This is a genomic window from Streptomyces sp. NPDC048523 (assembly GCF_043199815.1).
GTDB lineage: Bacteria > Actinomycetota > Actinomycetes > Streptomycetales > Streptomycetaceae > Streptomyces.
Map to the genome: position 1 here is coordinate 1 of NZ_JBICWQ010000014.1, position 56,290 is coordinate 56,290.

Sequence of the window (56,290 nt, forward strand, 5' to 3'; positions counted from 1 at the left end):
CCGCTTCGCTCTGCCTCCGGCAGCCGAATACTCGCGGAGCTCGTTTCGCGCGTCCCCGCGCGAATTGCCCGCCTCCGGCGGGGAGTTATGGAATTGGCCTCCGGCCATTCCATAACGTACGTTCCTCCGGAACGAAAAGACAGACGGAGAGGCTTTGTGCCTCCGGCACAAATTCGGGTGCTGATTTTGGTTGTATGGGTGGAGAGTTCGGTTTTGAGTTGGGGTAAGAGTTGGGGTTTGGGTTGAGGGCGCGTCATGCGGCTTTTCCTGATCGGGAGTTAGGGGAATCTCCGATTCCCTTAAAACCGAGGATACTTGAATGATATTCCGTGAAGAAAAGTAAATCACGGAATACCAGGAAAGGGCAACAGGGCCCCTCCGGGGCCCGGTTGCCTGTGCGAGGGAGTAAGAGAGCCTGCCTCCGGCAGGACGACCGGCACCACCCCCACCCGCGCGACGGCCCCAGGCCGACGCGCAACGCAGGACAAGCCGCGCCCCGATCCCCGATGCCGCCGCGCCGACCCACGCCCACCCCCCACCCCTTCTCTTCTTGTACTTGGGCAGGGAGCAGCGGCCGCAGAGGGGATGTCAGCAGGCATACCAGGGCTGTTTGTTGGGGTGACCAGCAGTGATGCGGAACCCAGGGGAAGGGGTGCGCAACATCTAGCGCAACCTCTAGCGCAACACCATGGCGCAACATCTAGCGCAACTTGTAGCGCAACAGGGGTTCCATCCGAGCAGTCAAGACACTATTATTTGAAGTCCTGGGGGAGGCGACCCCCGGGAACCGCAAGGGACCAACGAAGGGGAAGAACGTGGAGCTGACCATCACTGACGGGATCGTGCGCGGGGTGCGCGGCGCAGACGCGCCCATGAACGAGCGTGCAGTTCGGGCCCGCACGATCGCGAACTTCCTGCCCCTGCTGTGTGCGCGGGCAGGGGTGAGGATCGTGCACGACACAGACGGGAACTACACCGGTATTCGGTTCGAGACCAAGGCCGCCGGTCCGGTCGTTCTGGAAATGCCGACGGCCGAGGAGCCCTATCGACTGGTTCAGCAGTTTATCGACCCTGACAAGTCAGGCCGCATGGAAGTTGAGTTGCGGCGATTCCCGCAGATTTACAAGCCCCACGGAATCGCACTCATCACGGCCGAATTCCTCCGGTCGAACGGGTTCCTGAGGTAATCAGCACGGGGCGCCCCGAGTGGGGCGCCCCCCCTTCCCCCCGGCATCACCGAAAGGAGAAAGGGCACCATGGAGAACACGCGGATTGCAGGGCAGGCCCAGGAGATCGAGGCGCCGCTTACAGACGCCGAGAGGGAACAGGCCGGATACGCGCTGCGGGAGCTGGCGCGCAGCGAGAGCGACCCGGAAGCGCTGAGGGTGCCTCACGATCAGGTCGAGATGATCCGGCCGTTCTTCGAGCTGGGTTGGGCCATGGGTGTGCGCACCGGTCACACGGGCCCGGCCATGGCAGATGTGCCGGTTGACCGAGCGACGATCGCGCGCGCGTTCGTGCTGCTCATGTCCGAGCGGGTGGCAGATCAGTTGGTGATTGCTGTTGCCCGGAGCCTGGACCCCCAGCACGCCGGACCGGTCCTGTGGCAGAAGGTCAGGTATCACGGCAGTCAGACGCAGCGTCACGGTACCTACTGGGTAGGAGCGATCCACGCGCACGCCGACCCGTTCAGCGCGGCCCCGGAACTGCGCTACGACCTGTGTGAAATGCGCGGGCTCGCCCTGGTCTCAGTGGTCACGAACGTGCGCCGGACGAGTCTCACGCCGTTGAGTGAGCACCGCAGGATGTTCTAAGTGTGCTGGTCAGGGGTGGGTTCACTCACCACTGAAACACACTATTATTGAAGTTGTTCGGGGGTGGTGGCCCCACCCCCGAACCCCGCAGAAGCCAACGCCGAAGGGGAACGACAAGTGGCAGAGCAGGGAGCCCGGCAGATGCTGCCGGAGGTACGGAAGTACGTCGAGAGCCTCGACGCGGCCAGCGCAGCTCGCGACGCGGCCGTGGTGGCGGTAGCGGCGAAGTACCCGAAGCGTTTCGGGTACGGGGAGGACGAGAAGCGCCAGGCCCGCGCTTTCAACGAGGAGGCGGACGCGGCCTACGACGCATGGAACGCCGCCAAGGCGACTGCCTGGGACGCCCTCAAGGCGTCCAGCGATCCGCTGGTGAAGTGGATTGCGGAGAACTGTGGTCAGTACAAGGGAGAGGCTCAGCACGTCCTCACCGCCCTTCCGGCCACGGTCGATGAGCTCGACGAGCTGGCCGACCGACAGGACTGGTGCGGAGTCTGGGGCGCGTTCAGGCAGCAGGCCATCGATGCCGGGCTCATGCCCGGGGTCACCCCTCCGAGCCCGGCCAGGAAGGCCGTGTTCGACCAGATCGACAAAGAGGGTTGCTGCCGCATGGGTGCCTCGGCGAAGGTGCGCATCGGCAAGGCTCTGGACGCCCTGATCTCGGAAGCCTTGGCGACTGCCGCCAGCCCCACGGAGGCGAAGACCGTCGAGGCGACCGCATAGAAGCGGGTCACAGCGTGCCGAACACCGAGTGACGGCACCCGAGCCGCCGCGCCCTGCTTCCCCCCGGCAGGGCGCGGCACCCCGGCCGGGTTTCCCCGGCCGATCTCCTGCCGCCCGGTACCCGTACCCCCCTCGGCGGGTGCCGGGCGGCAGGACGCACGGCAGGCGTCCCTGCTCGGGGCGGCCGCGCGATGGAGCGCCACCGGCCGGGAGCCGCTCAGAGGTAGGCACGAGCGCACGGGTCGACCGGTGCTCACCGCCCCTTTCCACTCGCGCCCTGGGCACCGCGCCGTGGCCGGCCAGCGAGCCCGAACTCCGTAGCGCCTCGGTCTGGACGCCAGTTCAGGGGTGGGTTCACAACCAACCAAGAAACACTATTATTGAAGTTGTTCGGGGGTGGTGGCTCCGCCCCCGGCCCGCAGAGACCAACAAGAAGGGGAACACCGCATGACTCAGCAGTTCGCCGAGCGCGCTACGAACGTAGCCCTCACCGGTGCCCGGAACGCCGACCTGCGCGACCTGATCAGCATCCTGGAGGACGGGCAGCGTCGGAAGCTGGACGTCATCGCTCCCGCGTCCGCGCTGCGGATGCGTGAGGGCAACGTGCACGTCGAAGGCGTGGAGTCCCAGATCACGAACAGCGGTGTGACGGTCGTGGACGGCATCTACCGCCCGACCACCGTTGCCGACGAGGGGATCGCGGACAAGCTCCGTATTCCGCTGGCCTACCTGCGCCGCATGCGCGCGGAAAACGTCCCGCTGCTGGACGAGAACGTCAACGCGTGGATGCAGAAGGAGCCGGGGCGCCGTTTCATGCTCCGCGCTTTCCGGAGCGAGAACGGCCCCGGCATGCCCGGTGAGGGTGTGGCCCGCGCGCTGCTGTCCGACAGCTACAAGCTGATGGACAACCTTGACATGCTGCTGGCCGCCCTGGACGGGGTGGATCAGTCCGGGCACCCCACCCGGATCACGGGGTGCGACCTCACCGACCGGCGTATGTACGTGCGCGTCGAGTCCGAGGCGGTCGCGATCCAGGCCCGCAACCTGCTGCGCGGCTACCGCTCCCCGTTCGACGGGCGCAGCGGTGACGAGCTCCCAATGATCTCGGCCGGGTTCGTGATCTCGAACAGCGAAGTTGGTTCCGGGGCGTTCACCATCACCCCGCGCGCGGTCATTCAGGTCTGCCGCAACGGCCTGACCGAGCCCAAGGACGTTATGCGCGCCGTGCACCTCGGAGGCAAGCAGGACGAGGGCGTTGTGTCCATGTCCCGGCAGACCGAGCGCAAGACGCTGGAGCTGATCACGTCCAGGACCACCGACGCCGTGCGCACGTTCCTGTCACGGGACTACGTCGAGGCCAAGGTGTATGAGATGGAGGCCGCCGCCGGTAAGACGCTGGAGGAGCCGACGAAGACGATCGAGCACGTCACCAAGTCGCTCAGCATCGGCAACGAGACGAAGGACCGCATCCTTTCGCACTTCATCCGGGGCGGTCAGATGACGGCCGGGGGCGTGATGCAGGCGGTCACGTCGACCGCGCAGACCCTCACGGACGCCGACCAGGCCGCCGCGCTGGAGGCGCTCGCGCTGCCCGCTCTCACGGCCGCTGCCGCGCACGGCTGACAGACCCCCGTGCGGGCCGGGAACTCCCCCAGCCCGGCCCGCACGGGCCCGACCGTCCCAGAGCGCGGAGCGCCCCCCCCAGCCCCTCAGGGAGCGCCGAGCGCCCCGCCGGCCCCTGCCGCGTAGTGGCAGCGCCACGCGTCGGCGAAGCCGACCGCGCGCCAACACGACATCTCTGTCCAGGGCGCAGTGCGCGCGCAGCCATTCGGCGCCCACCGCCCTGCCCCGCAAGGAGTCCTCATGCCTGCACGCCCGGAGCTCACCCACCCCGGAGACGACGCCATCGCGGCCGCCATGAGCCGCACCCTGACCGCCCTTTCCGCCGTGATCCAGGCACTCGGAGACGGCGAGCACACGCTGAACCTCGTGGCTCAGCGGACCGACGGCGCGTTCGTCACGGGCCGAACCGATCTCTCCATCGGCATGGAGCCCATCCGCCTGGCCGTCCTGGACGAAGAGGAGTTCTGCGCCTTGCGCATGCTGCTGGTGTTCGCGCTGGAGGGCAGCACCATGCACAGCGCCGTTCTGATCGCCACCACAGCCGCGGAGCCCGACCCCCGCGCGTGCGGCTGGTCCGTGCGTGACGGGTGGCTGCACCCCATGGATACAGACGACCTCCAGGCGGCCGTCATTCCCTGCCCGGACGACTCTGCCCTACAGCGCGAGGTCTACCCCGGCCCCATTCTCCCCCAGCTCCCCGACTCCGAATGGGAGGACCCGCATGCCTGAAATGGAGCTTCCCCGGCCGGACGACGCCGCCACGGCGTCCGCCATGGGCCGCGCCCTGCACGCACTGACCGCGTTGTTCCCGGCCCTCGGAGAAGGGAGCCACGAACTCAGCATCAGCGCCGAGCGTACCGACGGCACGGAGGTGAGCGCCGACCTGTACGTGACCGTCGAGCCGGGTTCGTTGCGCGTGGATCACTCCGCCGAGGAGTACGTGCAGTTCTTCGTGCTGCTGACGTTCGCCCTGGAGGACAGCACCATTCGTGACGCCGTCCTGATCGCCACAACCACCGACGCAGGCATACGCGCATGTGGGTGGGACCTGCGGGCCGGATGGCTCCACCCCATCCATCCGGCCGAACTCCAAACGGCCGCCCCGTCTTTCCCCGCAGACGACGCCACACCGTACGTCGTCTGGCACGCCCCCATGCTGCCCCGCCCCCACGACGCCGCCGAGGAGCGCTCATGAGCGATAAGCCCGCCGTCACGCCGGACGGCTACTGCACCAACACCCAGCCGGTTTCCGGCACGATCGAGCAGGTCAACGGCCATGCTCTCGGCGGGAAGTTCTTCAAGATGCACGGGCGCCGCTACGCGGACTGTCCCTGTGGCCGCCGCCCCAGCCTGACCGACCGGGACAAGCTCCGCCGCCACAAGCCGCCGAAGGAGTAACCCCGCAGACGCCGTCCACGCCTCTCCCCCCGGTACGGGAGGCGTGGACGGCCCTCCCCGGCCAGCGCGCCACTGGCCGACTGCCGCCCCGACGCCCGCACCCTCCCCTTCGGCGAGCGCGGGGCGGCAGGCCCCCAGCACACCCCGTCGAGCCCGGAGGAGTAGCAGCCCATGACCAGCCCGATCCTGACCATCGACACACCCGCCGGCCTCGTGCGCGCCACCGCCGGCCCGCGCGAGACCGACGCCGTCGTGTTCGAGCTGGGCGGGGCGATGCGCGGCAGCGTGCACGTCACCGGCACCACCGACCCCCACCACTGGGACCAGTTCACCGCCGTACGCGCCTGTCTCGGTCCCGTGAACGCCTTCAAGACCACCGCCCCCGACGAGGACCTCCCCCGCCTCGCCAACGGCCGCACCGGCTACCGCGGCAGCCTGATCCTCTACCGCTCCGCCGACCGCCCCGAGGTCTCGGTGAACCCCCTGTCCTCCGCCTCTGATCACGCGCCGTCGGAGAAGACGGCCGCGGTACTCACCGCCGTCCTGCGCGGGTGCGCCGAGCATGTGGAGCAGCGCGCCGATCTGCCCGCGATCCTGGAGGCCTCCCGGCAGCGTGACACCGCCGGCCTGTTGCGCTTTCTCACCTGGTCCGCCGCCTACCACCAGGCCGAAGCCGTCCGCCTGGAGCGCGAAGCCCGGGCCGCCCTCCCAGCGCTGCGAGGCGCCGAGGCCGCATGGCGGACCGCCGCACGGTGGCTTGCCGTCTCCCCGCACCCGGTCCTGCTGTTGATGCTGGCCGACCGCGAAGGCTCACTGACCCGCGAGATCAGGGGGTTGCAGTGGTGGGCCCCCTACTGCGTCGATGCGGCCGCTGAAGAGCGCGAGCGGGCTAGCCGCGCCCAGGCGGAAGCCGACTCTCTGCGTGCCCAGCAGCGCAGGCGCCCCCGCGGCCGCCGCCCGTCCCTGGTCAGCGCCTCCTGACGGCCCGAGGAAGGCGCAGGTCAGGGGGCGGGTTCACTTCCACACTAACGACACTATTATTAGAAGTGTGAGGGGGCGCGTGTACCTGTTCAGCCGAATGCACTCCCTGAACGAGCAGTTGGCGACGTCCCCTCGGCTCTGCCAGCCGGACACGGGACGTCCAGGGCAGAGCCGACGACTTGCCGTGATCCGGACAGCCCCGAACGGATCGAGACCAGGGAACCGAGGAGAACATCGTGCCGACCATGCTCGAACGGCTCGCTACTGGGGAGAAGCACGATCCGACGATTCTCCTGCCGAATGTGTGGTACGACCTGCTGCGTACCGTGGAGACGGTGTGCCCGTGCGGCAATACGACGAGCGTCCGCAACGGCGTCCTGACCACGCATCAGCCGATGTCGACGTGGGACATGAACGGCACGCGGCGTGCGGTGATCCGTGACGCGTACGGCGTCGGGATCACCTGCCGCTACAGCGGACGGACCGTCACCCTGGCCGCCGCCCTGGAGCGCGACAGCGTTCTGACCCCGGCCGAGCGGCACGTCCGTGATGTCACGCAGGGTCGACTGGAGGCAGGCATCACGGTTACCGCTCCCGAGGGCTACGCCCTGCCGAAGCCGGTTGCTGTCCTGTTCGCGCTCGCTGAGGCTCACGGCTGGAAGACACAGCAGGCGTGGGCGCCCCTTGACGGGGGTTTCCTCCTGAACCTCCGTGTAGGTCGACCGGCCGACGGGGGCCGGAAGTGGCAGTACGACCTGCCCTATTTCGTCGCTCCAGGCGTCGCGCGCCGGATCCGGTCCGGGCTGTGCGTCACGCCGGACCGCAGGGGTCAGCACGACACGCCGTCCATCAAAGCCATCACGGCCGTGATCCGGGCCAACCCAGCTCCGACGAAGAGCTGAGGGAGGCGCGACGGGAGGCAACCCCGCAAGACGGCGGCATTCCCGCTTTCGCCAGCCGCGCGCCCGGACGCCCCTGGCACACCGCCCCTCACCTACACGCCCCACCGCCCTACGAGGGAGATGTTCTGATCATGCGTTGGCTGATGACTCTCGGTGAGCGCACCCGCCCCGATGCACCGACCTACGCCGAGGACCCCGCACCCGACCGGGCGCGCGCCCTGGCCCTGGTCGACGACTTCGCGCACCTCTTCACCGTGTTGAAGGAGTGGCGCCAGGAGTACGGCGAGGAGCTGACCGCGTGGGCCGTGCAGGTGGAGGCCGACGACGTCGAGAACCTCCCCGCGGAGCTCATCGAGCAGTGGCAGTGGGACGGCGCCCCGGTCCGCCTCGACATTGACCGGGGCGGCTACGTGAAGGTGTCCGACTACCGCGACGTATCAGTGCGGCCCGGCATCAGCGCCCGCACCACCACCGGCCTCCCGCTGTGGACCACCGCGCCGTGAACCTCCCGGCCCTCAAGCCGCACCACCCAGCACCCCCCGGAAGGAGAAACACCGTGCCTGTCGGCCGCCACTTCGGCCTGGCCATCAGCCGCATGCCCCGCCTGACCTACGCGGCAACCATCGGCGCCTCCGAGGACTGCCGTTTCGTGTGCTCGACCTGTTACGGCGACTGCTGGGGCGTCTACCGGCTCCACGGCGAGACGGCCTGGTTGTGCTCACTGTGCGCCGACATGAAGGACAACGGCATGGTCCCCGGCCCCCGTTCCTTCGACACTCAGCCGCCCCGGCAGCTCAGGGCGGGCGAGCAACTGCGCAGCCCCGAGGGCGTGTGGACCGTGACCGGCTCCAAGCGCGTCCCGACGCGAGAGAACGGCGCACTCCAGCACGCCTGCATGTACGTCCTCACCCACGAAGGTGGTCAGGAGGAGGAGTGGCGAGGCCGCGACATGGCCGACTTCCACCTGATCCCGGCCGCGTTCGAGCACATCACCCGCGCGCGCTGCAACGAACTCGCCGCCGCGCTCACGGCCGCCGGCCTTTCCTGGGAGGGCCACGGACGTCATGACACCCCACGGCGTCTGACATACACCGTCACCGGCCCCAGCGGCCGCCAGTGGTCCATCCGTCCCGTCCCCGGAATCGACTTCGACCGGCAACAGCCGTCGAACCTGTGGCAGGTCGTGTGCACCGCCCCGCGCCACCAGAGCGCCGTCCTGTCCGCCCGGGTCCTGGCCGACCGCATCCGGGAGCTCCCCGAGTGAGCGGCCAGCTTCGGCCATGGCGCCCGGAGGATTTCGACGACCGGTGTGAGACGTGCGGCGCGCCCGCAGGCCAGCTGTGCCGCCCATGGTGCGACACCGGTTACACCGCCAAGGACGCCCGCCGCGACGCCGAGCTCCGCGACCAAGGCGCGACGAACCACCCGCCCAGCACACCCGCCACACCGCCCGAAGGAGTGAACGAGCCACCATGACTCGCGAGTTGATCACACAGGAGCAGTTCGACGCGTTCGCCGACGAAGTGGCGCGCGAGCTGGGTACGCACTGCCGGACGGCCGAACTCACCGACTACGGGCGCGGTTTAGGACGGATCGTCGTCGACGGCGACGGCCGCGCCTTGCGCTTGTACCAGCCCGACGACCGTCGACCCGCGCGCCTGAAGATCTACGCCGCACTACCGGACGAGACCAAGATGATCGCGCCGTCGATCGGGGTCACGGCCCGCAGTGCTCAGCACGTGGCCCGGGAGATCACCCGGCGGCTGTATCCGCTGCACGCCGAGGCCGTGGATCAGGCCGAGAAGATCGCCGCCCGGCAGGAGGCGGAGGAGCGCGCCCGTCACGCCGTCACCGAAGCCGTGGCCGGCGCACTGCCCGGTGCGCGGATCGACGAGCAGTACCGGCGTACTCGGATCATCTGGCAGCACGACAGCAGGCCGCCTGGTGAACACGGCCCCGTCCAGGTCGACAGCGTGACCGTACTCGTCGGCGCCTTCGGGGACGGCATACAGGTCGAGGCGTCCGGCCGCCCTGACACCGTGACCGCCATGTTGGCCGCGTTCGCCCAGTCTGCTCAGAAGTAAGAAGAGCAGGTCAGGGGTGGGTTTCCAACAGCACGAAACACACTATTATTGATGATGTGAGGAGGGAGGGCCCATCAGTCTCACAGAACAGCCCGCCCCCCTCGGCCTCACGGCCCAGCCGACCGGCCCGCTCCTTGCCGTTCGGCCGGGCAGCGGCCGGTCCCTCAACTCCCCCACGAGAAAGGCGCGCACATGCCCCACACACACCCGCCCTCCGAGTGCCGCCAGGACCAGCACCGCGCCGACCGATCGCGCACGGAAGGCGAGGCGGCACCTACCGACCACCACACAATGCGCCGCCTCCTGCGCCGCGAAATCTCCGGCACCATCGGCCTGATCGCCGATGAGCACGACTTCCGCGCCATGCGGCACTACCGCAGCTTCACCTTCGACGACTACGCGGTGTACCTGGCCGGGGTCGAAGACCTTCTCAGGAGCCGCGCCTCTCACGGCCATCACACCGTGCTCGCCCTCTTCGACCCCGAGGAGTACGCCGACTTCTGCGCCGACACCGGCCTCACGCCCGACAGCCCGTCCAGCCGCACCCGCTTCACCGCCGAGATCGCCGCGACGCGTCCGACCATCCCGTACGACGGAAAGCCGCTACCCGAACTCATCCCGGTCCTGATCGACGAAGCCGTCCGCCAGGCCACCTGGGAGTACGCCTCCACCCTCCTGGCCCACCTCGGTACCTGCGCCCTCCACGGAAAGGACATCGGCCAGGAGTCCCTTGCCCGCGCCCGGGACCTCCTGGTCCGCATCCTCGACACGGCCGACCCGGGTCACCAGCACCTGGTGTGCAGCGTCTCGGGGACACAGGAACCGCTGGTGGCGGTCCTGCACGCGGACACGGACGCAAACGGTGCCGCGCAGCTCGACGACGCCGAAGCCCTGGAGTTCACCACGGTCCTCGCCCTGGGGCTCGCGGCCCTGCCCGGCGGACTCGTCATGCGAACCAGCGCCCCGAGCACCACGGACCGCGTCTACGGCTGGCGGCTGCGTGCGGGAGACCCCGTACCCCTCACGGCCGGAGAAGTCTTCGACGCGTACTGCACCGACTTCGATTCCGGCGCCCCGGTCTCCCCGGAATCGAACGTCGACTACTGCGTTCCGCCCGACCTCGGACCGGACGGTTGGAGGTCGGGACCCCACCGCTGAATAGCCCTGGGCCGTCGCCGCTGGCATCCCGCTCGCCAGGGCGGCGCCCCCTCCTTTCTGGTAAGTCTCCGCGTCCACCGCGCTGAAGGCGGTTCGCGAGATCGCCAGACACTGACCCGCCATCGACCGGCCGCCGCACCGGCGGCCCCAAGCCTGCGTAGCTCAGCGGTAGAGCGGCCCCACTTGTGGGTGGTCAGGGGTTCAAATCCCCTCGCAGGCACGCACGAAGCACCCATCTGACTGCCCGCCGAAGCAGACGATGGCTAACACCGCCAGCATCTCGGCCGACGTCGCCCAGGCGTTCGCCGGCACCTGATCCTGCACCGCCCACCGTGTCCTACGTCGCCGCCAACCTCGGGTGTACCGAGGCCGACACGCTCGCCTACCTGCTCCGTGCCACCGGCGCCGAGCAGGCCGCCGACGGGATGCGTTGGAGCCCCGCCCTTGCTGACACCCAGGAGGAACGATGAGCGGACCCGAGCATGCCACCGCCCCCGGTCAGCCAGCGCGGGAGCGCCCGTTTTTCGTCGTCGGGCAGTGGTCCGGGCCCCACGTCCAGGTCTGGGCCGTACTGGAGGCGCCGGACGACGACATTGAACGAGCGGACGCCCTGGACGAGTGCACCCTGGACGTCGATGACGTGTTCGGCAGCGTGGAGGTCGTTTTCGCGTTCAGCGCCGCCGAGGCGGAGGTGATTGCGCGCCGCGAGGCAGTGGAGACCGCCATTTGGGTCGGCCAACGAAGTCGCAGGTCAAGAGTGGGTTCACACCCACATGTAACACACTATTATAGATAGTAAGTCCGGGTCGCCATGCCGCGCCGAGCGACGGCCCACCCTCTCCACCGATCCCCTCAGGAGTTCGCCGTGCAAGGGAACGTGACGCCGGTCATCGACTGGTACAGCAACAAGGCCTACCAGTGCCCGCAGTGCCACCACGACACGGTCGCGGACCCCTCCCGCTGGGAGGTGTACACCTGTTGCAACTGTGCCACGCGTTTCGCCCGCTTCCCCCGCCTGCAGCGCTTCCTGCGCCACGTCGGCGTCACCTGCGAGTTCTGCATGGAGCGCCACCCGGTGACGGTGGACGGCGAGTTCTTCGGTTTCCTGCGCCGTCGCCACAACGGCGTCGGGATGTACGCGGAGCACCAGTTCGAGGCGTGGCTGTACGACCCAGGCAAGGTCACCGCCCACCACGACGGGGCGACCTACCGCAGCACCCGCGCCAGTCGCGCGGAGGCCATGGCCGATCTCGCCCACTGGCGCAGCATGTTCGGCCCCGTCGAGGACGACCTCAGCCCCGTCCTCGCCGTCGTGGTCGACGAGCAGTTCCACAAGTACGGGCCGGACGTGACCGAGGAGCAGCGCGACGGGTTCCTCGACGGCACGCTGGAGGTCTACGGCGTCGGCGTCCTGCGGGCCTACATGGCCCAGCATCGTCGGCGGGGGCAGTTCCATGCCGACACCGCCACCTTCACCTGGGGCCTGATAGCCCCGTCCGGCCTCGAAGGCATCTACACCCGCACGGCGCCGAAGTCCCTGGCCGCGTACGCCCCGCAGCTCTGACCTGCCGCACAGCCCCGGTCCATTTCCCCGTTTACGCAGGTCAGGGGTGGGTTCACACAATCACAGCTAACACTATTATTAGTAGTGAAGCGGGGTCGCCGCCTCCCCCCTGGTGGTGGCCCCGCTCCTCCCGCCCTTCCAGCCTCAGGAGTTGCCATGCTTCGAACGCTGCGCCGCGCCCTGCGACGGGCACGCATCCGTGTTCCCGCCCGCCGGTTCTCCGCCGGGATCGCGGCACTGCCGCCCACCGCGCGCGAAGCGCTCGGCGTCGACGTCACGGCCGGGGAGGCCATCGCCTACAACCGGGTCCGTGTCGCCACCGCGACCGCCGTCGCCCTCTACCGCGACGGACACACGCTGCCGATGTCCGACGACGACCTGGACGACGCCGTGCTCGCCCTGGATTTCCCCTACTCGGTACCGAGCCCGGAGACCCGCGCGTCCATCCGCGCCGCCCTCGCCGTCCTGGAAGCCGACTACACCGTCACCGTCACCCACTGACCACCCGTCCGCCTGGCCGTGGGCCGCCCCTACTCGGGCGGCCCGCACCGAAGGAGGCCCGGTGTTTCTCGTCGTCCCCGACCCCGCACACGGACTCGTCGCCGCTCCGCAGTCCTCCGGCGACCTCACGCCCGAAACCGAACAGTCCCTGTCCGTCCAGGGGTTCGCCTGGAACAGCGAGATCGAGGCGTACACCCGCGAGGCCGACCACGACCCGGCAGCCGTGGACGAGACCGCCGGCATGCTGCGCGAGCTCGGCCACTACGTCTTCTCCGCCTACAGGCCCCTGCCCAGCAGGAGCTGACCGCCGCCCGGCCGGCCCCCGCCGTCACCGCCCGCCCCCATTGCGCAGAGGAGTTCCGCCATGCCCCGACGCCGCACCCAGCCGCAGCGGCCCGCCCGGTACGCCGCCGCCGAGCACGAGGGACGCCACCAGGTCGTGGACCAGCTCCACGGGTACGCGCTGAGCAGCCACCCGACCGCGACGGCCGCCGCGGAGGTGGTAGGCGAGCTGACCGCCAGCCCCACGGCCGCGATCGAGGCCGTCGAGGTGCTCGACGCCGCACAGAGGGGCCCGGCCGTCATCGAGCGCCGGATCCTGCGCCGATACGGGTACTGCTGGAGCCTGCGCCAGGACGAAATGCTCTCCCTGCGCGGGGAATTCAGTCATGACCGGCTGGAGACCCTGGTCTCCGGCGGTCACCTGGCCATGGTGTTCAGCCCGGCCGGTCGGCCGTACTACACCACACCCGAGCGGTACGAGCAGCTGCCGGTCCGCTGGATACGCGACGGCGACGAGTCGTTCCCGGCCGCCGACCCGGCTCACCTCGAACGCCCCCGCCCCGCACTGGAGTTGCTGCCCTCACGCAGGCGCTACGAGCCGTGCGAACTCCACGGGATCACGCTGTGGCGGTGCCTGATCTGCGGGCCGCGCGAGCGCTTCGAGTGCCAGTGGGGCGAGTGCACCGCCAACCGGATCACGGCCTACTGCGAGCGCTGTGTGCGCATGGACCCTGGCCGCACCTTCCCGCTTCCACCGCGCCGAGAACACGACTGGCCGTAAAACAGCAGGTCAGGAGTGGGTTCACTCACCCCTAAAAGACACTAATATTGATGTTGTTGGTTCCTGTGGAACACCCCGTGCGGCGGGGCCGCCTCCCCGCCGCACGGGCCCCTCACCTCAATGCCACGGAAGGACACCGGCGATGACACACGAGGAACTGGCCGCAGTACTGGCCGAGCCGACCGGGCCCCTGATGCGAGCCGCGCTCCGCGGCCTTCCGCCCAAAACCCTGGAGACTCTGGCCAGCGTCGCCGACGAGGCGGCCGAGCAGGGGTGGCGGCAGATCGTCGTCGACCGGGTCATGGCCTTCGTCGACGAGCAGCCGGGAGACGGGCCGCAGGCCGTGACCGTGTACTTCACGACGACGGAGCAGCGCACGGCCAGCGGGATGTCCGTGGACTGGAGCCCCTTCATCGCGGCTCTCGCCCCCAGCGAGGAGATGCCGGACCTCAGGCATACCGAGACCAGGGCGCGCATGGTGCCGGTCGGTGAAGCGGCAAGGGCCGAAGAGGACTTCGCAGACCCGCAGCTGGTCGAGGCACTCCAGCGGCTCGCGACCCTCGACCCGCCCGCGCACGCGGATGTCCTGTGCGTCCATCTGCCGACCTCCTGCGTCACCCGGGTGCAACCCTGACCGCCCACGCCTCGGGGCGCCACCGGCACCGAGGCGCCCCGACTTCCCCGACCCGCCAACTGACACCCGCCCGCATCAGCCGGCCCGCCCCGCTGGCGCCAGCCGCAGGACGAACCGGCCTGCGCGCCAGGAAGGTTGAACCCATGTCCGTCTCTCACGCCGTGTACGCGGTGTACGGCGTCGTCGTCGCCCCGCCCCGGCAGCGGGAAGCGCTGGATCAGTCGCTGGCCGCCCAGGCGCACCGCCCTGCCAGCGGGAGCCGCGTCGACGTACGCGTGCAGTTGTTCACGGTCGGCGACAACGAGCACACCCTTCTGGGGACGGGTTACGCACAGCTCGGGGAGAACACGTACCGGCCAGTACCTTCCCTCCCGGTCAGCACCGAGTGGGACGACGCCCTGCTTGAACAGGTGAGGAACGCGGGGCTCACAGTCCTGTCTGGTCCGTGCTGGCACATCGTGCACGACCTGAGCTGAGGCCGGACCCGTCCGCTGTCCATAGCGCCGCTCGTAGCACCGACCGCCCCGGGGGCGATGTTTTCCCAGCTCACAGGGTATCTAGCCGCCCTACATAAACACACTATTATTGAATATGAGGCGAGGGGGTGACACCCCAACCGCCCCAATTCGCCGCACAGGCAAGGAGAAGGAGAGCCCCATGGCCACCGCCGTCTCGACCCAGCCCACCGAACCCGCCACGCACGAACAGGAGGTCACGCCGGAGATCGTTCTGCTCGACCCGGCGCTCGTGGTGCGTGACGAGTGCAACGCCCGTGAGGAGGACACCGAACCGGACGAGGACCTGATCAACTCCGTCAGGGAGATCGGTGTCGAGGAGACCATCAGTGTCCGGCCCCGTCCCGACGGCACCTACGGCGCGTTCAAGGGCTGGCGGCGCGCACAGGCGCAGCAGGCCGCCAACGCCACCGCCGAGCAGGACGGCCGCCCCGTGCGCAGGATCAAGGCGCACGTGCGAGAAGACCTGGTCGGCCGCGACGGCTGGACCCGGTTCCTGTCCCTGGTGGAGAACAAGCACCGCGAGGGGATGAGCGAGCGCGACATCCTGAAGTCGCAGGAGCTGTCCCTGATCGCCATGAGCGACATCGAACGGCGTCAGGCTACGAAGGCTCTCGGTGTCGGCCGCAACGCCGTCAAGCAGGCCAAGGCGGCGCAGAAGCTCGACGACGCCACCCTTCGCCGGGCAGCGGCCGGAGGGATGGACCTGGAGCAGACCGCCCAGCTCGCCGAGGTCGAGAACGTCCCCGGCGCGGAGCGTCGTCTGCTGCGCGCGCTGGAACGCGACCACGAGGAGGGCAACGGCGGACGCGGCCACTGGGACCAGGAGATGGCGCTGCTCAAGGCCGAGTTGGACGACGCCGCCGTCCGGGCCAAGGCAGAGGAAGACCTCAAGGCGGCGGACATCCCCCTGCTGGAACGCCGGGGGTGGGGGCAGAAGGACCCGTCCAAGGCGCTGTCCGAGCTGACCACTGGGCTGGGCAATCCGCTCACCGAGGACAACCACAAGAACTGCCCCGGCCACAGTGCCCGGCTCGACGACGAGCACCAGCCCGTGTGGCACTGCGCCGACCCGGCTGCGTACGGACACAAGGTCCGCCCGCAGCCGAAGAAGCCCAGGACGCAGGAGGACGAGCACAGGGCCGAGGAGCGACGCAAGGTCATCGCGTGCAACCGGGCCTGGAAGGCCGCCGCCGGTCCCCGCCAGGACTTCGTCGCCCGACTGGTGCGCCAGAAGACGCTGCCGGATGCGGCCCGCGTGTTCGCGCAGGAGATCGTGCTCACCGTCCCGTACTTCTACAGCTCCTGGACCGGCAGGCACGAGACCGAGACGGTCGCCCGCTTCCTGGGCGTCAAGGAGCCCGAGAACGCGGACCTGACCGAGACAGCGGTGCAGCTGCCCAAGGCGCGCGTCGTCAACGCGCTGTTCGCGCACGTTGCCGCTGCCTGCGAGTACGACATCCGTGAGCCCAACACGTGGTCGCACCTCAATGTGCCGCAGGCCCGCTACCTGCTGCTCCTCGAAGAACTCGGTCAGGACGACAACGGCAGCTACCGGCTGTCCGAGGTCGAGGACCAGGCGGTCGCCCGCCACCGGCCCGACACCGCCGCCTGACCCACCCCTCCCGCAGACCCCGGCCGGGCACTGCCGTGCCCGGCCGGTTGCCCACCCCTGTTCAAAGAGAGGCGAAACCAGCATGACCGTCACCATGGACGAGGTCCTCGACTTCATCGGCGAACTGCCGGACGCGATCAAGGTCTCGAAGGTCCAGGAGGCCTGCGCGCATCGGCTGACCGCGATCGACAAGGAGGCGTTCGCGGGAATCGTGGCCGGACGCCGGGCACGCACCAACGACACGTTGCGCCCGGCCCTGCTGCGCGGTCTCACCGGCACCGTGCAGGAACGCAACCGCACCCGTGCGGGCTTCCTGCTGGACGAGGAGTCCACCCGGCGGCTGCGTACCGACCCGCGCAACGGTAAGCCGGGCAGGCCCAAGTACCGCATCCCCGAGGACATGACGCGCTTCCGCATCCCGGGCAGCGGTATCCCCGTCTCCTGCCTGGACGTGATCGACGACGACTGACCGGTCCTGATGGCGCCGCCCCGGCAACGGGGCGGCGCCCGCCCCCGCCGACCAACCGGCCGGGCTCCTCTCCAGTCCGACCCTCACGAAAGGCCGTCATGACCGACCAGCAGCAGGCCCCGTCCCCCGACCCGGACGGCGAAGGCCTCGACCGCCCCCTGACCCTCGCCGTGCTGCGCCGCCTGGTCCGCGCGGACTGGAAAGGCTTGCCCGGAGACACGCTCGTCGTGCTGTCCCGGGACGCTTCGGGCAACTTTTACTCGCCGTTCTCCACCTACAGCATCTCCCGGTACGCGCCGATCCACAGCGACCTCGTCGGCGACGTCTTCCCGCTGCCGGAGGAGCTGAAGAACGACGAGTCCCTGCGCGAGCTGTATGCGGACGGCATCCCCGACACCGCCGTCCCCGCCCTCGTGCTCTACCCGCTCGGCTGAGTAACCACGGGGCGGGGCGCCCCACAGCGGCTGTCCCGCCCCTCCAGCTCCCCTTTCCCGGGGCACCTTCCTGGCCCCGTCCAGACGAAAGCGACGTGTCACCGCCATGTCCGCCCCACCACAAGCCGATCGGGAAGGACCGCAGGCCCCGGTGCTGGTCATCAGCGACAGGACCGGCGACGATCCGGTCGGCCTGCGGACGAGCCCGGTCCCGCTCCTGCACCTGCCCTCACCGTTGTTCAGCCCGCAGGAGTACCAGCGTGCTCCGCTCGTGCTCCTGGACGACAGCAGCTACACCGCCTTCACGCTCCGCCATGTGCCGCGCCGTCAGGGCCTGATCGTCGTCCTGGCTGATCCCGACGACGGCACCATCTACCCCCGGGCCGCCGCCATCGGAGCCGAGGCTGTCATCCGGGCCGGAAAGCCTCAACTGGCTGCACCTGCGCCTGCACGACGCCACCGACTGCCGCTACGCCCGCTGGGAATCGCTCCTGGCCGGCGGCCCCGCCGACCCTCCCCCACCGGCCAGCAGCTGACGCCCTCCCGCAACTCCGCTGCACCCCGCCGCTCGCACTCCCGTGATGTGAAGGAACTGACTCATGCACGCGATACCCGAACGCTGTGCCCGCCGGCCGCTGGCGGGCGGACTGGTGGTGCCGTACGTGACCCTGATCCACGACGGTCACGCGGCCTTCGGTGTCTTGGACGCCGACAAGACCATCAACGCCTTCCGGCGACGCCTGTGCCAGATCTGCGAACAGCCGCTGGACGAACGGTCGTTCCTGCTCGTCCGCCCGGCCGACATGCGTAAGGGCTGTTCACCGGAACCGGCACTGCACCCCGAGTGCCTGCCCTACACCGCCGAGCACTGCCCGATGCTGAACGGCTCCCGCACGCACTACCGGCGCAGCCCCGTTCTGACCAGCCACCCGGCCGGACGGCCCTGCACCGATCCGACCTGCCCCTGCCCGCCGCTGCCCCCGGATGAAGGGCACACCGCCCGCGGCGGCAGCCGCGCCGACCGGTACGAAGCCTGGGTGATCCACACCCGGAACTACCGACTGGTCTTGCCGCCCAACCGGCAAGACATGCCCTCCGGCATCAGCCTCGACGTGCCCGTCCTGCGCAAACGGGTGCTGCGCACCGCGACCCTCAGCCCCGAGGCGCAACACCTGATGGACCTCTGGAACGCCCTGACGAACGGGTCCTGACCTGCCTCGTACCGCACGGAAGGAAACCACCATGCTGATCAAACCGGACCCGGCCACGCCCGAAGGTGAGGCCATCATCGACCTGGCCGCCTTGCTGGACGGCCTCCAGGAGCGCACCGGCGAATGGCCTGGAGCGGACATCGTCGACATCGTCGGACAGTGGCTGGGCCGCTTCACCTTCGCCGTCCCCGCAGGCCTCGCCCCGCTGGCAGTCGGCCGGGCGTGGGTGCTGCGGCAGTGGGATCGGCACGCTGATGACGTGACCCTCTGGTCCGACGAGGCCTCCGCCCTGGCCGCGCTGGCGCAGGATGTGCGCAGTTCCTGGGACAAGGTGGCGGGCACCGACGGCTTCCCGTACCGGCCTCCCTCCGACGACCAGGCGGTCGTGGACCTGTACTACGGCCCGGACAAGACCCGCGGAGACGAGGGCTACACGGTGTATCCGGCCGACATCTCCCGTCACGTGGGCGCCCCGCTCAGCATCAGCCTCTCGGACGCCGAGGCCTGCGCGGTGGTGAACAGCTCGGCGGTCTTCCACCCGCAGGAGCACCCGGACGACGAGGGTCTGCCCTGCATCGAGATCGCGGGTCTGCTCGTGTTCGTCTACCTCGACGCCGACTGCGGAGCCGTACGGGTCTCCGTTCATCTGGACACCGCCGACGAGCAGTTGGTGCGGGCCGACGGCACGGTCCCGATGCAGGTGGAGATCGGGGACGCCACGGTGTTCGACAACGTCACTCAGCAGCCGGCACCGATGGAGCGGACCGGGTGGAAGGCCCTCATCCGGCGACTTACCCGTCCCTCCCCGCCCGCCGGCGGCGGGAAGCCTCGGCAGGGGGGTTGACCCGCCCCTGAAAGACACTATTATTTGCAATAGGAGGTGTTCGCATGGCCCCGTCCGTCACGCACGTGACTGGCACCATCAGCCGTGACGTGGAAGTCCGCTTCACCCAAGACGGCATCGCCGTCTGCCGGTTCCGTCTCACCGAGACCCCCACACACTGGGACACCGCCACGCGGAAGTGGCGCGACGGGGCCCCCATCACCTACATCTGCACCGCCTGGCGAGACCTGGCCAGGAACGCCGCCGAGTCCCTTGTCGACGGAGTCACCGTTCTGGCCAAGGGGCGCATCACCGAGATCAGGGACAACTCCCTCTACCTGAGCGTCGACGACCTCGGCATCAGCCTGCGCAGGCGCATCGCCTACACCGAGACCAGCCTGCCCAGCCCGATCGCCGCCCGCCCCTACACCCCGCCCCCGGCACCTCCGCCGGCCCCCGTACCCCAACCCGCCGCCGGGCAGCCAGGCAGCCCGCCCGCCTGGTGGCAGGAGAAGCGGGCCACCCGCTGGTCCTAGCCCGGCCCCTGAACCGCAGCCGCCGACGGCACCTCCCCCTTCCCCTCGGCCGCTGAATCACCTTCCCCTTCGTTCCCTTCGCCCGCCCTGCGCGGCACCGGCTCGCCTGCCGGTGCCGCGCCCTGCCCGAAAGGCCGGCCACCCGTGCCCGCACACGCCCTGACCGCACGCGCCGCACGCGCCGCACTCTCCGCCCACTTCACCCCCAGCCAACTCGCCGCCGACCTCGCTGAGTACACCCCGGCAGAGGTCTGGGGCCGACGTGTCCGCGCCGACGGCAGCGGGCGCCTGGCCCACTACCGGCCGCAGGCGGAGCTCGCCCAGGCAGAAGGGACCTGCCCGTTCGTCATCCCGTCCGACGAGGAGTGGCCCACCGCCCTCGGCGACCTGGGGCCCGCCTGCCCGCTGGGCCTGTGGGTCCGCGGCCGCGCGCGGCTGCCGCAATTGACCGGCAGTGCCGTCGCCGTGACCGGCAACCGGGTCCCCACCGAGCAGGCCGCAACCCGCGCGCACGCCTTCGCCACCGCGCTCGCCGGGGCCGGTCATACCGTCACCGCGACCCTCGCCTTCGGCGTCGACTCCACCGCCCACCAGGCCGCCGCCGAGACGGGCCGGGCTTCTCTCGCCGTCCTGCCGCGCGGCCTGGACGGTGCCCACCCGCACGCCCACGCCCCCCTGCTGCGCTCCATCCTCGACAGCGGCGGCGCGGCCGTCAGCCTCTACCGGCCAGGCACCGCGGCCAGCGGCGCAACGCTGAAGGCCAGCGCCGCCCTGCTCGCCGCACTGGCCCGGGCCGTGATCCTCGTCGAGGCCCTGGACCACGTCGTGGCCATGCACACGGCCGAGACCGCCATCGACCTCCACCGCCCTCTGCTCGCCGCTCCCGCGACCGGCGACGTCCGCTCGAGCGGCAACGCCCGCCTCATCGACAAGCAGTTCGCCGTGAACAGCCCGGATCCCCGTCTCGGGCTCGCCCTGCCGCACGCGCGCGTGGCCCGGGCCGGCGACGTCGCGGACGGCGACCTGCTCCTGGCCGCGGTCGGGAAGGACGGTGCCGCCGACTACTTCAGGACCCCCTACATCGCCCACCCCGAGCCGTTCGACCCGGCGTGCGGATGCGGCGTGTGCTGCCTGGTCACGGCGCCCGGCGAGGTGGTGGTGCTGTCCCAGGGCGATCCCTGGGAGTCCTGCGATCCGTGGCCCGGCGACGACCTCCTGCTCATCGTCTCCGCACAGCGGCTGACCAACCGGTTCCTCGAGGAGTGAGTGCCGCCATGTCCCCTACGACGTACACGCCGCCGCTGCCCGGCCTCGGTGCCAACGACACCCTGGACACCGTCATCAACTGGGGCGCGGGCGCCGACTCCACGGCCTACCTCACCAAAATGCTCACCGCCCCCGAGGCCCACGGGATCGACCTCGATCGCACCGCCGTCCTCTACATGGCCACCGGCGCCGAGTGGCCCGAGACCCAGCTCCTGGCCGACGAGTTCATCATCCAGCTGCTGCGCGAGAACGGCGTGCGCTTCGTCCAGCTGGCACGCAACGGGCACCTCCAGTCCGACGGGTTCACGATCCTGGACGACTCCTGCCGCCCCGAACGGCTCTTCGCTCGCGGACCGTGGACCCTCTGGGACGACCAGGAGTCCGTCGGCACCGTTCCCCAGGTCGCGGGCACCCGCAAATGCTCGCTGTGGGCGAAGGGCGACGTCGGCGACTGGTGGCTCAAGCAGGTCTTCGGCGGCCGCCCGTTCCGCCAGATCATGGGCTTCAACGCCGACGAGGAAGGCCGCCGCTTCAGCGACCAGATCACCTCGAAGATGCCCGGACGCACCGGCGAGTTCCCGCTCATCGAGTGGGGCTGGCACCGGCAGCAGTGCGAGGAGTACCTCCTGAAGCGGTTCGGCGTGCACTGGCCGAAGTCCTACTGCTGGTTCTGCTGCTTCTCCGCCTCCATGGGCGCGCTGCCCGCCCATATGGAACGCATGCGCCGCCACCCGGACATCGCCGGCAAGGTGTTGCGCCTGGAGTACACGGCCATGAGCCTCAACCCGCACGCGAAGCTGTACGGCCGCAAGAGCCTCCTGGAGCTCTTCGACCCGGCCCAGCCCCGGGACCGGGCGTGCCTGGAGGCGTTCGAGCGCGAGCTTGACATGCCGTGGGCGCTCTACCGCGTGCGCCGCCTGTTCCTGGTGACGGAGGACGGCAGGCGCCGGCCGGTGAAGCGCTCCACCGAGCGTGTCGACATCGGCCGCCCGCACCAGCTCGCCCGGCGGCTGATCTCCGTCTCCGAGCGGCACGGCGTCGACGTCGAGCACGACCCGGTGTACGGGCGTGCCCGGGCCTGGCTCCGCCCGCGCGCACAGGGCTGGCCGATGGCAGAGGAACTCTTCGTCACCGCCCCCGCCCGTGTGATCAACAAGCAGGACCAGAACTTCGAGCAGCCCTGGGATGCCCTCGTCTCGGGCTCCACCACCCAGCTCCCCCTGGCCTGAACCGCCCCTCACTGCCGCTCTCGGAAGGACTTCCCGTGCGCGTATCCATGCTCTCAGCCCCTGATCCTCCCCCTCTCCTGCTTCTCCGCCGTGCGGTACCTGGCCACGCCGTCCGGAGCTGACGTACGGGCCGCCATGCAGGCCGGGCTGTTGGCCTGCATGACGACCCCGGCCCAGGGCAACGTGATCCCGCCCGGCGCCCTGTACGCGTGCGACAACGGCAGGTTCGGCAAGGGCTGGCCCGGCGAGCATGCCTGGTTCACGTGGCTGAAGGCGACCGTCGACCGCTACGGGCCCGAGCTCTGCCTGTGGGCCGTCGCCCCTGATGTCCCGATGGACGCCGCGGCCACCCTGGCCGAGTCGCTGCCCTGGCTGGAGCCCATCCGCGTCCTGGGCATCCCGGTCGCGTTCGCCGCCCAGGACGGCAGCGAGCACGGCCTCATCCCCTGGGACTCGATCGACGTGCTGTTCCTCGCCGGCAGCACCGAGTGGAAGACCTCACCGGCCGCCCACCGCCTGGCACTTGAAGCCCGGGAGCGCGGGCTGGCCGTCCACATGGGCCGCGTCAACTCCCGCCGGCGACTGCGCATCGCGCAGGCCTTCGGCTGCACCAGCTGCGACGGCACCTACCTCGCCTTTGGGCCCGACACCAACCTCCCCCGCCTCTTGGCCTGGATGAACGAACTCCACACCGCCCCCACCTTGTTCGGAGACGAAGCATGACGACCCGCCTGCGCCACATCGGCGCCGCGATCATGGGCATCCTCGACCCCGTTCCCTCCACCGTGCCCTCCCCGATGACCGAGGAGGAAGGCGCCTGGGTCCGCGCACACGCCTGGACCAAGGGACTACGCAAGATCGACGACGCCTACCCCCACGGCTTCCACCGCTGGTGCTCCTGCGAGCGCGGCATCTGCCCCGGCTGTGCCTCCGGGCACCACGACCGGTGCGTCAGCGCCGGCGGCCCCCGCGTCGACGAGCACGCCGACACCATCACCGACGCCCAAGGGTTCGTCGTCGCCGTGATCCGGTACGAACCGGGCCAGCGGCCCTGCCGGTGGCTCTGCCCCTGCTCTCACCCGGCGGCCGTCGAAAAGACCGCCGAGACGGGCAAACCCGAGAAACCCCCTGCCGCCCAGCACGCCGTTCCCGCGCAGCGGCCTGCAGCCGCCCCGGAGGGACAGCTCCCCCTCTTCGCGAGCGGCCTGCAGGAGCACGGGGACGGGGAGGCACCGTGAGGTTCCCGGTCCAGGAGACCCTGCCGTTCGAGGACCTGCCGGAGGTACCGACCGCGTCGCCCTGGTGCCAGCGGTGGCGCGAGGGGAAGCACTCCTGGGCGCATGTCCGGGACGGAGGCTTCGACGCTCGCCGATACACCGTGGACGTCATCCCCGACGCGGAGCCCGCCAAGGGGTTTGTGCTCGCACACCATTACTCCGGCTCGTACCCGGCGGTGACGGTGCAGTTCGGCCTGTACGACGTCGTCGACGGCGAGCGGCGGCTCTGCGGGGTGGCCGTGTTCGGAGTGCCGGTCAGCACCGCCGTCCTCACCAAGCCACTGCCCGAGCTCCGACCGTAGACCGAGTCGTTGGTGTGCTCGCGGTTCGTCCTGCTGGATGAGTGCCCGGCGAATTCGGAGTCGTGGTTTCTCGCGGACTGCCTAAAACGCCTCCTCGCCAGCGGTGTACACGGAGTCGTCTCGTTCGCGGATCCTGTCCCGCGCCGGACCGCTTCGGGAGTTTTGGTCATGCCTGGGCATGTCGGCACGATCTACGCAGCCACGAACGCGGTCTACGCCAGCCGGGCCACCGCCCGGACGGTGAAGCTCCTGCCGGACGGCACCGTCTTCCACGACCGCACGGCGCAGAAGATCCGCCGCCAGGAGCAGGGCCACCAGTACGCCGAAGCGCAGCTCATCGCGCTCGGAGCTCCGGTTCCGCGGGCCGGGTGCAACCCGGCCGTCTGGCTGCGGGAGGCCCTGGTCGCGGTCGGCGCCCGCAACGTACGGCACCGCGGAGCGCACCGCTACGTATGGCGGCTGGGCCGAAGCCGGCGCGAGCGCGAGCAGATCAAGCTCGGCCTCCCCGCCCAACGGCCCTACCCCAAGCAGCCCGACCCCGAACCGATCGCGGTCTGAGGGCTGTTCAGCCGCGCGGTCCGTACCGCCCGCCGCGGTCGCCGCTCTCACCGCCCGTTGCTTCGTGCTCCCTCAGGAGGAGAACCATGCCCGACCTCTGGAGACCGCCGCCGACCCTCTCAGTGCACCAGCTTGAAGGCTTTCCTGTGATCGGCCACGCGCACGGTCCCAAGGACACCGCCCCCTGGTCGACGCGGCCCGGGAACCGAACCCGATACAGCATCCACGCCGTCGACACCGCCCAGAACAAGTTGCTCGTGTCGATCGGCAGCGTCGTCCTCGGGGGCGGCACTGAGTACCCGCACCCCCAACGAGGCGTCACCGGCTGGGCTTCTCTCGCGTGTTTCGACCTCGTCCTTCTCACTCATTTGCGCACCAGCGGCTCGTACGCCGGACACCAGTGCCACCACCACATTCGTGCCTACCCCGAGGCACGGCCCTGCTGGCACTGCAAAGCCCGTCCTCCCGAGGCCCGGTGCGCCCACTTCACCGATTCCCAGCCCTACCAGACGGGCCCCGTCAGGGATGCCCGCTAGCCCGCCCACCAGGAAAGAGGAACCATGTCGCACACCACCCCCCTGTATGGCGACCCGGTTGCGTTCGCCGCGACCCGGCACCGCATCGTCATCAACCTGTCCGGCGGGAAGGACGGCCCGGTGGCCGGCTCGATCGCGATGGACGCCGCCCGCCAGGCAGGTGTCGCCGACCGCGTCTGGACCGCCCACGCGAGTCTGGGGCCGATGGAGTGGCCCGCCGTCACCGTGGACGGAGTGCGCTGGCCGAGTGCCAGCGAACTCGCTGCACAGCACAGCCAGGCCCTCGGCGTGCCGCCCGAGCGGCATATCGAGATCCGCCGCAGCCGTGAAGTCGACGGTGAACGGGTGCCGTTCGACCTGCTGACGTTCATCGCGGAACGAGGCGACTGGCCCTGGCTCGGCCGGGCCCGCACCTGCACGGGCCCGTGGAAGACGAAGATGGTGTACCAGGCGTTCACCCCCCAGGTCCGCGCACTCAGGAAGGAGACGGACGGCCCCCTGATGTTCGCCAACGTGCTCGGGATGCGGGCCGAGGAGAGCCCGGACCGGCGTAACCGGGAGGTGTGGCGCCGTACGACCGACAACTCGGCCCGGGTCCTCGACGAGTGGCTGCCCGCCCACCAGCTGAGCACCGAGGAGGTCTGGGAGCGCACGATCAGTGCGGGGCTGCCCTATCACTGGTGCTACGACTCGTACCCCGGAGCCAAGGACCGGCGTGGTTCCAGTCGTTGTTCGTGCTCGGCCTGCACCCTGGCCAACCACCGCGATCTGCTGCTGATGGCCGGGCGCCGGCCGCGGCTCGCCGAGCTGTGCGCGCTGGTCGAACGCGTCCGCCAGGTGCCGTTCAACCCGAACATCACCATGGCCGAGCTCATCGCCTTGTCCCGCCGGCACGATGCCCCGGACCCCGGCGTCTTGGTCGAGGAGAACGCGGACTTCGAGCGGATGGAACGCGACGTCCACGCCGCCCTGCGCAAGCCGCCCACATGGGACTCCAAGGCCCGCACCGGCCCGGATGAGTTCCTGCACAGCGCCGCCGGTTGCGACGGCTGCACGTGACCACCCCACCGCCCCCCTTACGGAGGGATACTGCTCATGATGACGACAACTCAGCGCCTCCTCGACCTCGCCGCGGCCGCACCGGTCAGCCACGGCGAAGACCTGGTGCTGCTCCTCAGCGAGGCGAACGACTTGTACCAGCAGGGCCTTCAGGCCCTGCACCGAGAGGTGGCAGCGCGTCTCGGCGGGCTGGCCATCCCCGATCTGATGCTCGCCGCGGATGCGGCCGGTATGCCCTGCGATGTCTCGCAGGACCGCGACGAGGTGATCCTGCTGCTGGCCCTGGTCGAGTGGGAGATGACCCCGGCCGCCATGGCGTACACGGAGATGGCTACGGACGCCGCGCGCCGCGGTATCTGCTTGATCCCCGAGGAGTAGTCCGTGCGCCGTGAGCGCGGCCGTCGGAGAAAACCTCGGGCCGCGGGCTGGACCTCCACCCGAAACTCCTGCCATTATTTGCGTTGTGAGTCGGGCTGGCCGGCTCACTGCTGACAGGACGGACGGTTCTGCCATGACCTCGCGCCGTGAGCCTCGCCTGGCCGACGCTGCCGAGATCGCGGCTGAACAGGGCCTGACGCCCGCGCGGATCACCAGCCTCTACACCGAGCGCGCGGAGAACACGGCTGGCAAGACGTTCCCCGAGCCGGCCGACAAGCGCGGCCGCGCACGCCTGTGGGACCACGCCGAGGTCACCGAGTGGTTCGCCCACCGGGCGCCGGCACGGCTCGCGGAACACGCACCACCTTCGCTCTCCCCGGAGACGTTGCTGAACGCGGCGGAGGCCTCGAGGTATCTCGGCTACAAGAACTCCAACCAGGTCACGACCTTCGTGCGAGACCACCCCGGGTACTTCCCCGACCCGGATGTCGTCGAAGAGAAGGGCACGGCGGAGAACCCCTACCGCCGGAAGCTTTGGAAGGTGGAGACGCTGCAGGCGTGGGCGGCTACCCGGCCGGGCCGCGGAAGACGAGCCGGAGCCAAGCAGGCACCGCCCCTGCCCGAGGTCCCGGTCGACGGCGATCCCGAGGAGCTTCTGGGGGCGAGCCAGGCGGCTGCCCTGCTGGGGTACAAGTCGGTCGGTTCCTTCTCCAGCAGCCTGTCCCAGGGCAACCTTCCGCTGTTGAAGGACACGGACGGGGTCGCCGTGAATGCCGGGCGTCAGAACGGGCGCCGGCGGTGGACGCGCCGGCGCATCCTCGAGCAGGCGGCCCAGCGGTCGCAGAAGTAGAACCCGGCGGTGAGTGGACCTCCGCGCACCGCCCCCTGTACGCGGCAGCCGGCTTTGGGAGTTGGTCCCTTGCGGGCCGGGTGTCGCACGATGGCCGGCATGGCGTGGCTCGCCACCACGCCCCGCAGCAGCATCCGCTGCTGCGGACCGGCCATCGCCGATCTTCCAGGACAGCTTCTGTGTCATCCGTCTGTTCGCGGATGTCTGGGGGGCGTCGCGCAGTCCCGTGGTCGGGGCCGTGGCCCCCGACCACGGCCCCGACCACGAGAGCGTTGTGGGGTCGTGACCCCGGTCGGGGTCTCGTGGTCGGGGGTTGGGTCGGGGGCTGAGGGTTGCCTCCTTCCATGACCCGTTCCACATCCGGTAATGCAGCCGCTGATCTGGCCCCGAGCCCCGCTGAACCGCTGCGCTTGCAGGTTCTGACCGCGCTCGCCCTGCACCGCATGGCCACGACAGGTCAGTTGCGTCAGATGCTTCGGCCGGACAGCTCCCGCCAGCTGTTTTCCCGCGTGCTGAACAAACTGCGTTCGACGGGCTTCGTCGACCTCACCCCGCTGCGGCAAACAGACCGGTCGCGTACGCACGCCTGGTATCTCACCTCTGAGGGGGCGCGCCTGACTCGCGATCTCCCCGTCCTGCGAGGGAGGCCGCCGTACCCCATCACCTCGACCACCGCGGCCTCGTTGAAGACGACGCACACGCTGACCGTCGTACGGTCGCACCTGCCGTTTGCAGCAGACGCGCGCCGACTCGGGCACGAGCACGGCCCGTGGGACTGGACTCCTGAGGTGGCTCATCCCATCGGTGAGGGCGAGCAACTCGTCGCCGACGCCGTCATGCACTACACAGTTGCCGACGGCGAACACCGGCGGAAAATGCGCGCGTTCATCGAAGTTGACCGCAGCACGATGAGCAGTGAGCGCCTTGCTGTGAAGTTGATCGCTTACGCGAGATTCTTCCACTACGAAGCCCAGCCCGTCGGCCGCCGCAAGCCCGCCTCCATCGCTTCGGCGTGGCTGCGCTGGTATCCGGTTTTCCCCCGCGTGCTCTTCGTGCTCACCGGATCCCCGCGGCCCCGGCTGGAAGCCCGCATCAGCGATCTGCAGGCGATGGTCGCGCAGCACCCGCTCGTTGCTGCGCTCGCCCGTGAGGTTCCGCTGGGAGCCGCCGTTTTGGAGGACATCGAGGAGCACGGTCCCAGCGGGTCAGTGTGGGTGCCACTGACGGGAGGCGAGCCTCGGCCGTGGACCGCCTTGTGACGGCGCCGCCCATGCCCTGGTACAAGCGAAGCCCGCGACAACGCGGGCGGCATGAAGATCCTCGCATCCTGGCTGACATGCACCTTTAAAAGTAAAGAAGCAGTCAAGCAGGATAAACCCGTCCGGCTGCGGTGGAGGTGCCACCGGCCGGACGGGGGATCACATGAGAATCAGCTCCGCCCTGGTCGCGGCCGCGCTCGCTGCCGGACTCGGCCTGGTCGCCACAGCCCCTGCCGGAGCCACAGCCACCGAACCGTCTGGCTCCCGGCCCGTGGTCACGGGAAAGAGCGACAGCGATGTCTCCATCAAACGCGCCTTCACCACATGGGCCACGAATGTGAATGTGCGCCACAACAACAGCAACTTCGCCGCCTGCAACAACTCGCCCTCCGTGGCCAACTGTCCGAACGTCCGAGGACAGGTGAACCCGGGCGACTCGTTCGAGGCGTGGTGTCAGAAGGTCGGCAGCCAGACGGTGGGCGGGAACCCGTACTGGGTCTACGTCATCCGGCCCACGTTCGAAGGCTGGATGGCCAGTTACTACGTCGACTACCCGGACAACGTCCTTCCGGACACCCCGTTCTGCGCCTGAAGCACGCACGCATGACAAGCTGAGTTGGGGTGCGATACAGACCAGCTCAACGGCTTGCCGCGGCTTCCGATCGAAGCGACGGATGGTCGGAAGCCGCGGGTCGCTCCAAGCCCTCCGGATGCTGCTGCACCGGGGTGGCTATGCATGTGTGAGCGGGCCAGGCTCCTCGCCTTCGAACCGACGGACCTCGCGCCGCATCACGGAAGTTGAGCTGCCGGTACTCACGGTCCGGCAGCTCGCATCTTCGGGGCGGTTCGAGGCATGTCAGTTGGTCATAGTGACGCGGGGAAGGCCCACACTGCTGTCGCCGATGAAGCCTTCCGGACGCTTCATCTTCTTATGCCTGGTGGATGTGCGGGGCCACCAGGCCATCGCCCGGCCACAAGCCCCGTTCGGCCACGAGCGGCACGAGGAACCTATCGATCTCCTTCAGTACGGCAGCGCGCTCGTTGGGTCCGTAGGTGATGAGTTCGTCGGTCGCGGCGTCGAAGGCGCGCACCTGGGTGTGCGGGCCGGCGATGATGAGGGCGCGGGCGATGTCAGGCAGTCCGAGGCTGAGGGCGTCGCATTCCCCTGCACGGACGAGCTGTGTCAGGTCGGTGATGACTTGTTCCCAGTCACCGACCGCCGGCCAGTCGGCGCCGCCGCCTAGTTCGTGGGTCAGGGTGGCCAGCGGGACGATCTCACCGGGCTGGCGTCCCCGGGTGAGTCGGTCGTGGATCTGGGCGCCGTCGGGCTGCTGCACCTGGGGGTGGAGCAGGGTGTCGGCGGCGACCACGGTGGTGTTGATCTCCTGGGTCCCCGCGTTGGGGTAGTACGGCTCGTGTGCGAAGAGGAGGTAGACGTCCGTAGTGCGGGCTGCGTCGGCGGGCCGGGTCTGCGTCATGGGCGGGTATCCCTTCCGCGGTGACATTTCGTTGATGGGCAGGGGTGTTGGCCGCGGCGCTGGTTCGAAGCCGGGCGGAAGCGGGCCCAGGGGGCTTTCGGCACTGCGGGGCTCGCCGGCCGCGTCGGCGGTCGGCGCGGCGCGGGGGCGCTCGAGTATCTGGGCGACCTGGTCGGCGAGTTGGCCCATCAGCCGCTCCCGGTGCGCAAGACGCGTCGATGCAGTGCTGGTGTCCTGGTCCTGGAGCAGGTCGGCGGCGCCCCACAGCAGGGTGTGGCCGATCTCGGCTGAGCGGCGCAGTTCGTAGCGATCGCTGTCGGCGGCGGCCTGGACGATGAAGGTGTGCAGGGCGGCGAGGCGCTGCAGGTAGTGGCAGGCGGCGTCTCCTTCAACGCTGCGGACGTGTTCGCGGGCCCGTTCGTCGAGCCGGTCGGGCAGGTGCTCGGTGAGCAGCGGGGCGAGCAGCATCGCCGGCAGCACGAGGTCGGCGGGGATACCGCGGCTGAGGGCGAACAGGGCGGCGAAGAAACTGACGGCTCCCATGGCGGCGGCGGAGTACCGCAGGGAGGCGGGGCTCGTGGCGGTCAAGGCGATGCGGTGGGCGGGGCGTCGGGTCAGCCAGCGCATGGCCAGCCGCTGCGGAAGCGTGGCGCCCGGGGTGAAGACCCCAATCTGCGAGGGGACCTTGGGCGGGGTGCCGTCGCTGGGAACGCTCCAGCCCAGCCAGCCCCATCCGGTGCGCTCGTACACGAGCGCAGGTTCGCCTGTGCCGGTGCATATGGTCTCGCGGCAGACATGGCCGGAGCGCAGGGCGCGGGAGCGTTCTTCGTCCCATCGTTGCGGATCGCGGGCGAAGGGGCGCAGCGGCTGCTGGGGTCCCGTTCCGAGTGAGTGGAGCGTGTCCGTCATGGGGTGCTCGCTTCCAGATGAAGGTCGGTCGCAGCGAGGGCAGAGGTGCAGGTGGCGCATCGGCCGTCGGCGTCGGGGTGCGCGCGCCGGGGAGTCGGCCCGGGGCAGGTGCGGCACAGCGGCCAGTCGAGGCAAGCCGGGCAGAGGTCTTCACCGGGTGCGGTGCCGGGCCTGCCGCAGCCCGCGCACTCGACGAGCGCCCGGTAGGTGATCGCCTCGTCGACCGTGCGGGCAGCAGCGGGCTGCGTCGTCCACGGGGCCTCGCCCGGGTCTACGTCGTCGGCGCTGGCAGCCGGAGGCGGGTAGAGCTGAGCGGAGCGCAGCCGGGCGGCGACGATCGCGCCGACGGAGGTACGGATCTGGCTCGGCAGCGGGCGGCTGGTGATGACGTGGCGCAGCTGCTCGGAGTTCCAGCCGGCGTCCAGCATCGCGGTCACGACCCGGCCCTGGTCGTACAAGGCCTTCTCCTGCAGCAGCAGTCCGGGATGGGCCGAACCGATCGACAGCAGCAGCCGTGTGCCCGCATCGAGAACCTGGGGCGCCGCCGCGCTCCTTCGCGGCGCGGACACAGCCGGGCGGCTGCTCGGGCGCTTGTCGCGGGCGCACGGAGGGACGGAGTTGGTGTTCTGCTTGTTGGTCTTCTTGTTGTTGGTGTTCTTTGTGCGGCGGCTGGCCAACGTAGGCTTATCCAGTACTGGATTTCCCGACTCTGGCTGCGACCTGCTGTTTTGCAGAGCAGGCAAGTCGGTGATGAAGTACGTGGCTGATCCGAGGGTGCCGTCGGGATTCCGGTCGCGATCCCGCTGCAGGTAGCCGCAGCGTGCAAGCTCGTCAAGTCCGGTCGTCACCGCGTCCACGCCCTCGCGACCCCGCCGGGCGAGATCCGCGACCGTCATGTGCCAGCCCTCGCGATGGGTGCTGATCAGTCCGAACAGGCCTTTCGCTTTGAAGGACATCCTGTGGTCACGGAACAAGTCATTCGCGACCTGAGTGAAACGGTCCCCGGCCATGACGCCGCGGCGGATGCCCATGCCGTATTCGCCCCGGCCGTCGCTAGGCGCCGACGGCGCGTGGACCGCTGTGGCCGCGTCGGCCATGAGGGCGTCGGTGAAGGCGGGATGGTCGGTGATGCAGTACGTAGCCGATCCGAGGGTGCCGTTCGTACGGCGCAGGCGTTCACGGATCAGGTAGCCGTGCTTCTCCAGTTCCATGAGCCCGGTGCGCACCGCGTCCCGTCCGTCAGGACCGGAGCGGACCAGGTCGGCGATGGTCACCTGCCAGCCGTCTTGATGAGTGCTGATCAGTCCGAACAGGCCTTTCGCTTTGAAGGACATCCTGGGGTCACGGAACAAGTCATTCGCGACCTGAGTGAACCGGTCGCCGGCCATCGAGCCCCGTCGAATGCGCGCTCCAGGCATCACGCGTCCACACGTGCACGATGTGCGCGGCAACCGGGGCCTCCCACACCGCTTGGGTGAGTGAGCCGGCAGGCGCCTGCGGTTGAGGGGACGTGCGTGGAATCCATGCAGGCAGCTCAGCCGTCGCCGCCGACCAAAACTGCGGCCACAACCCCCGACCACCGATCACGATCCAGCAACGTGCGTGCTGGGCTGCCGTGGTCGGGCGTGTGGTCGGGCCCGACCACGCGCCCCGTGGCCACGGCGAACAGCGGTCTGATCAGGCTGCGCATTCGGTCAGCACCGCAGACTGCGCAGCCGCGCGCCGGCAATTGCGCACACGCTGCGCGCCGTATCGCGGATCGTGCGCAATCGACGTGTGCGTGGGAGTGAGCGGCCTGCGCCCGGGGTGGCCGGAGCCGGCTGCGCAGTCGCCTGCCGCTGCGTAGCCCCCGGCGCGGACGGATCGGGCGAGTTGCTCGCCCGCAGAGACTTCACTCACCCGCGTTACGCACCAGCACCGTCCGCCCCGAGGCCCTGTGCTCCGGTGTCTCGGAGCGGGAGTTCACGGGATGCGAAATGTCGTGGTCGGGTCTGTGGTCGGGGGCGACCACAGACCCGACCACGGGTTCGTGTCCCCTTCGTGATCGTGGTCGGGTCTTCGTGGTCCATGGTCGGGTCGGGGCGGAGAAGTTGTCTCGGGTCAGAAGCAACAGCTCGCTCTGACCTGGGAGTTTGGAATGTCCCCTGCCATGCAGGCAGCACAGGAGCACGCCGCGCCGCCGACCGCTGCGGGGGCGCGGCTGCAGCAGATGCGGCGCCGGGCGCGTCTGGGCCGCCTGGGCGTGTGGGCCGCGGTCGCTGCTGGTCCCGTCGCGCTGACCGTCGCCGTGGCCACGCCCAGCACCGTGGTCCAGGCGGCCTCCGCGGCAAAGCCGACCTCCATAAAGGCGACCGTGCCCGCGGATCCGTCCGGGTACGCCGTGGTGTTCCTCGACGCGTGGCTGCGCAGCCGCGCAGCCGCCGAGACCACTGCGCAGGCCCGGCTTGCGCAGTCGATGGCACCGGACGTTGATCTTCCCGAGGTGTCGGATGCGCAGGCCGGGCCGGAGTCGGTCGTGGCGGTGCGCAGTGCGCAGCAGACGGCCACGGCGTGGTCGGTGACGGTGGCTGCGCAGTACGCCGACGGCTCATTGCGCTACTTCGCGGTGCCGGTCGTCGCCGACTCGCACGGCGCCTCGTTCACGGTGTCCGGTGCCCCGGGGGTGGTGGCCGGCCCTGCCCGCGCCAAGGGGGCTCAGTCTCCGTACTCGGTGGCCGTCCCGACGGGCAGCGAGGTGTCGTCCGCCGCCGGGGAGTTCCTTGCCGCGTACCTCGCGGGTGCCGGTGAGGTCGACCGCTACCTCGCGCCCGGCGTGAGCCTGTCCCCCGTCTCGCCCGCCCCGTACCAGACGGTCACGGTCCAGCAGATGCTCGCCGCCGACCAGGAGGCCGCCGCCGAGTCCGTCCCGGCCGACGGGACCCGGGTGCGGGTGATGGCCGAGGTCGAGGCCCGCGACCGTGGGGGGCGGTGGCCGCTGGCGTACGAACTGACACTCACGGCCCGCTCGGGCCGCTGGGAAGTCGCCTCTCTGGAGTCCGGCACCTCGCAGGCGGGGGGTGCCCGGTCATGACCAGTGTGGTGCTCGCCGGCGAGCTCGGCGATCTTGGCAACTCATGGATCTCGATGTTCGAGGGATGGGCAACGAAGGGTCTCCAGGCCGGTCTGCTCGTGATGGTCGTCGTGATCATGATCCAAAAGTTCTCGCTCAAGGCGGGGATTGGCGCCTTGATCCTGATGGTGATCGCGCTTGGACTGTACAACTCGCGCAACGACCTTGCCCGGATGTTCGAGGACGAGGTCAAGAATCCGTCCAAGGGCGCACCCGCCGTTCCGGGCATCGTTGGCGGCGGTTCTCCGGCTGCCCGTGAACACTCCGCAGGGTTTGGGGGTGGGCTGTGAGCGCCGCCGCCGCGTCCGTGCGGATGGGCCGTTTCTACACCGCGGCCCGCCGCCACCCGTGGGTCCTGGGCAAGGTGGCCGACTGGCGTATCCCGCTCGGTCCCTACACGCCCGCGCAGATCCTCCTTGCCGTCGTCGGCGGCTTCGTTCTGGTCAAGACGATCGCCCTATGGTCGTGGCTGGGGCCCGTTCCGATCGCCGCCTGGCTGCTGGGCATCTGGGCGGTGCGCCGTCCGAAGATGATGGGCCGCGCCCCGTTCCCGGCCGCCCTGGGCTGGCTACTGCTGCTCTGGCAGCCGCGCGGGGGCCGGATCGGCGGCCGCGCAGCCCGCGACCGCGCCGCACGAACCCTCGTCGGTGGCTTCGTCATCGAGACCAACGCTCCGGCCGCGCCGATCCCTTCGGCTCCGCGGCCGCCAGCCGTCGCCGAACGGACCCCACGCCAGGCGAAGAGGCCGCGGTCGGGCGGCCGTCCAGCGGTGGCCACCGCGACTGGGCCGGTACGGCCGATGTCGGGTGTGCAGCAGTTGCTCGCGCGCGCCGAACAGGGGGGTGCGCGGTGAGGGTGCCGATCCGTCATATCGCCGGGCACCTCGTGTGGTCGACGCACGGCAGCGTGTGGGCCCTCTACCGGCTGCACCCGGGCCCGGACGCGCAAGGGCAGCAGGAGGAGACCGTCCAGGGCAGCTACGTGCCCGCCGCTGTCCGGGAAGAACAGCTCGCCAAGATCACACATCTGGTGCGGTCCCTGACCGGGTCGCCGAGGGTGTTCGGCCTGTGCGCCCAGGTCGATCCGGGCGAGGTCGCGCTGCGCATGATCGAGGGCATCGAGCCCGCCGAGGCGGCGCCCGGCCAGACGCACCCATGGGTGGAGAACGTTGAAGCCACCCTGGATCTGCTGGACGGACAGGAGATGCACCGCCGCACGCTGTGGCTGGCCGTCCCGCTGCAGAGCGAGGGTGCCGGCCGGCAGATTTCCGCTCAGGTCGGCGCTGTGTGGGCGGAGATCGCCCCGGCGCTGGGCATGCGGCCGACCCCGGTGGCACGCCGGGAAGTGATGGCGTACCAGGAGCAGGCCTCCCGGGTGGAGGCCGCGCTCGCCGGCGGCGTCGCGCTCCGCCCGGCCCGCCCAGCGGAGATCGTGTGGATGGTCCAGCACGCGCTGCACCGCGGTATGGACGAGCCGCTGCTGACCGAGGCCGAGTCCAGCGAGTTGTACGGCGGGCAGATGCGCGAGGGGGTGCTGAACTCCCCCAGCTACGCCGATCTCGGCCAGGTCCGCCTCCAAGAGGGCGGCATCGACCCGACCGTCGACGACATGGGCGACCTCAAGAGCGTCAGCCAGCTCACCCGGTCGGGCCGTAAGGCGTGGTGGCGGGTGAATACCGGTTCGCCGCTGCGCCGGCGGTGGCTGCAGATCGAGTCCGACGCCGGCACCGGCTACCAGGCGCAGTTGGCGCTCGCCGAGTGCCCGCCCGCGGTCAGCGCGGATGCCGCCGACCTGTTCGCGCAGCTGGAGACGCTGGATTTCCCCGTCGACTACACCGTCGATCTCACGCTGGTGCCGGCGGAGAAGGCCCGGGACCAGGTGCGGCGCAAGCGCACCGAACTCGTCGACCAGGCCGACCAGTACGACGCCCGGCCCACCGGCATGCCCGCCTCGCTCACGGACGCCGCCCGCGACCTGGGCGAACTAGACGCGCGGTTGTCGCGCACCTCGGTCGAGGTCGAGGTGCAGTCCGTGACCGTCCTGACGGTATGGGGGCCGACCGCCGCGATCTGCGATGCCCGCGCCCGGGCGTTGGCCTCGCTGCTCGGCGGCGCCGACTACCGCGCCGTACGCCCGGCCGGACTGCAGGAGGCCCTCTTCCTGCTCGGGCTTCCCGGCACCACGCGGCCGGGAGCCGTCAGGGAGTTCACCCAGCACCAGGTGAGCGAGGACTGGGCGTTGGGCGGGGCCTTCACCCTCGCGGAGGCCGGTGACCCCAACGGCATGTTCCTCGGCCTCGACCTGGACTGCGGCACCACCCGCCCCGTCATGATCAACGTGGCGGACGCGCCGAAGCACGACGCCAGCGCCTCGCTGGGCATCGTGGGTGATCTGGGGGCCGGGAAGTCCGTCCTGCAGAAGCTGATCGCGGAGGCAGTGTGGGCGCGCGGCGGCTGCGCGATCTGCATCGACCGCACCCCCGTGCGCGAGTGGGCGTCCTTCGCCCGAACCGCCGCCAAGGGCCGCGTCCAGATCATCGACGCCGCCCGGGCCGAGGTATCCATCGACCCGTTGCGCATGTTCGCCGGGCCCGAGGGCCGCCACTACGCCCTGTCCTACTTGACCCTGCAACTCGGCATCGGCCCGATGAGCACCAACGGCGAGGTCCTGCACCACGCCGTCGAGCAGGCCGCCGCCGGCGAGCAGCCGTCCATGCGCCGTGTCCTGGAAGTCCTGGAGGAGATGGCCAGGAGCGAGGGGGGCAAGCGGCAGGACGCGGCGTCCACGCTGGCCGGCCTCGTCCGCGTCGTCGCCACCAACCCCCTGGCGGCGATGGTGTTCGACCCCGCCCTGCCCCCGGTGCGGCTGGACGCGTCCAGCACCTCCGACATGATCGTGATCACCACCGCGGGGCTGAAACTGCCGCCCAAAGCGGCGTTCGCCAATCCGGAGATCCTGCACCAGCAGCCGCTGGAGGCCCTGATCGGGCGCGCCGTGCTGTATCTGATCGCCGCTATCGCGCGGCAGACCGCGTTCGAGGACCCCGAGCGGTTCACCGCGGTGGTCGCGGACGAGCTGTACTGGCTCACTTCCTCCGCGGAGGGCACCGCGCTCGTCCACGAGATCCTCCACGACGGCCGTAAGCACGGCGCCGGCCTGCTCGCGGCCTCCCACGACGCCGAGGAACTTGGCCCCGACCGCGGGCTGATGGCCTACCGGGCGCTGGCCCGCACCGCCGACCGCGATCGTGCCCGCCGCGGTCTGGAGTTCGTCGGGCTCGATCCGAACGATGGCGGCCTGCTGCGGCTGGTGACCACCGGCCTGTCCCCCGTCGGCCAACGCGGCCGCGAAGGCGAGTTCCTGCTGGCCTGCCCGCGGCAGAACACGGGCCGCGTCAAGGCCGTCATCCCCAACATCACACGGATCGCGGCCTCCATCGCCACCACTCCGGGCCGCCGTACGAGCGCGAGCAGCGCGGACGCCTCTACCGAGGCCGCCACGGCCCGACCGAAGGAATACTTCGCATGAGCACGCCGTCTTTTCCCTCATCCCGCCCGCGGCGCGTCGCCCGAACAGCGAGCGCCCTGATCGTGGTCGCCCTGCCGGCAGTCCTGCTCGCCCTGGTCATCCAAGCGGGCGTGCCCCAGTCGTGGTGGCCGCAGACCGGGCAGGCCTTCGCCGCCGACCAGACTCACATCGCAGCGGTGCGCACTGATCCATGCGATCTGATCGTGGGCCCGGCCAAGGAGTACTGCGAACGTGGCCATCAATCCGCCACGACATCGTCCCCCTCCGCCAGTGAGGTCTCCCACGAGGGCGCCAGGGTGGCATGGATGGCGATACCCCTGGCGGCGGGCCTGGCCGCCGCCGTCCTGTGGCTGCGCCGGGGCACTGCCGGACACGGGGGGCGCTGAATGTGGCGCCCAGACCGCGGCACGCTCCGCTCGGCCGGCACCGTCGTCCTGCTGGCCGGCGTGTTCGTTGTGGTCAACAGCCAGGTCGTGTACGCGGCGAGCAGCAGCAGTGAGACCGGTGACCTCCTCGCGCCGCTGAACATCCCCTCTTCCGAGGGGCTGCCCATCAACGGCTATGAGCTGGGAGCGGACGGGGGCTCCATCGTCAGCGTCAAGACCCAAGCCCTCGCCTTCGCCCTCGGGGGCCTGTTCACGCTCATCCGGCTCCTGGTCGGCTTGGCCGGCTGGTCCATCGAGGTCGCTCTGCGGTTTCCGCTGCTGAAGATCCTCATCCGCCCGGCGCAGAAGGTCGCCGACGCCTACAACAACGTGGTCGTCGACACCCTCGGGATCAAGGGGTTGTTGCTGGCCTGGGCTTTCGTTTTTGCCGGGTTCATGATCGTACGCGGCCGAGTCGGCCGCGGACTGGGCGAGATCTTCCTCACCCTGCTGATCGCGGCGTTCGCCGCCTCCGCTTTCGTCCGCCCTGACTACCTGCTCGCCCAGGACGGGCCATTGGGGCAGACCCAGCAGGTGGCTGCCGAGGTCGCCCAGGAGAGCGTCAACTCCTACGACTGGGGCGGCAAGATCGCCAGCACCGATCCGTGCGCGGGCATGGCCGGCAACGCTGAACTGAAATGCCTGGAGCGTGAAGAGGAAGCGCCCGTCTCAGCAGCAGACGTGGCCCGCCCTCTCCAGGACTCGATCACCAATGCGCTGATCGTCAAGCCGTACATGCTGCTCGAGTACGGGCGCATCCTCGACCCCGCCAAGAAATCCGACCGCGAGGCCTACGCCGTCCATCTGAAATGGGTCGCTGGCGGATACAAGGCCTACACCAGCGACGACGATGACGGGGGCGCGGACTGTTCTTTGATCGCGCCACCGGCCCGGAAGTACTGCGAGGAGCAGAACGCGAAGCAGAAGAAGGCGAAGGACGCCTGCTCGCTGGTCCACGGCCCGGCCAAGGAGTTCTGCGAGAGCGACAAGGAGGAGGCGGGTAACAACTGCGATCTCCTTGACGGCCAGGCCAGAAAGGTCTGCGAAAGCGACGGACTGCCTGAGCTGACGCCGGGCGGTGAACTGCTGGACTCCGCAACCGCGATTGTGTCCCAAGAGGACCAGGAGTTCGCCGCGTTCATGGCGGACATGAAGAAGGCCGGAGACGTCGGGAAGTCGTGCGCTGCCTACGCCGAGCAGCCCACATGGTGGCGGGTCGGCGGCGCCTTCCTGCTGCTGATCGGCGCCCTGTTCATCTGCGGCATGCTCCTGTCCAGCGCGATCGTCCTGCTCGGAACCCAGGGCGTGTGCGCTGCGGCTGCCGCCGCCGGGGGCGTCACCTTCGTCGCAGGCATGCTGCCCGGCCCTGCCCGGCAGTCGGTGTGGAAGTGGTTGTCGATCTGGGGCATTGCGATCATGACCATGGTCGCGGTGTGCGCCTTCGTCCCGTTCTTCGGGATCGCCGTCGATTCCACCATCACCAACGGGCCTGACCTGATGGTGGAACGGATTCTGCTGATCGACGTGCTGGCCATCGCCGGCGCGGCCGGGCACCGCCGCCTGCTGTCGGGGATCACGTCCTTCGGGCAGCGCATGGCCATGCGGATGCGGTACGCCAAGGTCGGCGGCACCCACCTGCCCGGCGACACCTCCGAGCTGGGTGCCGCGCTCGCCATGAACTCCCCTGCGGCGATGGGTGGATACGGCGGCGGGCTGCGTGCCTTCACCGGCGGCGGGGGCGGCCGGTTCGGGATGCTCGGCACCCGGCAGAGGTTGATGGGCGCGCTCACCTCGCTGGTCGACGGGGCGGGTATGCCCGTCGACACCGGGCGGATGTTCGCCGATGCCACAGCGGAAGCGGGGCGCGGGCTCGCGCCGCTGGCCGCCGCGGCAGCTGGCGGCGGGCTCGGTGCACGGATTGGTGCGAAGGGCGCGTACGGGCTGCTGATCGGCCGACGGCCGGACCAGGAGCAGCTGGCCAAGTGGCAAAAGCCCACCGGTGTCGAAGGCGAGGGCGACAGCGCAAGCAGCGGGGAGGGTCCAGGCGGCAGTCTGCGGCGTAACGGCCCGCGAGACCGTTACCGCGATGACGAGGGCCAGGTCGTCGACCGGAACACCGGCGAGGTGCTGCACGACCAGAACACCGACCGCCCCCTGTTGTCCACGCGCGCCCACAACCGGCTGGTCCGTTTCCGCGGCTACCGCATCCTCCACCGGGGCGGCCGAACCGCCTACGGGGCAACGGCGGGTCTGCCGGTAAGTGTGCGCCGCGCCCGGCAGGGCGGCTCGCGCTACACGCAGGACGCCCGCCAGCAGGTTCGGGTGTGGCGTAACACCGTGCGCGAAGACGGCCGGGTCTGGGGCGAGGCGGGACGGACTGCCGCCCAGTGGAACCGCGAGCACGGGGACGACCGCGGCGGGATGGGGCCTTTCCACAGCCGTCGCCTGCCCACCGGGGACCCCACGGCACGGCCGGGTAGTTCCGGACCATCGGGCTCCGCACCTACAGCAACGCCGTCCGCGTCCCGGCGGCGGCTGACGGACGCTCCCTCCGAGGTGCGCCGCAAGCTGCGGGACGCCTTCAACCGGGGGCGCGACGACAGCTCTTCTGAGGGTGGTGACGGTTCGTGAGCCGCCGCGGCCGGAAGGCCAAGTGGGTCTTCCTGGTGGTGATGCTGCTGTTCGCGGCCGTGTGCTGCGCCGCACCGGTGGGCAACGCGATCAGCGCGTACCTCGCGCTCACGTCGGCTGCTCAGGACGACGGCGGGATCGCCCAGGGCGGCAGCGCAGCCGACATCCCGCCGCGGATGCTCACCGCGTACAAGCAGGCCGTCCATCAGGTCAGCCAGCATGTTCCGAAGTGCCGGGGCATGCGCTGGCCGGTCCTCGCCGGGATCGCCAAGGTCGAGTCCAACCACGCCGTCGGCAGGAACATCGCCGACAACGGCGACATCCGCCCGCGCATCTACGGGGTGCTCCTCAACGGCTCCGGCCAGGGCGGCAACACCACCGTCTTCACCGACACCGACAACGGCCGCTGGGACGGCACCGCGAACTCGGAGCGTGCTGTCGGCCCCTTCCAGTTCCTGCCCTCCACCTGGGAAGGCGTCGGCAAGGACGCCAACGGCGACAAGATTGCCGACCCGCACAACGCCGACGACGCCGCGCTCGGCGCCGCGATCTACTTGTGCGGAAACGGCCGTGACCTGACACAGCGGTCACAGCTGAAGGCCGCGATCTTCCAGTACAACCAGTCGAATGAGTACGTCGCCAACGTGCTGGGCTGGATCGACCAGTACACGGAGGCCGCCAAGGACCCGGACCTGAAGAACGTCACAGGTACGGTCCGCACCGTCATCGAGGCCGCACTCTCCCAGCAGGGTGTCCCCTACTCGTGGGGCGGCGGCAACGCGAACGGCAAGTCGACCGGCATCTGCTGCTCCCCCAGCGGGAAGAGCGGCGCGGGCATCAACGGCTTTGACTGCTCCGGACTGACCCAGTTCGCGTACGCGCAGGCCGGCATCAGCCTTCCGCGCGTCGCGGCCGCCCAGGCAGGTGTCGGCAAGCGGATCCCCGCCAGCCTCGGCGCAAGCGCGCTCAAAGCCGGTGACCTCGTCTTCTACGCCACCGCTCCCGGACGCGATCCCACGATTTACCACGTCGGGATCTACGTAGGCAGCGGAAAGATGATCAACGCTCCCCGCCCGGGCGCTGTGGTGCGCCTGGACGCCGTCAACGCAATGTCCGGATACGCGGGAGGAGCGCGACTGCTATGACCACCCTCCCGCGCTCACCGCGCTTGCTGTTGCTGAGCACCCTTGTACTCGCCGTCGCAGGTGTCGCCCTGCTCAGCGTGCCGGACGACCGGGTGCAAGCGGGCCCGGCTCCGGCGACGCACGCGACGTCGGCTCCATCGCCGGCCGCCACGGTTTCGCCGGCCGGCCAGCAAACCGCTGGCGCGGCTCTCTCCGCGACGTCCGCAGCCGCGATCCCGTCTGCCGTCACATCTGCTCTGCCGCCGCACGGTGAGGGCGTGGCCGGAGACCCGGCGATCCAAAGGAATCTGGAGGCGGCATGGCCGGCCGACCTTCCCGCAAGCGACGAGCGGGAGTTGCTCATCGCAGGTCGCGCTCTGCTTCGCGCGGACGCCACCGGCATCGGCCGCGCCACGTGGCCACAGGTGTTCCCCGACGCAGGCCGCCAGGCGGTAGCCCCGGCGTTCGCCACCGCCCGCTTCCGTATCCAGGCCGCGATCGCCCGCCGCGACACCGGCCCGGACACGGCGGTGGTCCATCTGGTGTGGGCCGGCATGGACCGCGGCGGCACCTTCACTGACCTCCGCATCACCGATCTGCTCTTTACCCGCACCACCGAAAAGGGAAAAACGACGTGGACTCCGCTGCCTCGCATCTGACGAGCCAGGCCTCTGAGGGGACGTACGGTCAGGTAATCGGCCTGATCACCGGGCTCCTCGAAGCCGTCGACTGGCTCTACGACCACTGGTACCTGTTCGCTCTCGCCGTCGCGATGGGGTGGGGCGTGGGTGAGCTGGTGGTGCGTCATCTCGCCAAGCGGGCTCATGCCCAGCGGATGGCTCTGGAGCTCACTCCCGTCCGGTACTTCGACCCCGGGCTCGAGGAGATCTTCCGCCGCGGTGTGCAGCTCTCGCGTGCCTCGACGAGCATGCCGTGGTGGGTGCCGCGGCGTTCGAAGGCCGTGCAGATCAGGCTGCGCGCGGACGGCAGTGCGCCGCTGCGCTACCGCGTCGAGGGTCCCGCGGGCGGTGAACGGCTGCTGTCCATCACCCCCTTCGGGCCGAACGTCACCGTCGACCGGGCCCGTCCGATCGTGGACAAGCCCCGCGACCACACGGTGCGGGCGGAGTTCATTCTTCGCGGCAAGCTCACCTCCCCCCTGCGGGACGTGCCGCTGGAGCCCGACCCCCTGCAGCCCTTGGTCGACGCCGTGTCCGACCTGCGCACAGAACTGGGCGACCTCGCCGAGATACGCCTGGACATCCAGCGCGCCCCCAAGTGGGCGCTGCGCGCTCGCCGGATGCAGCTCATGAGTGCCGCCCGCCGCCGGGAGCGCCGGGAGACCCAGCGCGCCTCCCGAGTGGTGCGCCAGGATGCCGCCGGGATCGAGGACTCACTCGCCTGGAACCTGCAGTCGCTGCTCACCGGCAAGGACGGATCCGCAGGGCGGCGGCTGGTGATGCCTCCCGTACCGCGCCGCGTGGAGCGTGACGAGGCGCTCGGCAAGCTCGCCGATGACGATCAGCTCGTACGGGTCCAGTTGCTTGTGATGTGCGCGTCGAACATCGAAGGACGCGCCGAGGCCCGTCTGGCCCAACTGCAGGCCGCGTTCGATGTGTTCGGCGGGCAGTCGCGGTGGGCGATGCGCGGCTGGCGGCTGGGACCGTGGCGGCTGGGTGCCGATCACTGGCCCACCCGGCGCAGCTGGGAACGCCGCTGGCAGCTAGGGCAGTGCCAGCCGCCCCGCGCGAACTGGGTGCGCCTGGAGGAATTGACGGGACTGCTCAAGCCGCCGACCGTCCATTGCCGGCTTCCGCTGCTCGCCGGTGACCTCCCCGACTTCGAGTTCGGCAATCCTGACCTGCTGCTGCAAGGCATCTACCGGGGACCCGACGGCCGCAAGCGGCTTGTTGCCACCTACACGGCCGAAACGCTGTTCGAGTGCGGAGTGGGCAAGGCCGGCGGCGGCAAGACCGAGAGGGCCCTCGCACAGGCGCTCGGGGTGGCGCACGCCGGCGGGGGGTTGATGTTCATCGACCCGCACCGCGACTCCTGGCCCCGGGCCGCGACGTTCCTCGCCCACGACCATCTGATGCCGAGGATCGCGCTGATCGATCTCAATGCGGCGGGGCCTTCACCGATGTTGAGCTCGTGGAATCCGATCGCCATGCACCACGGCCCGGCGCCGCACGACGTCGTCGAATCGGTCACCGACGCCTTCGCGTCCATCCTCGGCTGGGACGATGCCGCCGCTCCCCGGGCGCTGACCATCCTCACGTCGTGCCTGACCGTCCTGGTCGCCGTCAACCAGGCCGCCTGCCGGGCCGGGCGCCGCGAAGACCAGGCCACCCTCTTCCAGGTACGGTCGTTGATCTCCGACGCGGGTTTTAGGGCCGCGGCGCTGTCCGCCGTGGCGGACCTGTTGGACGAAGACACGCGGTCGTGGTGGCGAACGGTGTGCCCCACCTTCCCGCCGGACGCGTTCGGCGTGGTCCTCAACCCGCTCGCCCGGCTGGCCGCGAACCCGGTCACCCGCGCCTTCCTCGGGCAGCCGGTCGGCGTCTACAACAGCCGGGCCGCCATGGACAGCGGGATGATCGTGTGGGTGTGCCCGGCCGGGAACGGGCCCACCGACCGGCTGCTGACCTCGCTCATCGCACGGGATTTGCTGCGGGCGGTGCGCTCGCGCCGGGACACCCCGGAAGAGCAACGGCGGCTGTTCCGTCTGTACTTCGACGAACTGATTACCCTGACCGGGGCGGCCCCGGAGACCATTGCGTCGATGTTCGAGGACTTCAGGAAGTTCCGGGTCACGGTGCACGGGATGACCCAGCTGCTGGGCCGTCTGCCGGCCCCTGTGCGGATGTCACTGACGCAGAACGCGTCCACGCTCGCGTCCACCGCGGGATCCAAGAGCGCAATCGCGCCGATCACCGCGGAGTGGGGGGACACCCCGAGCGCGGACGAGGTGGCCGTCCTCGACCGGTTCGAGCACTACGCCTCGTTCACCGTCGACGGCCGCCGTGTCGGACCGGTCCGGATCACGGGCCCGCACCTGGACGAGGTGTTCGCGGACTACGCCCGGCCCGGCAAGGTCGGCGCCCTGGAGCGCGCTGCCCGGGCCACGGCCGGGGCGGCGCCGCTCGATGAGCTCACCGCCAGGGCTGCCGCCCAGCAGGGCCGGGTCGCGAGGTTTCTTGCCGAGCATGCTCCCGCCACCACAGCTCTCGTCAGTCTGAGCAAGACACCTAAGCGGTACCAGTGAGCCTTTTCCAACCTCACGCTGACGCGTGGTGAAGGACAAGAACGGCCTGGACGATCGCGGTGATGCGGTTGGTGCTGCAGCGGAGCTTCCGCAGAAGGCGCCAGCCCTTCAGAGTGACCATGGCCTGCTCGCCGAGGCAGCGGATCTTGGCGTGCATGCTGTTGTGCCGACGCTGCCACCGCTTGAGGCGACGGCCTCGGAACGGGACGCGGACGGGGTGGCCGGCTCCCTGGTACGCCTTGTCCGCCCACCACTTCAGCTCGGCCGCGGCGAGCGCGTCGATGATCCCGTGGGGCCGTGCGGCGGTCAGGTCGTGAACGGACCCGCGCAGGGCGGGTGACGTCCACAGCAGCCGTCCGAACGAATCGGTGAGGACCTGGACGTTCATGCCATGGCGCTTGTGTTTCCCGGAGTAGTACGCGGTGTCGGCGGCGATCTGGTCGATCGGCAGGAGGGTGCCGTCCAGGATCACGAACGCCTTGGTCCGAATGGTATTCATCGCCTCGGTCAGGGTCGGGGCGAGACTTCGGCGGGCTCGACGTCCTGGCCGGCGACCAGGGCCAGGATGCCCACCGCGTTCGCGGCTTTCTCGCCGAGTTGCTGGTCGGGCAGGTGGCCCAGCAGCCGCAGCGCGTCGCCGACCAGCGCGTCGACCAGCTCGGCGCGGGCCTGCTCGTCGTTCCAGACAATCTTCGGTTTGCCTGGGCCGGTGTAGTCGTGCACGGTGCACTGGGCAGTGGCGACCGCGTCGGCGCCGGGGACCTCGCGGATCACCGCGCGGACGGCGGCGATGAGCTGGGTGACGGTGTCCTGGGTAGCGACCGCGTCGTCCAGCACGGTGGAGTCCAGCGCCCGGCGGTGCTTACCCTTGAGTACGCCGGTGTTCTTCACCACCTCGCGCACGGCCTCGAAGATCCGGTTGGGGCGGGCGGAGCGGGACAGTCGGCGGCGGAAGTTGTGAAGGGTCGAATGCCATGTCGTGCAGGCCCAGGCCGCATGCGGCCTTCCAGCGCAGGTCGCACCGCAGTTCCTGGACCGTCTCGAAGTCCGACAGCCCGTGCAGGGCCTGCAAGGTGATCGCGGCGGCCAGGATCTGCGGTGGCATGCTCGGCCGTCCGTTCGCCGACGGGTACATGTCCGCGAACATCTCAGCCGGGAACAACTCGCCACGGTGCTCGGCCAGGAACGCGACACTCTCCGCCGGGATCAGTTCCCGGCAGGTCTCCCACACGTCCGGACCGACGGTCTCACCGACCCATTCGCCCATCGCCACACAACGAGTCTGGCCCTGCCGCTGACGCGGCAGGGCCAGAACTCAAGATCTTCATGAGCCTTCTAGGACGAGTTTCCGCCCGTCAGCACCCGTTGTTCGCCCGCCGGAATCGCGCACGGTGTGCCGCCCGCGTTGGTGAGGCCTTCCGGGCTGAGGGACCAGGTCGAGATCTGGCCGCCGGAGTAGCCGCTGTGGATAGTGTTGTTGAAGAAGCGGTCGTGGTACGAGGCGCACTGCCGGGAGATCTTGTTGTCGATCGCGCACTGCGTGTCGCAGAACTCGCCGCGATAGTACGACGCCCGCCCCGCGCGCGTGATGTCGTTGTACTCAATCGAGTTGTAGTTGCTCATGTTCCGTGACTTCACCACATAGCCGCTGACGTAGGAGAACTTGTTCCGCACCACCTGGTTGTTCGAGCTGAAGTGCGTGATGTACAGGCCGTGGATGTTCCCCTCATACGGGGCGGCGTTCTCGATGTTGATGAAGTGGCTGTTCTCCACCCGGTTGTTGGACGAGTTCGTGAGGACGATGCCGCCGTAGCCGAAGGTGGAGCCGCCGCTCCACTTGCTGCCCAGGTTGCGGAACTGCATCCCAAAGAACGTGTTGTGGTTCAGGCCCTTACTGCCGCGCACCTGGAGTGGCGGGTTGTAGTTCTCGTCGGTGACGTCACGCTCGGAGTCGCCGTAGACCGAGACGCCGCCCGCTGAGTAGTACTCCACCCGCAGATAGCGGAAGTCGAGATTGCTGTCGCCGCCGCCGTACAGCGGGTCGCCGGTGTCCCTGGGCAGCCGCGGCTGCAGCCAAAAGCCGGCACAGTACGCCGTGCCGCATGTGGCGTTCTTGAAGAGCGGCAGCCCGCCCGCCGGGACCCCCTGCCCCGGCACGTAGTCGATCGGCATGAACGACACCTTGTGCCCGGGCACGTAGAAGCGCCACTCGTGGAACGGCGGCGCAATGTAGGTGCCCTGCTTGATGCGCACCTCGACGTCGGTGGTCGGCTTCTGTTGCTGCAGCACCTGCTGCACCCGCGGCAGCGTGGCCACCGCCTTGCCGGAGCTTAGCCCGTCGTTGGCGTCCGAACCGCCGGCGCCCGCGGGCGCCATGTAAACCGTGAAGGCGGCCGCCTCCGCAGCGGCCGGGGCGGCCTTCGCCGTCGTGACCGTACCGGCAACCAGCAGCACGGCCGCGCCGAGCCCGGCCAGAATGCCGCGGGTGATTCTGGTACGTCTCTCCCGAATACCCATGATCACCTTCCTTGTAGGGTGATGCGCAGCGTCTTCGTCTCTCCGGCCGTCCCGGTCACATCGACCGTGAAGGTCAGCGGATTGAGCGAGCCGACCGTGAGCCTATTCCAAGCTGACGGCGTTGACCCCGAGTTGGACGGTCCTGCGCAACGACGAAGCTCCTGGTAGATGGGTCCTCGACCAAGATCACCCGTGTCCGCCAGGAGCTTCGCGTGCTTGTTTACCCGTCGTCAATAGATCTGTCCAGCCGCACGCTGCGGTTCCTGACCGGGCAACTGACAGCCAGGCGGAGGGAGATCGGCACGCGGTGGCGGCGGCTTCCCGCAGCGCGACAGGCTCTACTGGCCCTGGCCCACCTGCGGTGCGGTGACACCTACGCACAGCTCGCGGCCGGTTTCGGCATCGGGATCGCGACCGCCTTCCGCTACATACGCGAGGCCGTCGACATCCTGGCCACCCTCGCCCCGTCCCTGGCCGAGGCGATGAATGCAATCCGGGCAAAGGCGTTCGTCATCCTCGACGGCACCCTGCTGCCGATCGACCGGATTGCCGCCGACACCCCGTACTACTCCGGGAAACACAAGCGCCACGGCATGAACGTCCAGGTCCTCACCGACCCGTTCGGACGACTGCTCTGGGCCTCGCCCGCGCTGCCCGGCTCCACTCACGACCTCACCGCCGCGCGACAGCACGGGATCATCGAAGCCCTCGCTGAAGCGGGACTCAAATGCTGGGCTGACAAGGCGTATCAAGGTGCCGGCGGAACCGTCCGAGTCCCGTTTCGGGGCCGCCGTCTCAAGCGATGGAAGCGCCGCCACAACACCACCCACGCCAAGATCCGCTGCCTCGGCGAGCAGGCCATGGCCACCCTCAAGGGCTGGCGGCTCCTGCGGAAGCTCCGCTGCAGCACCAACCACATCACCGACGTGGTGAAGGCCGTCCTCGTCCTTCACCACCACGCGTCAGCCTGAGGTTGGAAAGAGCTCAGTGATCGCCGCAATCGTGTGCGGGCCCGAGCTGGGTGCCGGGTCAGATGCCGATCTTCCGCATGGGGGCGTAGCGGAGCTGGATCCGCTTGAGGTTCTTCTGGGCGCCGAAGGACACCCGGGCCACCGCATCGAGGCCTTCGCCGTCAACTGCGATCACGGTGCCGATGCCGAAGCGGGCGTGCTCGACAACGTCACCGTCCGCCAGGGCGTCGACGCGGGGACCTGGTGCCCGCCCGCGGTCGTTCTCCTCCTCGGCCCGGTACTCGAGGAGGGCCTGGGCGCCGACGGTGAAGGCGACATCGACGGGTTCGGGCGCACCGGCCGCGACGGACCACCACGCGCTGTCGGGCACAGGCACGTCCTCGTGCCGAAGCGGTTGCGCGGGCAGGAGCGCGGTGTAGCGCATGGTCGGGGTGGGCTGCTGCCACCAGGCGGGGTTGCTGGACGCCGGTGCAGGCTCGGGTTCTCGAGGCTGCTCGCCGTCGGTGGGGGTGGTGGGCGGGTTGGCCAGCAGGGTCAGCAGGCTGGCCGCGGTGGGGCGTCCTTGCGCCTCCTTGTGAAGGCAGGCAGCCAGGGCCGGCCGCAGCAGGTGGGGGATGGCGGCGAGGTCTGGAGCTTGGTGCACCACCCGGTGCAGGACTGCGGGTACGGGTCCGTGTCCGAACGGGCCGGTGCCGGCGGCGGCGTAGTAGAGCGTGGCGCCGAGGGAGAAGACGTCGCTGGGCGGGCCGGTTCTTTCGCCGTTTGCCTGTTCTGGCGACATGTAAGCGGGTGTGCCGAGGATGCCGCCGCCGGTGGTGAGGGTGGCATCGGTGTCCGTGCGGGCTATCCCGAAGTCGATGATCCGGGGCCCGTCGTCGGTCATGAGGATGTTCGCCGGTTTGAGATCGCGGTGCGTGAGGCCGGCGTCGTGGATGGCTGCCAGCGCTTCAGCCAGGCCCCTCGCAAGCACCAGCAAGGCTGCTGCAGGAAGTGGTCCGCGGCATCGGACCTGCTCAGCGAGGTCGGGGGCGTCGAGGTAGGCGGTCGCCACCCAGGGAGTGGCGGCGTCCGGGTCGGCGTCGACGACGGGCGCGGTCCAGTAGCCGCCGATGCGGCGGATGGAGTCGATCTCCCGGCGGAAGCGTTCTCGCACGCCGGGGTCAGCGGCTTGGTCGGGCGAGAGGGTCTTGACCGCGACCCGGCGGCCGCCAGGCGACTGGGCGAGAAAGACGCTGCCCATGCCGCTGGTGTTGAGGCGCTCCAGAACGAGGAAGGGCCCGAACCGGTCGGAGTTTCCCGTGCTCACTGGCGGATTCACTCCTTGTGCGCGGATGTCGGTGGCCGCGTGGTGCGGCGTTCCAACGTACCTGCCGGAGCGAGCTGGTTCGCAGAAGTAATGGTAGAAGCGTTAAGTCGAATAACTCAAAATGCGGTTTCTATTGTGGTCGTGTACGTCCCGAGATGTACGGGTGAACTCATTTTTCCTGCTGGGAAGTTGCCGGGCATATGCGTAATCTTGCGGCTGCGTAAACGCATGACCGCAGCTTGGATCAGGCCGCGGCTGTGGACTGCCGTACGCGGCATCTGGGGCAGCGGTCTGCCGCACCGCGTCGTACGGGGAGATCACGTGATACGAGCACAACGCCGCCCGGCCGGGCTCACCGCTGTTCGCATCCGGAAGCACGCAACGTCTTTGCTGATCGTGGGAAGCCTTCTCGCACTGGCCGGATGCAGTGACGATGATTCGAGGGCGTCGAACTCCGCCCCCAGCGAGACGTCCAGCACCAGGCAGTCCGCCTCGCCTAGTTCCACGGAAGCTGCGGAGCAGTCCGCGGTCCTCGCCGTCTACGCCCGGTCCTGGCATGCCCAGGCCGATGCCTACGCCAGGGCCTCTTCTACTGGCACGGATCTGAGGAAGACCACCACGTTGCGGGCGCTGGGCAGCATCGAGCAGGACCTCAAGGCCATGCGGGAGGCCGGGCAGGTGACGGTCGGGAAGCCGGTCATTCACCCCGGCCATCCCAAGGTGATGGCCGGTGAGATTCCCAAGGCCACCCTCACGGACTGCGTCGACACCGCGAATTGGACGCTGATCGACAAGGCCACCAAGGAGAAAGTGCCGCTGCCGTCGACACGGCTCGTCAAATACGTCAGCACCGCAAAGTTTGAGAAGTGGGGGACGAAGTGGATGGTCACCGAGTTGACCGCTCAAGACCAGAGTTGCTGATACGGCGCTCTGCCCTCCTCGGCGCCGCTCTCGTCCTGGCCGCCGCGGGCAGCGCGCAGGCCGGCGATGGCCCCGGTGTCGATGCCGGCAAGTGCCAGGTCGTCAAGTTCTGCGTGGGGGTTAGCACCGAGGGGAAGGCCGGCGGCGCAACGCCGCAGACAGGCTCCCAGGACAGCAATGCCGCCAGCGACCTGAAGTGCGGGTACACGAAGATCGACCCAGAACCTCCCGCCAGTGCCGAGGAGCTCTGGAAGGGGGCCGACCCGGCCAAGAACGACCTGTACTTCTACTCGTGTTCCGACGGCGGCCAGAACAACCCGGACGGCTTCGTCGTCGTGCCAACCGGCCAGCAGCCTCAGCCGCAGGTGAATCCGCAGGAGTTGGCCCAGCAGGCCGTGGACTCCATGACGCTGCTGGGACCTGACATCAACATCAACCCGAAGCCCGGCGGGCGGGGACTTGTGGGCATGCCGGTGTGGATGGCCGTCGGCCGGTCGCCGACGACATGGGGGCCGAACACCGCGTCAGCGTCGGCCGGCGGGGTCACCGTGACCGCGACGGCGAGGGTGTCGAAGGTTGTGTGGTCGATGGGCGACGGCACCTCGGTCACCTGCACCACGCCCGGCACGGTCTACAAGTCGTCGTACGGGCTGAAGCGGTCGCCGGACTGCGGCCACGTGTACACCCAGCCGTCGACGAACAGGTCAGGCGGTACGTACCGGGTCACCGCGACCTCGACCTGGGTCATCGACTGGAACGGCGGCGGGGCGAACGGCCAGCTGACCGAGGTCCGCACCTCCTCCGTGGCGGTGACCATCGTCGAGTCCCAGGCCGTCAACTCCTGAACGCCGCACGAGATCGAAGGGCCAGTCAGGCCGATGGACAGCACCCAGACCTCCTTTGCGCCGCGCGCCGACGCCTCGCGGCAGCCCGACCTGCCCGTCAGCACGGGAACGAAGAAACGATCCGGCCGTGCGTGGTCGGTCCCTGTTCTGCTCGCGCTGATCACGCTGCTCGGTGTGCTCGGCGGCGCAGTCGTCGTGGCGCGGGCCGGGGACCGCACCGACGTCCTCGCCGTCGCACGGGACGTCCCCGTCGGCCAGCGGGTCACCGCGCGGGACGTGCGGGTGGTGTCATTCGCCGACGACCCCGGCCTGTCCCCCATCCCGGCCGCCGACCGGGCTTCGGTCGTGGGCCGGCGCGCGGCCGTCGACCTGCACCCCGGTGACCTGCTCACCCGTTCGCAGCTGAGCGTGCGCGGGCTGGGAGACGGCGCGCAGGTGGTCGGGGTGGAACTCAAGCGGGGCTTTGTCCCCCGCGACGAGCTGCGGCCGGGCGACAAGGTGGCCGCGGTCGTCCTTCCCGCTCAGGGAACGGACACCCCGTCCGCGGGCTCCGATTCCGCAGGCAGCGCCGCCCCTGACACGATCGAGGCGACGGTGCAATCGGTCGGCACCCCGGACTCGACCGGTGCCCTGGTCGTGAATCTGGTGGTGGATCCCGCGGACGGGCCGCTGCTGGCGACGAAGGCGGCCGCCAAGCAGATTGCGCTCGTACGGCAGCCGCGCCAGGGCGGGAGCTGATCGTGGCTCTGATCGCGTTGGTGTCCGCGAAGTCGGACGGTGTGACCACCTCGGCTGCGGCGCTGGCCCTGGCCAGCCGCAGGCCGGTGCTGCTCGCCGAACTCGACATGGCCGGCGGGACGTTGCGACACGGCCTGTTGCGTGACGTTCCGCGCGGTGCACAGCATGAACGTCCCGACGGGAACATCGGCCTGCACCGGCTGCCGCAGGCCGACTGGGAACGCGCCAGTGATGAGCAGGACTTCACCCCGCAGGTCGCCCAGCATCTGTGGCCGATGGACGACAGTGACTACCGGGTCGCGCTGCCCGGGCTGATCGATGCGCGGCAGGCCGCCTCCCTGACGTCGACGTGGCCGACGCTGCTGAACGTGCTGCAGTTGACGGACCAGCAACTGCGCTGGGACGTCCTGGTCGACGGCGGGCGCATCGTTCTCGAGGGCGGGCGTCTGCACCCGGTGCTCTCCCCCGCTCTGGTCCTGCGGGAGGCGGACCTGGTGCTGCTGGTGGTCCGCATGACCGAAGAGTCGCAGGCGCTCGCCTACCCGATGGTGCGGGCGCTGCAGGACGACCTCTCTACGCACGGGTCGGGGGCCCGGGCGCTTGGACTGCTCGTTCTCGGCGAGGGCTACCGGCCCGCCGACGTGGCCCGGAGCCTGGACGCGCCGGTGCTGGCCACGCTTCCGTGGGACGAGGCGGCCGCGGCCTATCTGCGCGCCGGCGGGCGGATGCCCCGCGGAGTGACGCGCTCGAGGCTGATGCGCGGCGCGCGCGACATGATGGCGCCGCTGCGGGAGCACGCCGACCGCAGGCGCCTGCACCTGCAGATGCGGCAGGTCCGGGCGGCCACTCCCAGGGTGGAACGGATCGTCCAGCAGCTCGCGCAGCGGGGAGCACGTCGTGGCTGAGCGGCTGCCCTTGAACGGCGCCCACGGCCAGGGCGTGGCCACCCGGCTGGGGGGCCTGCTGTCTGAGCACGCGGCGCCCCGCCCGTCCCCGTCTCCCGCCGCGCCCTCGGCCGCGGGGCCGGGGCGTGGGCCCGTGGCACCCTCGACGGGCCCGCGCCCCGGTCCGCCGGCCGCGGCGGGAGTTGGGCCGGGCGACATCGGCGTGGCGGCGGCCCTGCCGGGGGCGCTTCCTGTGCCCTGGGGGGAGATCACGACGCTGCGGCAGCAGGTCGCGCAGGACGTCGACCAGGTCAAGAAGGAACGGCGGCAGGCCGGTGCCCCGCTGGGTGAGAAGGACCTGGAAGAGGTGGTGCGCGCCCGGGTGCGTTCCCGCGTCGCGGAGTGGGCGCAGACGTGGTCCCTGAGGAACGCACCGCTGTCGGGCGAGGAACTGGAGCGGGTCCGTACCGAGGTCTTCAACCTGATATTCCTGGCCGGTGCGCTGCAGCGGGTCCTGGACCGGCCGGGTGTGGAGGACGTCCTGGTCGACGGCGACTGGATGTACATCGACTCCCACGGCACGCCGCGCGAGCGGGTCCGCTCCCCGTTCGCCAGCCGGTCGCAGGCGATCGAGTGGGTCAACCAGATGGCTGCGACGTCCGGGCACGGCGAGCGGCTGCTGTCGTACGCCACCGGGAAAGTCGAGTTCGACCTGCCGGACGGCTCCCGCGTGGCTGCGACGCTGCTGACCGACGACGTGACGATCGCGATCCGCCGGCATGTGGCGGAGGCTGCCACGCTCGCCGACCTGGAGCGGTGGGGCGCCGTGGACACGATCGTCGCCGCGTTCTTGTCGACGGCGGTGAAAGCCGGGCTGTCGATCATCATCGCCGGTGACATGGCGACGGGTAAGACGACGCTGATGAGGGCCCTGGGCCGGGAAGTTCCCGCTCACGAACGGCTGGCGACGCTGGAGAGCGAACCAGAGCTGCGGCTGAACCACGACGACCCGGAGAAACACGCGCACGTGTTGGCCTTTAGGACCCGGGAGGGCAACGGCGAGAAGGACGCCACCGGCCAGGTCACGCTCGCCGACCTGGTGCCCGTTTCCCTGCGCTACAAGGCCACCCGGGTCATGGTCGGCGAGGTCCGCGGCGATGAGGCCGTCGCCATGCTGGAGGCGATGATCGCGGGCGGTGCGGGCTCGATGTGCACGCTGCACGCCAAGGATCCCGAAGCTGTGATCGACCGGCTGATGGTGCCGCTGGCCAGAGCCGGGCTCAGTGAGCAGGCCGCGTACCGGCTCATCGCATCCGCCGTCGACCTGATTGTGTACGTGGACGCGATCGACGAGACCGCCCGCGGCGGCCAGGTGCACCGGTTCGTCTCGCACGTGTGGGAGACGGCCGGCCGCAGCGAAGGCGGCGGGGTCGCGCTGGCGCAGCTGTTCGCGCCCCGTGAGGACCAGGACGAGCCGCGGGCCCTGCCCACCCGGACCCCGATGAACGAGCGCCGGATGCGCAAGCTGGAGCGCATGGGGTTCTACCGGCGCTGGCTGGCCGACTACCCGCACGGGCAGTGGCGGCCGCTGCGCCGGGCGGGAGGTGCCGCGTGAGCCCGTCGTACCTGTCCGCCCTGGGCATGCTGGCCGGTGCGATCGTGGCCCTGGGCCTGGCCGGATTCGTTGCCGCGCTGCGCGGCTGGCGGCCGGCCGTGCGCGGGGCTCGGTCCGGCCGGGTGCGCGGCCGTCTGGTGCGGGCGGTGGCAGAACTGCCGCCCGCTTGGCGGGACAACTACCGCCTGCTGCTGGCCGGTGCCGCGGGTGCGGGCGCTCTGATGTGGGCGGTCACCGGGTGGCCGGTGCACGGGCTGCTTGCGTTCGCGGTGGTGGCCGGGCTGCCGTTCGTGCTGTACCCGGGCGGTTCGGGCCGTGCCGAGGTGGCCCGGCTGGAGGCGATCGCGGAGTGGCTGCAGCAGCTCGCCAGTGTGCGGGCCGGCGGCAAGCCGCTGGAGGCCACGATCGTGGAACTGGACACCGTGCCTGCGCTGTTGCAGCGGCCGGTGGGCGCGCTGGCCGACCGGCTGAGTTCCGGGATGCCCGCCCGGTGGGCCTACCGGGCCTTGGCCGATGACCTGGCCAGCCGGATCGGCGACGACATCTGCCAGCTGTTCATGGACCACGTCACCAGCCGCGGCCCGGGACTTGCGCGCGCCCTGTCCGCGCAGGCCTCCCTGATCGCCCGGCAGGCAGCTGATCTGCGGGACATCGACGCCGAGCGCGCCAAAGCCCGCTCCGAAGCGCGACGGGTGTCCCTCTTCGCGATCGCCGTGGTCGCCGTGATCCTCGTCAACGGCCACTACTCCGAACCGTTTGCGACCCCGCTCGGACAGCTCGGCCTGCTGGTGCTGGGCGTGCTGTTCGCCGCCTGCCTGCTGTGGCTGCGGACGATGGCCCAGATGGAGGAGGAGCCGCGCACCCTGCTCACCGCCGAGGAACGCGCCAAGGAGCAGGAGAGAGAAGGTGAAGCGGCATGAGTCTGTCCGTGCCCGGAATGATGCTGGGAGGACTGACCGCGCTCGCCGGCACCCTCGCCGTGCGCAGCATGCTGCCCCAGCGGACCCCACTGGACCAGGTCCTGCGCCGCACCCACGCCCCGGGCCCGCGCACCGCGTCCACCAGGACCGCGGCGAAGGGACCCGCGCAGTGGGCGGACCGGGTCGGGGCCCGGCTGATGGAGACCGAGACGTTCGTGACCCGGCTGCCCGCCCGGGACCTGAACCTGCTGGAGATGGCGCCCGCCTCCCTGCTGGGCCGCTGCGCTCTGTATGCGCTGGGCGGGTTCCTCATCCCGCAGTGGATCATCTTCCTGCTGCGGTTGG

The 56,290-nt window shown here is 69.9% G+C and carries 58 protein-coding genes, 1 tRNA gene and 2 pseudogenes (1 of these 61 cut by a window edge); 55 read left to right on the plus strand and 6 right to left on the minus strand.

What is annotated here, in order from left to right; genetic code table 11:
• The first annotated feature begins 815 nt into the window (after positions 1–815).
• The 38 genes from ACGFWE_RS40215 (at position 816) to ACGFWE_RS40400 (ending at position 29,351) form a co-directional block, all read left to right on the plus strand.
• A complete protein-coding gene (locus tag ACGFWE_RS40215) occupies positions 816–1,187 on the plus strand; it encodes a hypothetical protein (RefSeq protein ID WP_393605242.1) in 372 nt (123 codons plus the stop codon).
• Positions 1,188–1,256: 69 nt separating this feature from the next.
• Positions 1,257–1,814 (plus strand): hypothetical protein, encoded by a 558-nt coding sequence (locus tag ACGFWE_RS40220; RefSeq protein ID WP_393605244.1) that lies wholly within the window; start codon positions 1,257–1,259, stop codon positions 1,812–1,814.
• A gap of 117 nt (positions 1,815–1,931) precedes the next feature.
• On the plus strand, positions 1,932–2,534 hold the full coding sequence (locus ACGFWE_RS40225) for a hypothetical protein (protein WP_393605246.1): 603 nt from the start codon (positions 1,932–1,934) through the stop codon (positions 2,532–2,534).
• 447 nt (positions 2,535–2,981) lie between these two features.
• Positions 2,982–4,157: a DUF932 domain-containing protein gene (locus ACGFWE_RS40230; RefSeq protein WP_393605248.1), complete on the plus strand. Its 1,176-nt coding sequence runs from the start codon at positions 2,982–2,984 to the stop codon at positions 4,155–4,157.
• Positions 4,158–4,397: 240 nt separating this feature from the next.
• The gene (locus ACGFWE_RS40235; RefSeq protein WP_393605250.1) at positions 4,398–4,886 is read left to right on the plus strand and encodes a hypothetical protein; all 489 of its coding nucleotides are present in this window, start codon (positions 4,398–4,400) and stop codon (positions 4,884–4,886) included.
• Positions 4,879–5,352 carry a hypothetical protein gene (locus ACGFWE_RS40240; protein ID WP_393605252.1) on the plus strand — a complete coding sequence of 158 codons (474 nt, stop codon included), beginning with the start codon at positions 4,879–4,881 and terminating at the stop codon, positions 5,350–5,352. Before ACGFWE_RS40235 ends, ACGFWE_RS40240 begins: the two co-directional genes overlap by 8 nt.
• The gene (locus ACGFWE_RS40245) at positions 5,349–5,555 is read left to right on the plus strand and encodes a hypothetical protein (RefSeq protein WP_393605254.1); all 207 of its coding nucleotides are present in this window, start codon (positions 5,349–5,351) and stop codon (positions 5,553–5,555) included. Before ACGFWE_RS40240 ends, ACGFWE_RS40245 begins: the two co-directional genes overlap by 4 nt.
• Positions 5,556–5,726: 171 nt before the next feature.
• On the plus strand, positions 5,727–6,536 hold the full coding sequence (locus ACGFWE_RS40250; RefSeq protein WP_393605256.1) for a hypothetical protein: 810 nt from the start codon (positions 5,727–5,729) through the stop codon (positions 6,534–6,536).
• 236 nt (positions 6,537–6,772) lie between these two features.
• The gene (locus ACGFWE_RS40255; protein WP_393605258.1) at positions 6,773–7,438 is read left to right on the plus strand and encodes a hypothetical protein; all 666 of its coding nucleotides are present in this window, start codon (positions 6,773–6,775) and stop codon (positions 7,436–7,438) included.
• A gap of 131 nt (positions 7,439–7,569) precedes the next feature.
• The gene (locus ACGFWE_RS40260) at positions 7,570–7,941 is read left to right on the plus strand and encodes a hypothetical protein (RefSeq protein WP_393605260.1); all 372 of its coding nucleotides are present in this window, start codon (positions 7,570–7,572) and stop codon (positions 7,939–7,941) included.
• Between the two features lie 53 nt (positions 7,942–7,994).
• Positions 7,995–8,702, plus strand: a complete 708-nt coding sequence (locus ACGFWE_RS40265; RefSeq protein WP_393605262.1) for a hypothetical protein — start codon at positions 7,995–7,997, stop codon at positions 8,700–8,702.
• Between the two features lie 208 nt (positions 8,703–8,910).
• Positions 8,911–9,522, plus strand: a complete 612-nt coding sequence (locus tag ACGFWE_RS40270; protein WP_393605264.1) for a hypothetical protein — start codon at positions 8,911–8,913, stop codon at positions 9,520–9,522.
• A 291-nt stretch (positions 9,523–9,813) separates the two neighbouring features.
• Entirely contained in the window at positions 9,814–10,680 is an 867-nt protein-coding gene (locus tag ACGFWE_RS40275) for a hypothetical protein (RefSeq protein WP_393605536.1), read from the plus strand.
• 151 nt (positions 10,681–10,831) lie between these two features.
• Positions 10,832–10,900 (plus strand) — tRNA-OTHER (locus ACGFWE_RS40280).
• A 112-nt stretch (positions 10,901–11,012) separates the two neighbouring features.
• Positions 11,013–11,150 (plus strand): hypothetical protein, encoded by a 138-nt coding sequence (locus ACGFWE_RS40285; protein ID WP_393605265.1) that lies wholly within the window; start codon positions 11,013–11,015, stop codon positions 11,148–11,150.
• A gap of 395 nt (positions 11,151–11,545) precedes the next feature.
• Entirely contained in the window at positions 11,546–12,244 is a 699-nt protein-coding gene (locus ACGFWE_RS40290; protein WP_393605266.1) for a hypothetical protein, read from the plus strand.
• Between the two features lie 156 nt (positions 12,245–12,400).
• Positions 12,401–12,745 (plus strand): hypothetical protein, encoded by a 345-nt coding sequence (locus ACGFWE_RS40295; RefSeq protein WP_393605267.1) that lies wholly within the window; start codon positions 12,401–12,403, stop codon positions 12,743–12,745.
• A gap of 61 nt (positions 12,746–12,806) precedes the next feature.
• Positions 12,807–13,049, plus strand: a complete 243-nt coding sequence (locus ACGFWE_RS40300; protein ID WP_393605268.1) for a hypothetical protein — start codon at positions 12,807–12,809, stop codon at positions 13,047–13,049.
• Positions 13,050–13,109: 60 nt separating this feature from the next.
• Positions 13,110–13,808: a hypothetical protein gene (locus tag ACGFWE_RS40305; RefSeq protein WP_393605269.1), complete on the plus strand. Its 699-nt coding sequence runs from the start codon at positions 13,110–13,112 to the stop codon at positions 13,806–13,808.
• A gap of 142 nt (positions 13,809–13,950) precedes the next feature.
• Positions 13,951–14,442, plus strand: coding sequence for a hypothetical protein (locus tag ACGFWE_RS40310; RefSeq protein WP_393605271.1), 492 nt, complete (start codon positions 13,951–13,953; stop codon positions 14,440–14,442).
• Positions 14,443–14,585: 143 nt separating this feature from the next.
• Positions 14,586–14,918, plus strand: coding sequence for a hypothetical protein (locus ACGFWE_RS40315; protein WP_393605273.1), 333 nt, complete (start codon positions 14,586–14,588; stop codon positions 14,916–14,918).
• Between the two features lie 181 nt (positions 14,919–15,099).
• The gene (locus ACGFWE_RS40320; RefSeq protein WP_393605275.1) at positions 15,100–16,572 is read left to right on the plus strand and encodes a hypothetical protein; all 1,473 of its coding nucleotides are present in this window, start codon (positions 15,100–15,102) and stop codon (positions 16,570–16,572) included.
• Positions 16,573–16,654: 82 nt separating this feature from the next.
• Positions 16,655–17,041, plus strand: a complete 387-nt coding sequence (locus ACGFWE_RS40325) for a hypothetical protein (RefSeq protein ID WP_393605277.1) — start codon at positions 16,655–16,657, stop codon at positions 17,039–17,041.
• 98 nt (positions 17,042–17,139) lie between these two features.
• Positions 17,140–17,475, plus strand: coding sequence for a hypothetical protein (locus ACGFWE_RS40330; protein WP_393605279.1), 336 nt, complete (start codon positions 17,140–17,142; stop codon positions 17,473–17,475).
• Between the two features lie 599 nt (positions 17,476–18,074).
• A complete protein-coding gene (locus tag ACGFWE_RS40335; RefSeq protein ID WP_393605281.1) occupies positions 18,075–18,686 on the plus strand; it encodes a cell envelope biogenesis protein OmpA in 612 nt (203 codons plus the stop codon).
• Positions 18,687–18,717: 31 nt separating this feature from the next.
• The gene (locus ACGFWE_RS40340) at positions 18,718–19,530 is read left to right on the plus strand and encodes a hypothetical protein (RefSeq protein ID WP_393605283.1); all 813 of its coding nucleotides are present in this window, start codon (positions 18,718–18,720) and stop codon (positions 19,528–19,530) included.
• A gap of 44 nt (positions 19,531–19,574) precedes the next feature.
• Positions 19,575–20,045 carry a single-stranded DNA-binding protein gene (locus ACGFWE_RS40345; protein ID WP_393605285.1) on the plus strand — a complete coding sequence of 157 codons (471 nt, stop codon included), beginning with the start codon at positions 19,575–19,577 and terminating at the stop codon, positions 20,043–20,045.
• 144 nt (positions 20,046–20,189) lie between these two features.
• Complete coding sequence (locus ACGFWE_RS40350; RefSeq protein WP_393605287.1) at positions 20,190–21,311, plus strand: DNA-processing protein DprA; 1,122 nt, start codon at positions 20,190–20,192, stop codon at positions 21,309–21,311.
• Positions 21,312–21,319: 8 nt separating this feature from the next.
• The gene (locus ACGFWE_RS40355; protein ID WP_393605289.1) at positions 21,320–22,540 is read left to right on the plus strand and encodes a hypothetical protein; all 1,221 of its coding nucleotides are present in this window, start codon (positions 21,320–21,322) and stop codon (positions 22,538–22,540) included.
• A 90-nt stretch (positions 22,541–22,630) separates the two neighbouring features.
• On the plus strand, positions 22,631–23,263 hold the full coding sequence (locus ACGFWE_RS40360) for a hypothetical protein (protein ID WP_393605291.1): 633 nt from the start codon (positions 22,631–22,633) through the stop codon (positions 23,261–23,263).
• Complete coding sequence (locus ACGFWE_RS40365; RefSeq protein ID WP_393605293.1) at positions 23,260–23,778, plus strand: DUF6248 family natural product biosynthesis protein; 519 nt, start codon at positions 23,260–23,262, stop codon at positions 23,776–23,778. Before ACGFWE_RS40360 ends, ACGFWE_RS40365 begins: the two co-directional genes overlap by 4 nt.
• A complete protein-coding gene (locus ACGFWE_RS40370) occupies positions 23,775–24,119 on the plus strand; it encodes a hypothetical protein (protein WP_393605295.1) in 345 nt (114 codons plus the stop codon). The genes ACGFWE_RS40365 and ACGFWE_RS40370 overlap by 4 nt, the downstream gene beginning before the upstream one ends.
• Before the next feature lie 168 nt (positions 24,120–24,287).
• Entirely contained in the window at positions 24,288–24,677 is a 390-nt protein-coding gene (locus tag ACGFWE_RS40375) for a hypothetical protein (protein ID WP_319710407.1), read from the plus strand.
• 560 nt (positions 24,678–25,237) lie between these two features.
• On the plus strand, positions 25,238–26,272 hold the full coding sequence (locus ACGFWE_RS40380) for a phosphoadenosine phosphosulfate reductase (protein ID WP_393605297.1): 1,035 nt from the start codon (positions 25,238–25,240) through the stop codon (positions 26,270–26,272).
• 36 nt (positions 26,273–26,308) lie between these two features.
• Positions 26,309–26,650: a hypothetical protein gene (locus tag ACGFWE_RS40385; RefSeq protein ID WP_393605299.1), complete on the plus strand. Its 342-nt coding sequence runs from the start codon at positions 26,309–26,311 to the stop codon at positions 26,648–26,650.
• Positions 26,651–26,783: 133 nt separating this feature from the next.
• The gene (locus ACGFWE_RS40390; protein ID WP_393605301.1) at positions 26,784–27,500 is read left to right on the plus strand and encodes a hypothetical protein; all 717 of its coding nucleotides are present in this window, start codon (positions 26,784–26,786) and stop codon (positions 27,498–27,500) included.
• 344 nt (positions 27,501–27,844) lie between these two features.
• The gene (locus tag ACGFWE_RS40395; protein WP_393605303.1) at positions 27,845–28,759 is read left to right on the plus strand and encodes a replication-relaxation family protein; all 915 of its coding nucleotides are present in this window, start codon (positions 27,845–27,847) and stop codon (positions 28,757–28,759) included.
• 163 nt (positions 28,760–28,922) lie between these two features.
• Positions 28,923–29,351, plus strand: a complete 429-nt coding sequence (locus tag ACGFWE_RS40400) for a hypothetical protein (RefSeq protein WP_393605305.1) — start codon at positions 28,923–28,925, stop codon at positions 29,349–29,351.
• A 337-nt stretch (positions 29,352–29,688) separates the two neighbouring features.
• Here ACGFWE_RS40400 and ACGFWE_RS40405 read toward each other — a convergent pair whose 3' ends face one another.
• Both ACGFWE_RS40405 and ACGFWE_RS40410 read right to left on the minus strand, forming a co-directional pair.
• Positions 29,689–31,146, minus strand: a complete 1,458-nt coding sequence (locus ACGFWE_RS40405; protein WP_393605307.1) for a hypothetical protein — start codon at positions 31,144–31,146, stop codon at positions 29,689–29,691.
• Positions 31,143–32,534, minus strand: coding sequence for a hypothetical protein (locus ACGFWE_RS40410; RefSeq protein ID WP_393605309.1), 1,392 nt, complete (start codon positions 32,532–32,534; stop codon positions 31,143–31,145). The genes ACGFWE_RS40405 and ACGFWE_RS40410 overlap by 4 nt, the downstream gene beginning before the upstream one ends.
• A gap of 761 nt (positions 32,535–33,295) precedes the next feature.
• Between ACGFWE_RS40410 and ACGFWE_RS40415 the strand changes: the two genes are divergently transcribed.
• The 9 genes from ACGFWE_RS40415 to ACGFWE_RS40455 are packed head-to-tail and all read left to right on the plus strand — an operon-like array spanning position 33,296 to position 45,228.
• Complete coding sequence (locus tag ACGFWE_RS40415; protein WP_393605311.1) at positions 33,296–34,216, plus strand: conjugal transfer protein; 921 nt, start codon at positions 33,296–33,298, stop codon at positions 34,214–34,216.
• Positions 34,213–34,545: a hypothetical protein gene (locus ACGFWE_RS40420; RefSeq protein WP_393605313.1), complete on the plus strand. Its 333-nt coding sequence runs from the start codon at positions 34,213–34,215 to the stop codon at positions 34,543–34,545. The genes ACGFWE_RS40415 and ACGFWE_RS40420 overlap by 4 nt, the downstream gene beginning before the upstream one ends.
• 23 nt (positions 34,546–34,568) lie before the next feature.
• Positions 34,569–35,108: a hypothetical protein gene (locus tag ACGFWE_RS40425; RefSeq protein WP_393605538.1), complete on the plus strand. Its 540-nt coding sequence runs from the start codon at positions 34,569–34,571 to the stop codon at positions 35,106–35,108.
• On the plus strand, positions 35,105–37,783 hold the full coding sequence (locus ACGFWE_RS40430) for an ATP-binding protein (protein ID WP_393605315.1): 2,679 nt from the start codon (positions 35,105–35,107) through the stop codon (positions 37,781–37,783). Before ACGFWE_RS40425 ends, ACGFWE_RS40430 begins: the two co-directional genes overlap by 4 nt.
• Positions 37,780–38,169, plus strand: a complete 390-nt coding sequence (locus tag ACGFWE_RS40435) for a hypothetical protein (RefSeq protein WP_393605317.1) — start codon at positions 37,780–37,782, stop codon at positions 38,167–38,169. Before ACGFWE_RS40430 ends, ACGFWE_RS40435 begins: the two co-directional genes overlap by 4 nt.
• Positions 38,170–40,839, plus strand: a complete 2,670-nt coding sequence (locus ACGFWE_RS40440; RefSeq protein WP_393605319.1) for a hypothetical protein — start codon at positions 38,170–38,172, stop codon at positions 40,837–40,839.
• On the plus strand, positions 40,836–41,984 hold the full coding sequence (locus tag ACGFWE_RS40445) for a C40 family peptidase (protein WP_393605321.1): 1,149 nt from the start codon (positions 40,836–40,838) through the stop codon (positions 41,982–41,984). The genes ACGFWE_RS40440 and ACGFWE_RS40445 overlap by 4 nt, the downstream gene beginning before the upstream one ends.
• Positions 41,981–42,622, plus strand: coding sequence for a hypothetical protein (locus ACGFWE_RS40450; RefSeq protein ID WP_393605323.1), 642 nt, complete (start codon positions 41,981–41,983; stop codon positions 42,620–42,622). Before ACGFWE_RS40445 ends, ACGFWE_RS40450 begins: the two co-directional genes overlap by 4 nt.
• The gene (locus ACGFWE_RS40455; RefSeq protein WP_393605325.1) at positions 42,598–45,228 is read left to right on the plus strand and encodes an ATP/GTP-binding protein; all 2,631 of its coding nucleotides are present in this window, start codon (positions 42,598–42,600) and stop codon (positions 45,226–45,228) included. Before ACGFWE_RS40450 ends, ACGFWE_RS40455 begins: the two co-directional genes overlap by 25 nt.
• Positions 45,229–45,241: 13 nt before the next feature.
• On the opposite strand, the pseudogene ACGFWE_RS40460 reads toward ACGFWE_RS40455, so the two are convergent.
• The 3 genes and pseudogenes from ACGFWE_RS40460 to ACGFWE_RS40470 all read right to left on the minus strand — a co-directional run.
• A pseudogene (locus tag ACGFWE_RS40460) lies at positions 45,242–45,754 on the minus strand (transposase family protein); the annotation flags it as partial.
• A pseudogene (locus ACGFWE_RS40465) lies at positions 45,748–46,495 on the minus strand (transposase); the annotation flags it as partial. The pseudogenes ACGFWE_RS40460 and ACGFWE_RS40465, both read right to left, overlap by 7 nt.
• A gap of 68 nt (positions 46,496–46,563) precedes the next feature.
• Complete coding sequence (locus ACGFWE_RS40470) at positions 46,564–47,745, minus strand: hypothetical protein (RefSeq protein ID WP_393605327.1); 1,182 nt, start codon at positions 47,743–47,745, stop codon at positions 46,564–46,566.
• Between the two features lie 212 nt (positions 47,746–47,957).
• Between ACGFWE_RS40470 and ACGFWE_RS40475 the strand changes: the two genes are divergently transcribed.
• Positions 47,958–48,716, plus strand: a complete 759-nt coding sequence (locus ACGFWE_RS40475) for a transposase family protein (RefSeq protein ID WP_393605329.1) — start codon at positions 47,958–47,960, stop codon at positions 48,714–48,716.
• Positions 48,717–48,774: 58 nt separating this feature from the next.
• Here the strand turns inward: ACGFWE_RS40475 and ACGFWE_RS40480 are convergent, their stop codons facing one another.
• Positions 48,775–50,022, minus strand: coding sequence for a serine/threonine-protein kinase (locus ACGFWE_RS40480; protein ID WP_393605331.1), 1,248 nt, complete (start codon positions 50,020–50,022; stop codon positions 48,775–48,777).
• A 387-nt stretch (positions 50,023–50,409) separates the two neighbouring features.
• Between ACGFWE_RS40480 and ACGFWE_RS40485 the strand changes: the two genes are divergently transcribed.
• The 7 genes in view from ACGFWE_RS40485 to ACGFWE_RS40515 are tightly spaced (at most 33 nt apart) and all read left to right on the plus strand, a layout consistent with a single transcriptional unit that may run on beyond the window.
• On the plus strand, positions 50,410–50,943 hold the full coding sequence (locus ACGFWE_RS40485) for a hypothetical protein (protein ID WP_393605333.1): 534 nt from the start codon (positions 50,410–50,412) through the stop codon (positions 50,941–50,943).
• Positions 50,937–51,788: an ATP/GTP-binding protein gene (locus ACGFWE_RS40490; protein WP_393605335.1), complete on the plus strand. Its 852-nt coding sequence runs from the start codon at positions 50,937–50,939 to the stop codon at positions 51,786–51,788. The genes ACGFWE_RS40485 and ACGFWE_RS40490 overlap by 7 nt, the downstream gene beginning before the upstream one ends.
• A 33-nt stretch (positions 51,789–51,821) precedes the next feature.
• Positions 51,822–52,526 (plus strand): SAF domain-containing protein, encoded by a 705-nt coding sequence (locus tag ACGFWE_RS40495; RefSeq protein ID WP_393605337.1) that lies wholly within the window; start codon positions 51,822–51,824, stop codon positions 52,524–52,526.
• A gap of 2 nt (positions 52,527–52,528) precedes the next feature.
• Complete coding sequence (locus ACGFWE_RS40500; protein ID WP_393605339.1) at positions 52,529–53,431, plus strand: hypothetical protein; 903 nt, start codon at positions 52,529–52,531, stop codon at positions 53,429–53,431.
• Positions 53,424–55,025: a CpaF family protein gene (locus tag ACGFWE_RS40505; protein WP_393605341.1), complete on the plus strand. Its 1,602-nt coding sequence runs from the start codon at positions 53,424–53,426 to the stop codon at positions 55,023–55,025. The genes ACGFWE_RS40500 and ACGFWE_RS40505 overlap by 8 nt, the downstream gene beginning before the upstream one ends.
• Positions 55,022–55,945 (plus strand): type II secretion system F family protein, encoded by a 924-nt coding sequence (locus tag ACGFWE_RS40510; protein ID WP_393605343.1) that lies wholly within the window; start codon positions 55,022–55,024, stop codon positions 55,943–55,945. The genes ACGFWE_RS40505 and ACGFWE_RS40510 overlap by 4 nt, the downstream gene beginning before the upstream one ends.
• Positions 55,942–56,290 carry the 5' end (the start) of a type II secretion system F family protein gene (locus tag ACGFWE_RS40515; protein ID WP_393605345.1) on the plus strand. It continues 551 nt past the right edge of the window, so 349 of the gene's 900 nt are visible here — the first part of the coding sequence; its start codon is at positions 55,942–55,944; the stop codon falls past the right edge of the window. The genes ACGFWE_RS40510 and ACGFWE_RS40515 overlap by 4 nt, the downstream gene beginning before the upstream one ends.

Coding starts and splice junctions, on each gene's coding strand:
- ACGFWE_RS40410 (WP_393605309.1), bottom strand. CDS start 32,534: ATGGCCGGCGACCGGTTCACTCAGGTCGCGAATGACTTGTTCCGTGAC.
- ACGFWE_RS40365 (WP_393605293.1), top strand. CDS start 23,260: ATGACGACCCGCCTGCGCCACATCGGCGCCGCGATCATGGGCATCCTC.
- ACGFWE_RS40340 (WP_393605283.1), top strand. CDS start 18,718: ATGCTGATCAAACCGGACCCGGCCACGCCCGAAGGTGAGGCCATCATC.
- ACGFWE_RS40450 (WP_393605323.1), top strand. CDS start 41,981: ATGACCACCCTCCCGCGCTCACCGCGCTTGCTGTTGCTGAGCACCCTT.
- ACGFWE_RS40330 (WP_393605279.1), top strand. CDS start 17,140: ATGACCGACCAGCAGCAGGCCCCGTCCCCCGACCCGGACGGCGAAGGC.
- ACGFWE_RS40240 (WP_393605252.1), top strand. CDS start 4,879: ATGCCTGAAATGGAGCTTCCCCGGCCGGACGACGCCGCCACGGCGTCC.
- ACGFWE_RS40385 (WP_393605299.1), top strand. CDS start 26,309: ATGATGACGACAACTCAGCGCCTCCTCGACCTCGCCGCGGCCGCACCG.
- ACGFWE_RS40375 (WP_319710407.1), top strand. CDS start 24,288: ATGCCTGGGCATGTCGGCACGATCTACGCAGCCACGAACGCGGTCTAC.
- ACGFWE_RS40395 (WP_393605303.1), top strand. CDS start 27,845: ATGACCCGTTCCACATCCGGTAATGCAGCCGCTGATCTGGCCCCGAGC.
- ACGFWE_RS40275 (WP_393605536.1), top strand. CDS start 9,814: ATGCGCCGCCTCCTGCGCCGCGAAATCTCCGGCACCATCGGCCTGATC.
- ACGFWE_RS40355 (WP_393605289.1), top strand. CDS start 21,320: ATGTCCCCTACGACGTACACGCCGCCGCTGCCCGGCCTCGGTGCCAAC.
- ACGFWE_RS40345 (WP_393605285.1), top strand. CDS start 19,575: ATGGCCCCGTCCGTCACGCACGTGACTGGCACCATCAGCCGTGACGTG.
- ACGFWE_RS40325 (WP_393605277.1), top strand. CDS start 16,655: ATGACCGTCACCATGGACGAGGTCCTCGACTTCATCGGCGAACTGCCG.
- ACGFWE_RS40235 (WP_393605250.1), top strand. CDS start 4,398: ATGCCTGCACGCCCGGAGCTCACCCACCCCGGAGACGACGCCATCGCG.
- ACGFWE_RS40315 (WP_393605273.1), top strand. CDS start 14,586: ATGTCCGTCTCTCACGCCGTGTACGCGGTGTACGGCGTCGTCGTCGCC.
- ACGFWE_RS40420 (WP_393605313.1), top strand. CDS start 34,213: ATGACCAGTGTGGTGCTCGCCGGCGAGCTCGGCGATCTTGGCAACTCA.
- ACGFWE_RS40470 (WP_393605327.1), bottom strand. CDS start 47,745: ATGGGTATTCGGGAGAGACGTACCAGAATCACCCGCGGCATTCTGGCC.
- ACGFWE_RS40415 (WP_393605311.1), top strand. CDS start 33,296: ATGCAGGCAGCACAGGAGCACGCCGCGCCGCCGACCGCTGCGGGGGCG.
- ACGFWE_RS40230 (WP_393605248.1), top strand. CDS start 2,982: ATGACTCAGCAGTTCGCCGAGCGCGCTACGAACGTAGCCCTCACCGGT.
- ACGFWE_RS40495 (WP_393605337.1), top strand. CDS start 51,822: ATGGACAGCACCCAGACCTCCTTTGCGCCGCGCGCCGACGCCTCGCGG.
- ACGFWE_RS40305 (WP_393605269.1), top strand. CDS start 13,110: ATGCCCCGACGCCGCACCCAGCCGCAGCGGCCCGCCCGGTACGCCGCC.
- ACGFWE_RS40440 (WP_393605319.1), top strand. CDS start 38,170: ATGTGGCGCCCAGACCGCGGCACGCTCCGCTCGGCCGGCACCGTCGTC.
- ACGFWE_RS40295 (WP_393605267.1), top strand. CDS start 12,401: ATGCTTCGAACGCTGCGCCGCGCCCTGCGACGGGCACGCATCCGTGTT.
- ACGFWE_RS40390 (WP_393605301.1), top strand. CDS start 26,784: ATGACCTCGCGCCGTGAGCCTCGCCTGGCCGACGCTGCCGAGATCGCG.
- ACGFWE_RS40380 (WP_393605297.1), top strand. CDS start 25,238: ATGTCGCACACCACCCCCCTGTATGGCGACCCGGTTGCGTTCGCCGCG.
- ACGFWE_RS40270 (WP_393605264.1), top strand. CDS start 8,911: ATGACTCGCGAGTTGATCACACAGGAGCAGTTCGACGCGTTCGCCGAC.
- ACGFWE_RS40400 (WP_393605305.1), top strand. CDS start 28,923: ATGAGAATCAGCTCCGCCCTGGTCGCGGCCGCGCTCGCTGCCGGACTC.
- ACGFWE_RS40250 (WP_393605256.1), top strand. CDS start 5,727: ATGACCAGCCCGATCCTGACCATCGACACACCCGCCGGCCTCGTGCGC.
- ACGFWE_RS40335 (WP_393605281.1), top strand. CDS start 18,075: ATGCACGCGATACCCGAACGCTGTGCCCGCCGGCCGCTGGCGGGCGGA.
- ACGFWE_RS40425 (WP_393605538.1), top strand. CDS start 34,569: ATGGGCCGTTTCTACACCGCGGCCCGCCGCCACCCGTGGGTCCTGGGC.
- ACGFWE_RS40435 (WP_393605317.1), top strand. CDS start 37,780: ATGAGCACGCCGTCTTTTCCCTCATCCCGCCCGCGGCGCGTCGCCCGA.
- ACGFWE_RS40245 (WP_393605254.1), top strand. CDS start 5,349: ATGAGCGATAAGCCCGCCGTCACGCCGGACGGCTACTGCACCAACACC.
- ACGFWE_RS40260 (WP_393605260.1), top strand. CDS start 7,570: ATGCGTTGGCTGATGACTCTCGGTGAGCGCACCCGCCCCGATGCACCG.
- ACGFWE_RS40405 (WP_393605307.1), bottom strand. CDS start 31,146: ATGACGGACACGCTCCACTCACTCGGAACGGGACCCCAGCAGCCGCTG.
- ACGFWE_RS40320 (WP_393605275.1), top strand. CDS start 15,100: ATGGCCACCGCCGTCTCGACCCAGCCCACCGAACCCGCCACGCACGAA.
- ACGFWE_RS40310 (WP_393605271.1), top strand. CDS start 13,951: ATGACACACGAGGAACTGGCCGCAGTACTGGCCGAGCCGACCGGGCCC.
- ACGFWE_RS40220 (WP_393605244.1), top strand. CDS start 1,257: ATGGAGAACACGCGGATTGCAGGGCAGGCCCAGGAGATCGAGGCGCCG.